This is a genomic window from Microbulbifer maximicatervae (SeqCode), assembly GCF_056231245.1.
Genome location: NZ_CP174334.1, coordinates 4307501 through 4365171, shown reverse-complemented (window position 1 = coordinate 4365171; position 57671 = coordinate 4307501). Strand labels below are relative to the sequence as shown.

Sequence of the window (57671 nt, the reverse complement as noted above, 5' to 3'; positions counted from 1 at the left end):
CCTGGCTGAGCAGGGGCATCTGGTCACCTTTGGTATTGTGCCGACCCGGGCGGAGACCGGCTACGGCTACATTCGGCGCGGGGATAAATTGGCGGAAACTGCTTGGAAAGTGGCGGAGTTCGTCGAAAAGCCGGACACTGAAACCGCTGAAGCTTACCTGGCCTCCGGGGATTACTCCTGGAACAGTGGCATGTTCCTGTTCCGCGCTTCCCGCTATCTGGAGGAGTTGGAGCGCTACCGTGCAGATATTCTCACAGCCTGCCGCAGTGCCTATAAGAGTGCCGCGAGGGATCTGGATTTTACCCGGGTGGATAGAGAGGCTTTTGCAGCCTGCGCAGACGAGTCTGTGGATTATGCAGTAATGGAGCCGACGGAATCCGCGGCAGTTGTACCTATGGATGCGGGTTGGAGCGATGTGGGCTCCTGGCAGGGGCTGTGGGAGTTGGCAAAACGCGATGCCAATGACAATTTGCTCCAGGGTGATGTATTGCAAGAAGACTCCCAGCGCTGCCTGGTGCGTGGTGAGAGCCGCTTGGTCAGCCTTCTCGGTGTATCCGACCTGGTGGTTGTCGATACTGATGACGCGCTTCTGATCGCTGACCGGCAACGGGTCCAGGAAGTCAAAAAACTGGTCAATAACCTCAAGAGCACTGGCCGCAGTGAGGCCCAAAGGCACCGCAAAGTATATAGGCCCTGGGGCTACTACGACTCGATTGATGCGGGTCCACGCTTTCAGGTGAAGCGTATTGTGGTGAAGCCGGGCCAGCAGCTATCCCTGCAGATGCATCACCATCGCGCTGAACACTGGGTTGTGGTGCAGGGAACTGCGAAGGTTACCCGGGGTGAAGAAGAGGTCCTGATCACCGAGAACCAATCGACTTATATCCCCCTGGGGGTGGTCCACCGTTTGGAGAACCCCGGTACGATTCCCTTGGAGCTGATCGAGGTGCAATCCGGCAGTTATCTCGGGGAGGATGACATTGTCCGCCTCGATGATGAGTACGGTCGTAACTAGTTGTGGATAAAAGTTGTGCTGTTTCCCCTACAGCCGGGAGGCGGCTCACTGTACAATGCGCGCCCTATTTGATGCTGTTCCGGGATTTGCATGAATTCCATTGAGCGCCGCGCCCTGGGTGGGCTGGCTTCCCTGTATGTCTTTCGTATGCTGGGCCTGTTTATGGTCTTGCCGGTTCTCACTGTGTACGGCGAGGGCTATCGCGATAGCACGCCGATGCTGCTGGGGCTGGCAATGGGTGCCTATGGCTTGAGTCAGGCGGTACTCCAAATTCCTCTGGGGCTCCTGTCCGATCGCTGGGGGCGCAAGCCGGTTATTTATACCGGCCTTGCACTGTTTGCCCTGGGCAGTGTCATCGCTGCACTGACGGATTCGGTTTACGGCCTTATTGTGGGGCGGGTACTGCAGGGTTGTGGTGCCATTGCCGCGGCTGTGATGGCGCTGGTCGCCGACTTAACCCGCGATGAAAAGCGCGGTATTGCGATGGCGATTATCGGAGCGTCTATTGGTGTCGCATTTATGCTGGCGGTGATCCTGGGGCCGGCGCTGGCCGGTGTGGGCGGCTTGCCGGCAATTTTCTGGGTCACTGCTGGATTAGCACTGCTGGGTGGATTATTGGTTTGGCGCTTGGTGCCAACTCCGGGGGCGGCTAAGCGGCCGGCAGTTTATGGTAGTGGTTTTCGTACGGTAGTTAAAAGCGGTCTTGTTTGGCGCTTGGTTTCTGGGGCCTTTTTCTCCCACTTGTTGCTCACTGCATTGTTCGTCGCCCTGCCATTGGTGCTAGTCGATAGATTGGATTGGCCGGCGAGCGAGCACTGGAAATTGTATGGACCACTCATGCTCGGCACCTTCCTGCTGATGTTGCCAATGATGAGGGCGGCAGAGAAAAGTGATCGGGTGCCTTTTGCGCTTAATTTTGCTTGTTTAGCTTTGATCGGTGGCAGTGCGGCCTTGTTGTCTGTAAGCACCTGGATGCTGGTAGTCTTGCTGGCAGTGTTCTTCACCGGTTTCAACCTGCTTGAAGCCCTGCTGCCGGCGCAGCTAACCAGGAAGGCTCCGGCGGAAGCGAGGGGCGCAGCTACGGGGCTCTACGCGACTTTACAGTTCTTTGGCACCTTTGTCGGCGGTAGCCTGGGTGGCCTGCTGTTCGGTCTGGGGGGCGCTTCCGCAGTTGCTGCTCTGGGTTTGGTGGTGCTGCTGCTATGGATGTTGCTGTGGTGGGGTTTGCGCGAGAGAGCGTGAAGGTAGCGCTTACTAACATTGAGCCGCTATTGTATCCTACTGGATAAAAATACAATATTTACCGATGTTGCAATGCAACACTGACGGTATTTCATAACACTTGATAGATTAATTGATTGTTTAAATAGTTTATTGCCCCGGGTGGAGCCCGGGTTGACGAGAGGAGAGGGCCATGGCCAGGGGTATTAATAAAGTAATTCTGATCGGTAATCTGGGGAATGACCCGGAAACCAAATATATGCCGAGTGGCGGTGCTGTTACCAACATCAGCCTGGCTACCAGTGAGAGCTGGAAAGACAAGCAGACTGGCCAGCAGCAGGAGCGCACTGAGTGGCATCGCGTAGTATTTTTTAACCGCCTGGCTGAGATCGCCGGTGAGTACCTGCGCAAGGGGGCCAAAGTTTATGTAGAGGGCTCTCTACGCACCCGTAAGTGGCAGGATAAGAATTCCGGCCAGGACCGCTACACCACTGAAATCGTTGCCAGCGAAATGCAGATGCTGGACGGTCGCGGTGAGCAGGGCGGCTTTGGTCAGAGTATGGGTGGCGCTGGAATGGGTGCAGCCGCAGGTGGTCAAATGGGTGGCGGCCAGCCGATGGGTGGTTCCAGCGGTTTTGACCAACAGGGCGGCGGTTTCCAGGGTGGCTACCAGCAGCAGGGCGGCCAGGAGGCATACGGGCAGGGGCGTACCGCTCCCTCACCGATGGCACCAGCTAACCAGCAGCCCCAGCAACAGCCGAACCAGGGTCCTGCCGGTGGTTTCGATAATAGCTTTGATGACGATATCCCGTTCTAAGAACTGGATTTACCAGTGTCTGAATTGAATACAGGTTATATGCCGGATACCGTCGCCATTATCACAGCAGGTAATGAGATTGATGGTGCGCTGCAAAAAAGACTGCAGCGCGCAGGCTTTCGCATACAGCAGTTGACCCCCGGGGAAATCGATCAATTGAGACCGGGCTCAATTGTGATTAATGCCTCCGCCTGTGCCGACAATCGAGGCATGCCGGAGTCACTGCTGGTGAGTAAGCGGCTTTGTGCTGCACCCTGTGAACATATTATTCATCTCTCATCCTACCAAGTTTTTTCTGGCGGTGAGCGCCGCCGCTATGACGAAGATGAGCCCGCAGAACCACAGTCCTTGAGTGGGCGCGAATGGCTGGCCTGCGAAGATGCCTTTAATGGGCTGCAAAACCTGACGATTTTGCGTTTTGGCTGGATGGTGGATAGTGGTCAGGATGCCTTGTTAGGGCGTATTTTACGCAACTTTGTGTCTGGGGAGCCTTTAGCCCTGGATGGAAGGAACAACGGTAACCCGGTGACAGTGGTGGATATGGCTCGTGTCGCAGTGGCGGTTGCCCAGCAGCTCGCTAGCGGGGCCAAGGCAGGAGGCGTTTACCACTACGGTAGTTCTGATAGCTGCACAGCGATGGAGTTTGCCCTGGAGGTGGTCGAGCGCGCCCAGGCTTTTTACGATGAAGAGCGCTTTGCGCAATTTACTTCATTAGGGGATGAGGCTGAGAAGCGGGATCGCAGCATAGTACTTTCATGTGGCAAGCTGCGGGATGTCTTTGGTGTTCAGCAGCGGAGCTGGAGACAGGGACTGACACGCCAGGTTGAGCTGTGGTTGGAGCGCTTACACGCGACTCCGGAATAGTTTGGTTTCTGTTGTGCAGTCAATAAAAAGGGCGCCTCGCGGCGCCCTTTTTATTTCGATTAGATTTTATCGAATATCAGGCAAGCATTAGTTCCGCCAAAGCCAAAGCTATTGGACATAGCCCGTTTGACTTCAGTCTCACGCAGCTGGCGGACAAGGTCCATGCCTTCCGCAGCGGGGTCGAGGTTCTCTACATTAGCTGATGCAGCAATAAAGTTATTCTGCATCATCAGCAGGCTATAAATGGCCTCCTGAACCCCTGCAGCTCCCAGAGAGTGGCCTGTCAGAGATTTGGTAGAGGCGAATGCCGGAACTGTATCCCCGAAGACTTCGCGCATGGCCTTCAATTCGGCGACATCGCCTACAGGCGTAGAGGTGCCGTGGGTATTGATATAATCCACGCTACCCTGCAGGCCTTTGCCGTCCATTCCGGCCAGAGCCTGCTGCATGCAGCGGGTGGCGCCTTCACCGCTTGGGGCAACCATATCGTAACCATCGGAAGTTGCGCCGTAACCGGTCAGCTCCGCATAGATGGTCGCACCGCGAGCCACGGCGTGTTCCATTTCTTCGAGCACCAGACAGCCACCACCACCGGCGATCACAAAGCCATCGCGATCGGCATCGTAGGGGCGTGATGCTTTTGTCGGAGTATCGTTATATTTGCTTGAGAGGGCGCCCATAGCGTCAAACAAGTGAGTCAAACTCCAGGCTAGTTCCTCACCACCGCCAGCAAACACTACATCCTGCTTACCCATCTGGATAAGCTCAGCTCCGTTTCCTATACAGTGGGCACTGGTAGCGCAAGCGGAGGAAATACTGTAGTTCACCCCTTTGATTTTGAATGGAGTGGCTAAGCATGCGGAAACGGTACTGTTCATTACCTGGGGCACGCGGTAGGCGCCTACACGGCGAACACCTTTTTCCTTCAGAGTATGTGCAGCGTCAATAATCTGCTGAGTGGATGTGCCGCCAGAGCCCATCACGATACCCGTGCGCGGATTAGATATCTGCGCCTCCTGCAGGCCCGACATCTCGATTGCCTCACGCATGGCAATGTACGCATAGGCTGCAGCGTCGCCCATAAAGCGAAGTTGCTTGCGATCGATATGCTCTTTGAAATCGATGTCCACAGGCCCAGCCACATGGCTGCGCAGGCCGAGCTCCTTATACTCTTCTTGGAAGCGGATGCCGCTTCGACCAGTTTTCAGTGACTCGGTGACTTCTTTAGTGTTGGTACCGATACAGGAAGTGATACCCATTCCGGTAATGACGACCCGACGCATAGTGATCTCCAGCATAGCTTGTCGGCAGAGGACTGATGGTTTCTACCGGTATTAGTCTTAAACGAGTTTAAAAATTGTCCGTACGGGTAAATAAGCCTACGCGAAGATCCTTTGCTGTGTAAATTTCTCTTCCATCCACAGAGACACTGCCGTCGCCAATACCCATAACAAGCCTGCGCTCAACAATCCGGCTCATCTGGATATGGTAAGTCACCTTCTTGCTGGTGGGGAGGATCTGGCCTGTAAATTTAACTTCACCACAGCCCAGTGCGCGGCCGCGGCCGGGGTTGCCTTTCCAGGCAAGGAAATAGCCCAGCAGCTGCCACATAGCGTCCAAGCCCAGGCATCCAGGCATTACGGGATCGCCGGGGAAATGGCAGTCGAAGAACCATAGGTCGGGGTGAATGTCGAGCTCAGCGATCAGCTCTCCCTTGCCGAAAGCACCACCTTCCTTGGATATATGGGTGATACGATCGAGCATCAACATATTGGGAGCCGGCAACTGGGCGTTGCCTGGGCCGAACATCTCACCGCGGGAGCAAGTCAGGAGCTCCTCTCTGGTATACTCACTTTTTTGTACAAAATTACTCATCATTTCCCCGTTAGTGGGTGGTTATGCAATTGAGATTGGACACTTTTGCAAGAGCGGGCATTCTAAGGGGTCTGTGTCGCTTGTCCAGTCGGTCAAGTCGCTTTTTGTGACTGGCGCGAGAATTGTCTTCACAAATACTGCTGATTTAGCGTATTAAATCCCTAATATATTTGTTTAGTTTCAGTACTTGTCCTCGGGGAATTCACACTATGAGCCAAGTTTAACGTTATCGAGTGTAAGTGCTCCTGTCGCGAGGCTATGATAAGTTGCCGGGTCTGCGCAGGGGTGCGCCGTTTTGAATTGATTAGGGGGCAGAATGCTCAAGAAATGCCTATTTCCTGTTGCCGGTTACGGCACTCGTTTTCTTCCTGCCACTAAGGCAATGCCGAAAGAGATGTTGCCATTGGTGAATAAACCACTGGTTCAATATGGCGTTGAGGAAGCTATAGAGGCAGGGCTGACGGAGATCGGTTTTGTGACAGGGCGAGGCAAGCGCGCGATAGAGGATCACTTTGATACCAACTTTGAGTTGGAACACCAGATCGCCGGTACCGGCAAAGAACGTTACCTGGACTCAGTGCGTAAAGTGATCGATAGGGCGAGCTTTTCTTATACACGCCAGGGTGAAATGAGAGGTCTGGGTGATGCCATTTTACAAGGCCATCGCCTGATTGGTGATGAGCCGTTTGCGGTTGTGTTAGCTGACGACCTGTGTCTGAATGAAGATTTGGGCGTTTTGGGGCAAATGGTTCAGCTATATAAGCAATTCCGCTGCAGTATTGTTGCGGTAGAGGAAGTCCCGAAAGAGCAGATCCATAAATTTGGTGTGATCGGTGGCAATGAGATTAAGCCTGGGCTTTACCAAGTTACCGATATGGTGGAGAAGCCTGCAGCGGAAGATGCCCCCAGTAATATGGCGATTATTGGTCGTTATATCCTGACACCGGATATCTTTGATCTGATCCGTGATACTCCTCCAGGCAAAAATGGTGAGGTTCAAATTACCGATGCGCTGATGGCGCAAGCTCAGCAGGGCTGCGTATTAGCCTATGCCTTCAAAGGTCGACGCTTTGACTGTGGTTCTGTAGAAGGCTTTATCGATGCAACCAACCACGTTTACGAAAATGTCTACTTGCCGGAGCAGGTTGCTAAGGAGAAGGCTAAGTGAGTGAGCTGACTTGCTTTAAGGCTTATGATCTTCGCGGCCGTGTTCCCGATGAACTTAATATCGATGTTGCATATCGAGTGGGGCGTGCCTTTGCCCAGTTCCTGAATGCTCGTCGAGTAGTTGTTGGGCATGATATTCGGCTTACCAGTGGTGAGTTAACTGATGCGCTGGTCAATGGATTACGAGATGCGGGTGCCGATGTTTTCCATATCGGCGAGTGCGGTACAGAAGAGGTCTACTTTGCCAATTTCCACGGGGACTTTGACGGCGGTATTTGTGTTACTGCTAGTCACAATCCTATGGACTACAACGGCATGAAGTTTGTCCGTGCAGGTAGTAGTCCAATCAGTGGTGATACCGGTCTACTGGATATCAAGCGCTTGGCAGAAGAAAACAACTTTGCTCCGGTTGAGCAAAGAGGTACTTTGCAGCGCTTTGAACACCGCGCTGATTTTGTGCAGCACTTATTGGGGTATATCGATAATACTGCATTGAAACCATTAAAATTGGTGGTTAATGCGGGTAATGGTGGTGCGGGGGCGGTTGTTGATGCGCTGGCTCCACACCTGCCGTTTGAGTTTGTGCGAGTTCACCACGAGCCCGATGGCAACTTTCCCAACGGTATTCCCAACCCAATTTTGCCAGAAAACCGCAATTCTACTGCCGAGGCAGTGCGGGCAAGCGGTGCTGATTTTGGTATAGCCTGGGATGGTGATTTTGATCGCTGCTTTTTCTTCGATGAAAGTGGTGATTTTATTGAAGGTTACTATGTTGTTGGCTTGCTGGCAGAAGCTTTCCTGGCAAAAAACAACGGTGCCAAAGTTGTTCATGATCCACGCCTGCTCTGGAATACCGAGGATATTGTCCGCGCTGCTGGTGGAGAGCCGGTACAGAGTAAAACCGGCCATGCCTTTATTAAAGAGCGCATGCGCAAGGAAGATGCCATTTATGGCGGTGAAATGAGTGCGCATCATTATTTCCGGGATTTTGCCTACTGCGATAGCGGTATGATTCCATGGTTATTGGTTGCTGAGTTGGTAAGTCGCAGTGGTAAATCGCTGTCACAGCTTGTTGGTGAGCGCATGGCTGCTTTCCCCTGTTCGGGGGAGATTAACTCTAAGGTTCAGGATGCTGCAGCACTGTTAAAGGCGGCAGAGGAAAAGTATGGACCTGCAGCTGACAGCGTTGAGCACGTGGATGGGTTGAGTATCGTTTACCCCGAGTGGCGTTTTAATTTGCGTATGTCAAATACTGAACCGGTTGTTCGCTTGAATGTTGAATCCCGCGGAAGTGAGGAATTAATGCGGGAGAAAACAGAGGAGCTGCTTAAGCTTATCGGTTAATACTCGTTTTTTAATATTAGAAAGCCCCGCAACTGCGGGGCTTTTTGATTTGAGGGTGCTTGAAGTTACTTATCTGGCTTTATTAAAAAAGTTATAAGAGTCGGGTGACAGCTTGGATGGGGCCTTTGGGAGTCTTTACGTGTTGAGCGAAGATTTGCCACTGGTTCTTAACCCGTACTCCAATAACATAGGCGTAGTCGGAGTAGAGATGATGGTGGGGCCTTAGGGTTGAGCGCCCAAGGGATTTTGTGACGTTACCTAAAAACCTGAACTTTCCCCGATTGATAATTTCATTGTGTGTGGCCTTGCCATTGAGTCCCTGCTTTTTCCTTGGGCGAACATGAGCAACGGCTGGCATATTCGCATTGCGCCCGCCAATACAGAAACAGCAGTCACTGAGTTGCCCGGTAATCATAATGTCGGCACCGCTGCGCATTTGGTAGGGCTCAAGGCGATCTAGGGCAAGGTCTTCATCCCAATCGATCATGCGAATATGGTGGACTTTGATTGTTTGTGGATCTTCGATAAAGACCCCTTGGCGGTGGAAAGCAAAAATTTCATTGGGGCTATCGATACCAGGTGCGCCCATACCCATGGTGTAGGTCCCGAATTGATAATCCATGACTCCAGTATCTTTTGTACCGGTAATTCTCACTAGGTTATTTTTTAAGAACATTTCCGGGTAATTTCTAAGCTGATAAAGCGCAGTAGAGCTTCTCATGTGCCGATCTCTCTATACCAATTATATTTTTCTCGTTATTTTTGCTCCTGAGGAATTGGTGTTGGCGCTTGAAATAACAAGAGGAACAATCGTACCTAATGTTGAAGGGGCAGAGGAAAATAGATACGAATAAATCTTGGAGTCCGGTCAGGGGTGGTAGCTGTTCGAGGGGGTGGGAACAGCGTTGCTTCGCATTGTGCTTAAGGTAGCGGCGCTGCCCGCGCTATCGATATAGCCCGAGCAGCATTTACTTCTAGACGTTTCTCTCGATAGCAAAACTCGCCAATTGCTGCAGGGCGGTTTTTTGTTCGCTCTCGGGCATAAAGGCCAATTGCTTTTTGGCGTCTTCTACAGCGGCCCGGGCACGATCCATGGTGTAGTCCAGAGCACCGCAGGCTTCAATGGCCTCTACTATTTCACTGAGCTTTTCCGCACTGCGCTGTTCAATTGCAGTTTTTACTAGCAGTGCCTGGTCCTTGCTGCCGTTGGCCATGGTGTAGATCAAGGGCAGGGTCGGCTTGCCCTCCGCCAGGTCATCCCCAACATTTTTACCCAGTTCTTCCGAATTACCGCGATAATCAAGAGCGTCATCAACCAGCTGGAAGGCGAGTCCCAGGTGTCGGCCGTAGAGTTTCAGTGCAGTTTGTTCTTTACTGGAACAGCTGGCTAATACGGCAGCGGTTTCACAGGCGGCTTCAAACAGTGCGCCAGTCTTTTTGTGGATAACGGTGAAGTAATTCTCTTCGCTTACTGCGGGATCACCGGCGTTGACCAGCTGCTGTACTTCACCCTCTGCGATGGTGTTGGTGGTCTCTGAGAGTATTGCCATGATGCTCATGTCTTCCAGAGCAACCATCATTTGGAAGGCGCGGGAATAGAGGAAATCTCCCACGAGTACGCTGGGCGCATTGCCCCACTTGGCATTGGCGGTAAGGCGGCCGCGGCGCATGTCAGAGGTGTCTACAACATCGTCGTGCAGTAAGGTAGCAGTGTGAATAAACTCGATAATTGTGGCGAGATCGATATGGTTCTCACCCTGATAGCCGCAAGCTTTGGCACAAAGCAGTACCAGTAGTGGGCGCAGGCGCTTGCCCCCGGCTTCGACCAGGTAGTGACCTATATTTTCCACCAGGGGAACGTCCGAGTGCAGTTGATCGAGAATGCGCTGGTTAACCGCAGCAAAGTCTTCGGCGGCGACCCGGTGAAAAGGCAGCATGTGAGAGTTCCTTATACGACTAGACAGAGGCCTCCCGGGGGCCGGAAGGCGAAGGGGCGCTATTGTATCAACCCGGCGAATTGATTAGAATCTGCGCCCCGCCAATTGCGGGCTCTTTGCGGCTATTGGGTCGTCTGCGGGCCTTTTGGCGAATAGATGTTAAACACACGGCGCAAGCTCCCGAAATGCGGAGCAGTGACTTACTGGTCCTCCCGCTGCTTCGTGTCGTCCTTACCGGAGCATAGAAATATGTACGCTGTTTTTGAGAGCGGTGGCAAGCAACACCGTGTAGAAGAAGGCGAAGTACTTCGCCTGGAGAAGCTGGAAGTAGCAACTGGCGAATCCATTGATTTTGATAAAGTGTTCATGGTTGTCGATGGCGACAAGATCAGCATTGGCGCTCCTATTGTAGATGGCGCTAAAGTAACTGCTGAAGTGGTAAGCCACGGCCGCGGCGAGAAGGTGAAAATCATCAAGTTCCGTCGTCGTAAGCACTCCATGAAGCGCCAGGGCCACCGTCAGTGGTACACCGAAGTTAAAATCACTGGCATCAAGGCATAAGAGAGGAGTAACGACTCATGGCACATAAGAAAGCTGGCGGTAGTACGCGAAATGGTCGCGATTCCGAGAGTAAACGCCTGGGCGTGAAGCGCTTTGGCGGCCAGTCTGTAGCAGCAGGCAACATCATCGTTCGTCAGCGTGGCACCAAGTTCCACGCCGGTGTTAACGTTGGTATGGGCAAAGACCACACCCTGTTCGCCACTGCGGACGGCGTTGTGAAGTTTGAAGTTAAGGGCCCCAACAACCGCAAGTTCGTTTCTATCGAAACTGCTTAAGCGGTCATTAGCCCAAGCTTCATAAAAAGCCCCGCTATTGCGGGGCTTTTTTGTTGGAAAAGTCGCAAAAAGACCGCGACGGGAAGTTAGGGTGGCAGTTGCCCACAGGAGGCGGCTTGTCGGCTGGTATGATGATAGTGCGCGCATCTGCGCACCGGATGAGACAACCGCTGTGGCGGTGGAGTGATTATGAAGTTTGTCGATGAGGCGCCCATCTCTGTGCAGGCAGGCAAGGGCGGCAATGGCTGCCTGAGCTTTCGCCGGGAAAAATTTGTTGAGAAGGGTGGCCCGGATGGTGGTGACGGCGGCGATGGCGGCTCCGTGTACCTGGAAGCTGATGATTCCCTGAACACCCTGGTGGATTACCGCTACCAGCCCCGCTACGCCGCTGAAAGTGGTCAGCCGGGTCGAGGACGCAACTGCACTGGCGCCAAGGGTGAGGACCTGGTCCTTAAGGTGCCGGTGGGCACCACGATCATTGATGCGGATACCGGCGAGACTATCGGCGATATGACCGAAGCCGGTGAGCGTCAGCTGGTGGCCCAGGGTGGCTTCCACGGCCTGGGTAATACCCGATTCAAGTCCAGTACTAACCGTGCGCCGCGTCAGACCACACACGGCACTGAGGGTGAAATGCGCAGTCTCAAGCTCGAGCTGAAGGTTCTGGCAGATGTGGGCATGTTAGGGCTGCCCAATGCGGGCAAATCCACGTTTATTCGCGCCGTCTCTGCGGCCAAACCGAAAGTGGCCAACTACCCCTTTACTACCCTGGTACCAAATTTGGGGGTGGTGCAGGTTCAGAAGCATCGCAGCTTTGTGATTGCAGATATTCCCGGCCTGATTGAGGGGGCAGCCGAAGGGGCGGGCCTGGGGATTCGTTTCCTCAAGCACTTAACTCGCTGTCGAGTTTTGTTGCACCTGGTTGACCTGGCTCCCTTCGATGGCTCTGATCCGGTAGAGAATGCCCGAGCCATTGAGCACGAGCTGTCCACCTTTAGCCCTACCCTGGCCGGGCGCGAACGCTGGTTGGTATTGAATAAGACCGACCTGGTTCCCGCTGCTGAGCTGGAAGAGCGCTGCCAGGCGGTAGTGGATGCCCTGGGTTGGGAAGGACCTGTGTTTCGTGTGGCAGCTATTCGGAAGGAGGGTACCGATGCCCTCGGTGGTCGCTTGATGGACTACCTGGAAGAGCGCCAGGAAATCGAAGAGCGAGATCCCGACTTGGCTGTGGCGGAGCTGGAAGCGCAGCGTCAAATGCAGCGCGAAGCTCGCGAGCGAATTGAAGAGTTGAGAGAGAGTCATCGCGCCAAGCGCAAAGCTGCCAAGGGGCAGGTGGATGACGATGAGGATTGGGATGATGACGACGACCACGATGTGGATGTCGAGTATCGCTCTTAAATGGCATGGAGCGAGCTGAGTTAGCCTGGCTCGCTCAATAGTTATCTTGTCCTGAGGGGGAAACATGGACTCCGCAACAGTGTCCCGGCAGGCGTTGACCAAGGCCCAGCGGTGGGTGGTAAAAATTGGTAGCGCCCTTCTGACAGATAATGGTCGAGGTGTGAATACCGCTGCCATTTCTGCCTGGGTTGCGCAGATGGCTGATTTGCGCCGTCGAGGGATCGAAGTTGTTCTGGTTTCATCCGGTGCTGTTGCGGCCGGAATGGACCGGTTGGGCTGGTGTCGCCGGCCCGAGTCTATCCACCAGTTACAGGCGGCTGCTGCTGTGGGGCAGAGCCACCTTGTGCAGGTCTATGAGCAGGCTTTTAGCCGTTTTGATATTCGCAGCGCTCAGATCCTGTTGGATCACGATGACCTTTCCAATCGCACTCGCTACCTGAATGCTCGCAGCACCTTGCGCACGCTCCTGTCACTGGGGGCTGTGCCTATCGTGAATGAAAATGACACGGTAGTGACTGACGAAATACGTTTCGGCGATAACGATACCCTGGCGGCCCTGGTTGCAAATCTGGTTGAGGCAGATGCGCTGCTGATTTTGACCGATGCGGATGGGCTGTTTACTGAAGATCCCCGCGATAACCTCGAAGCAGAATTAATTAGTGAGGCATCTGCGCTTGATCCCAGGCTGCTCGAGATGGCGGGGGATTCCCGCAGCGGTCTGGGTCGTGGTGGTATGACCACCAAGGTGCGCGCAGCGCAGCTGGCAGCGCGCTCAGGAGCTCGCACAGTGATCGCTGGCGGCGCCCTGGAGGCGGTGATAGATAAAGTTTGTGCCGGCGAGCAGTTGGGTACCCTGTTGCTGCCAGAGGCGGACCCCCTGGCGGCGCGTAAGCGCTGGCTCGCGGGACAGTTACAGGTGCGCGGAACCCTGTTAGTGGATGCCGGTGCCGAGGCAGCTATGACTGGGAGTGGTAGCAGTTTGTTGCCGGTGGGGGTTACCGCTGTTGAAGGGCATTTCAGGCGCGGAGATCTGGTGTCTTGCAGGAATGCTGAAGGTCGCGAGATAGCGCGGGGCCTGGTCAATTATGACAGTAGTGAGAGCGGTCGGATTCTGGGGCAGTCATCGGAGAAGTTTGCCGACCTTTTAGGGTATCGGGATGACGATGAATTGATTCACCGCGATAACCTGATCCTGCTCTGAATTGGCAAGTTTCGAATACAAAAAAGCCCCGCAGTGCGGGGCTTTTTTGTGTCTGCTGCCTAAGGAATTAGGCGGCCAGAGCTTTGATCTGAGCGTTCAGACGGCTCTTATGACGAGCGGCTTTATTTTTGTGAATAATGCCTTTGTCTGCCATACGGTCAATAACGGGAACTGCTTCTGCGTACGCAGTTTTTGCTTTTTCCGCATCGCCGGCATCGATGGCCGCAACTACCTTCTTGATGTAGGTGCGCACCATGGAGCGCAGACTGGCGTTGTGCATGCGGCGCTTGTCGTTCTGGCGCGCGCGTTTCTTCGCTTGAGGTGAGTTGGCCACCGGTTGCTCCTGTCTGGAATCTATAAATCTGTAACTAACAGGCCCTGGGGCCCGATCGGGACGCGACATTATCCCCACAGTTGGTTGTTTGTCAACCATAGCGGGCGTCTCGGTGCAGATATGTTGTCAATCCACAACGGCGGTTACCCGGTCGGCAACTCCAGGCTGAACTCTACACCGCTGCCGTCGCTGCGGTTTCGGGCTTTTAAGGAGCCACCGTGGAAGTCTGCGATCAGTTTTGCGATATGCAGTCCCAGCCCCAGGTGGCCGGCATTATCGCCCTGGTTGCGCACAGAAACGAGAGAGTCGAACAGCTTGTGAGCGTAACCTTCCGGGAGCAGAGGGCCGTCATTGCCCACTGTGATCAAGTAGGTATCTCTGTTTGTTGCCACTGACAGGCAAATTTCACTGCCTTCGGGAGCGAAGCTACATGCGTTATCCACCAGCTTGTCCAGCAGTTGAGCCAATAACTCCGGTGCGCCGTGGCAGGCTAGCTCCCCAGTGGGTTTGTTTAGAGTAAATCGGTGTTCGCTGTGAGCATCGCCATAGCACTGTGTCATGACTTCAAGCAGGTCTGCCAGGTCGAAAGGCTCCCGCTCCGCTTGGTGGATGCTGGTTTCAAGATTGCTGGCTGCGGAGAGACTGTTGAGAATCCCCGACAGCCTTGCACTGCCATCCATAGCCCGCCCTGCATAGCGGCGGCTGTGGTCGTCGAGTTCTCCGGCGGCGAGGTTATCCAGGGATGAGCGAACCACTGCCAGCGGTGTGCGTAGCTCGTGTGACAACTTACTGGCGAGAGTGCGCAGGTACTGGTGATATTGGTCCAGTTCTGCGAGCAGGCTGGCGAAGGCCCGGTTTAGGTCTCCCAGTTCATCGCCAGCCTTTGAATGGGGAAAGTTGCCGCGCAGTTTGCCGCTGGAATCTACTGCGTTGCGGGCGGCCTGGTGTAGCTTGCGCACGCGCCAGGAAAGCCAGCTGGCGTAGCCCAAAAGGAAGAGCAGGGCAGTTGCGGCCGCGGCGCAGCTGATCAACCACAACCGGTGGGCTGCTCCCTCGGTGACTGATTGCATCGCTTCGCCAGATTGCAGGACGAGGACTTGCCCCAGAAGTGGCCGCTCAACCACTTCGTCGACCCGGGTGATAACGGGCACACTCACCGCACCAATTCGGGATTGCAGCGGTCCTGAATACCATTGCTCCCGGGTGCCACGGCTGTCAGGCGTTGGAAGAGGCAAGCTATTTTCCGGCAGCTGTGGCAAATCCTCTCTGGAAAGCAATTTGCGATAAGCCCAGTCTCTCAGCCATGAATTGCTCTCGGAATCTGCCAGCTGTAGTTGTCCGTTGCTGGCAAGAAGAAACCCCTCGCTGTCCACTACTGCGAGGCGCAGTCCAGGGCGCGCAAAATGGTCGAGCTCTCTCTGAAGGTCTGGCAGAGGGCTCACCAAGCGTCCTGGGTGGCCATCTGTCGGAAGTGTGCTGGCGCTGCGAGTCGGTGAGGAGCCACTGCTGTTTGCCCTGTCGTGAATACGGATAGCGAGGGCTCCACCGGTTAGGGCTTGTGGCAGAGCCAGCTCCAATTGGTAACCTGCACCAGAAGTTGTCCAGCGGCCCCTGAAACGCAGCTCGCGCTCGTAGCGGCCCTCTCTAGGGTTGTGCCACAAGGCGCTGGCGGCCCCCTGGCTGGCGACGGGCAGGATGTAGTGCTGTTCAGCGGTAAACAGCTCTACGGTGTCGCCTCCAGCGATCAGACCTGTGCGGGGGTCCCGATAGGCGGGGGTTGAGTCCGAAACAGTGAGAAGCAGGTAGATTTGCTTACCCAGTTGCCCCAGCGTCACCTGGGCCATAGGGGATAGCTGCCCGTCCTCAAGGGTTCTGGGCTCAAGTTGCTGCGCTCGCCACTCATCGCCATAGCCGTCGACTCTCGGAGCTTGAGATAGGGGATTCAGGTAGAGCTGAGCCCCTGGTGGGCGCGAAAGGCGCTGAGGATCTGGGGCGATAAGCTGGGGGGCGCTGGCCAAGCGCGCGGCAATTGCCGCCGCAGTTGCCTCGATTGCCTGGATCTGGCCTTGTGCTAGGGCGGCGTCCACCTGGCGGAGGTACTGGCAGCCGGCCCAGGGCAGGGTGAGTGCGACAAGGCTGACGAGCAAGAGTTGGCGGCGTAGGTTCATACTTAAATTTTTGAAATTGTTCGCCCGATGGCGGTTTACAGCTGCCAGCGATACCCCATGCCGTAGGCGGTTCCTATGGCATTAAACTCGGTGTCCAGCGCCTGGAACTTGCGCCTGATTCTTTTGACGTGAGAGGTGATGGTGTTGTCATCCAGCACTACGCGGGCTGCTTCCATTAGTTGGCTGCGGGATTTAACGTGGCCGGGCCTTTTGGCCAGGGCGTGGACAATCCAGAATTCGGTCACGGTTAAGTCCACGGGTTGCTCATCCCAGTGGCAATGGAGCCTGGAAATATCCAGCCATAGCTTTCCCTGAGTTAAGCTCTCGCCTTCATCGTTTTGATCTCGCAGCACGCTAACGCGGCGCAGTAGGGCGTTAATTCGCGCCTGCATATGGGGTAGGGAGATATCCTTGGTGAGGTAATCATCAGCGCCCAGGCGCAGTCCGGAAATAATATCCAGCTCTGAGTCCCTGGCGGTGAGAAATAATATTGGCAGGCTCGGCGCCATAGCGCGCAATTCCCGGCAGAGCTCAAAACCGCCCTCCACCTCGCTGCCCAGGCCAACATCGATCACGGCCAGGTCTGGCAGCCGCTGGCGAAAAGCATCCATGGCCTCAATCCTGGCGCTGTATAAATCGACCCGGTAACCGTGGCGGCGCAGAGCATCGCGATAGTTTTCTGCGATAGCGCGTTCATCTTCGACAATGGCGATGGTTGCACTCATGACAAATCCCGACTTAATTCCTTTCTGGCGGAGAATCATGCACGAAGTTGCAGGGGTTAGGCAAAAAGGCGGGCGCAAGGCGCCCGCAAATACAACAGGGTTTCTATCAGCTTGGAGTTGCGTGAGTGGATTTGCGATCCACTCACGCTTATGTAGTGCGGCTTGAAGGCGAAGGGATATGCGGATTTGTTGTCCGCCGTGCCCCTTTGACTCAGAAGTTTCCCGCCATGGACTCCGGAAGAGAGAAGCGGATGTCGACGCGGCGCTCCATGGCGTAGGCGTCTACATCACCTCGGGCTGCCTGGGAGTAGGTGGAGCCGAGTGCGCTGCGGCTGATTCTTGAGGCATCAACTCCCAGCGATACCAAAGCCTCTTCCACACTCAGGGCGCGTTGATCGGAAAGTACATTGTTGTAGCCGTCGCTGCCGCGAGGATCTGCGTGTCCCTCCAGGTGAATTTGCAGGTGGGGATGGCGCTTGAGGAAGTCAGCCATGGCACTCAGCTGATGCATTTGGCCCTCCTGAAGCTCGTCCTCCCCAGTGGTAAACAGCATTTGGAATTGCAGTGAATCCAGGGCCAGCTGGCTGGCGTCGTTCGCGGACAGTTGAGCCGCATCTAATTGCTGTGCCAGGTTGCTGAGCTCTGCACGGCTCTCTGTCAGTTGTGTTGCCAGCATATCTGCCTCGTCTGCTTGCTTGATCTGCTCTCCGAGCCAGGCTCCGCCGAGTGCTCCGGCGATAAAGCCAACGGGCCCACCCAATGCTGCACCGGCAATTGCAGAGCCGGTAAAGACTGAGGCCTGCTTGGCCGGAGTCAAATTGGATTCGTTTTGTTCCTTAGCGTGGGCTCCGGTGGCAATCAGAGAACCCAGGGCGACGGCCATCACTACTTTTTTCATTGTTCTGCTCCTTAGCGGCTTTTCTTACTCGTTTGGGCCTGTTCTGCTGTGGCCCGTTTGAGTGTTATTAAAAAGCTCCAAGGAGGCGCTGGCGTGGCGCAGCTATGACCAACTGCGGCTCAATTGTGGCGAAATATGGCGATCGCTCCGAAACCCAGCTCAGAAGCTGGAAGGGGCTGGGCGACCGCAGTTATAGCAGGGGATGGATGGACAGACGGGGCTGGGGCCATCAACAGCTGCTATGTACCGCACAATTGCCAGAACCAGGGCAATAATCAAAGCACTAATGGTCATCCCTTCTCTCCCCGCACCACCAGCTCCATGGGTGGCGCGACTAGCTCGCTCTTAGTATAGGCTCGCGGTCCCGCAGTCGCAGGGCCTCAGCTCTGTAGAGGAGCCCATATATCCCCAGGTTTTGGGGTAGACTTGCCGGCCAACAAGTTTCAACTTTCGCCAGGAGTCCGAGTTTTGTCGCAGTCATCCCCAGCTCAGGAACAGGCAGTCGAAAAATCTGGTGCTTCCAGATTGCTGCGGGGCAGTTCCGTTGTCGGTGCTGCCACTATGCTGTCGCGAGTGGCCGGGCTGGTTCGTGACGTGGCGCTGGCCCGCTTTGCCGGTGCGGGCGATGCTGCCGATGCCTTTTTTGTCGCATTCAAGATTCCCAACTTTTTTCGCCGTCTATTTGCAGAAGGTGCATTTGCCCAGGCCTTTGTGCCGGTACTGGCCGAATACCGCCAAAAGGGCGGTAAGGCGGCTGCGCGAGAGTTAAATGACCGGGTTGCGGGCGCTCTTGGTGGCGTACTTTTGTTGGTTACTCTGTTTGGTGTTCTCTGCGCTCCACTAGTGACGGGTATTTTTGCTTTTGGCTGGTGGTGGGGCGGCAGTGAGCGTGAGAAGTTCGATCTCGCTACCGATATGTTGCAGATCACTTTTCCCTATTTAATGCTGATTTCCCTGGCGGGATTTACCGGGGCAATACTCAATACTTTCGATCGTTTTGCGATTCCGGCGCTAACCCCGGTGATGCTCAACCTGGTTTTGATTGCTGCGGCGACTGTTGCTACCAGCTGGTTTAATCCGCAAATTATGGCGCTGGCTTGGGGCGTTTTTGTTGCGGGGGTGGTGCAGCTGCTGTTTCAACTGCCTTTTCTCGCTCGTGAAGGTTTGCTACCTAGCCCTAAGTGGGATTGGCAGCACAAAGGAGTGCGTAAAATTTTACGCCTGATGGCGCCGGCGATTTTTGGTGTGTCAGTGACCCAGATCAGCCTGGTGATGGACACTCTGCTGGCTTCATTCCTGCCCAGCGGCAGTGTTTCCTGGCTCTATTTTTCCGACCGGCTCACCGAGCTGCCCCTGGGGGTGTTTGGGGTTGCGGTGGCAACGGTGATTCTGCCGAGCTTGTCGCGGCAGCACACTGACGGAGACCCCCGCCGGTTTCGTCATACCCTCGACTGGGCTTTGCGCAGTGTCACGCTAATTTCCCTGCCCGCTTCTGTAGCCTTGGTGGTACTGGCTGAGCCGCTCCTGACAACCCTTTTTCAGTATGGGCAGATGCAGCCGCGCGATATGCAAATGGCCGCCTGGTCCCTGCGCGCTTATGCCATGGGGTTGTTGGCGTTTATGCTGATTAAAGTGCTGGCGCCGGGCTATTTTGCCCGCCAGGATACCTATACCCCAGTGCGTTTTGGCTTAATCGCTATCTCGGCCAAAATGGTGTTGAGCCTGCTGTTTGTGATACCGCTTAACTACTACTTCAAGCTCGGCCATATGGGTCTGGCATTGGCTACGGCTTGTCAGGCTGCTATTAACGCCTGGCTCCTCTATAAAGGCCTGCGTCGAGATGATGTCTATAAACCTGAGGCTGGGTGGGGCACTTACCTGGTAAGGTTGCTTCTGGCGAATTTGGCCATGGTTGCGATTTTGCTCGGGGCCCTGCACCTGTGGTCACAGTGGAGTGAATGGGCCTGGTATGACCGCGCCTGGCGTATGGGGCTGATCGTAGCTGCGGGGGGAGCGACCTATCTGTCAGTTTTACTGGTTTCGGGATTGCGCCCCCACCACTTCCGCGCCACAAGTTAGTTTATTAAGTGGGCATATCTGGATAAATATGGCCTCTGGCCGCCCAGTGGGAATCCGCTATACTGTGCGGCTCGATTTTATGAGGATGGGAAAATCGCTTTGGCCCAGGAGCGCGAACTAATTCGCGGGTTGCACAACCTGCGCCCCCGCCACCGGGGAAGCGTGGCGACAATCGGCTCGTTCGATGGTGTACACCTCGGTCACCAGGCGATTATTGCGCAGCTCAAGCAGCGCGCGCAGGAACATGATCTGCCCTCGGTGGCGATTATCTTTGAGCCCCAGCCACATGAGTTCTTCTCTGGGGAAAGGGCGCCCGCGCGTCTGATGCGCTTTAAAGAGAAGGTATTGGCGCTATTTGATGCTGGTGCCGACCGGGTGTTGTGCCTGCAGTTTAACGAGAAACTGCGCAACCTGAGTGCCGATGCCTTTGTGCGCCGTATTCTGGTGGACGGCCTTGGAATCCGCCATTTGGTGGTGGGAGACGATTTCCGCTTCGGCTGTGATCGCAGTGGCGATTATCAATTCCTTCAGGGCGCCGGGGCCGAAAATGGATTCACGGTGGAAGACACGGCTACGCTTGAGGTTCGCGGAGCCCGGGTGAGTAGCACCCGCATCCGCGAAGCGTTGCAGCGGGGCGAATTTGAGTTGGCCGAGGCCTTACTCGGACGCCCTTACAGTATTACCGGACGGGTTGCCCCCGGCCGCGCTTTGGGCCGGCAACTGGGTGCTCCCACAGCCAATGTGCGTTTGCACCGCTACCGCTCCCCGCTGGTTGGCGTTTACACCGTTCGCACCAAAGCCGCGAATGGAAGTGAACTCGCAGCTGGGCGGCCGGAAATTGACGGTGTTGCCAATGTGGGGTTTCGCCCGACAGTTGAGGGAGAGGGCGCCCGGCCACTGCTGGAAGTCAACTTGTTTGATTTTGATGGCAACCTCTACGGGAAAGAACTAGCGGTAGAGTTTTGCCACAAACTTCGCAATGAAGAGAAGTTTGCCTCCCTGGAAATCCTCAAAGCCCGCATCGCTCAGGATATTGACGATGCTAAAGACTGGTTTGTGCAAAACCCCAAGGGGCACTAACCGGTGTATAGACGATGAATTATTCTCTACTAGAGCTGAAGTAGACATCCAATGACTGATTATAAAGTGACCTTAAACCTGCCTGAGACCGACTTTCCTATGCGCGGCAATCTGCCCCAGCGCGAGCCGGCTATTTTAAAGAAGTGGCAGGAAACCAAGCTCTACGAAAAAATCCGCGAAGCGCGGGCAGGGCGCGAGCAGTTTATCCTGCACGACGGCCCTCCCTACGCCAACGGGGATATTCACATAGGTCACTCGGTCAACAAGATTCTCAAAGATATTATTATCAAGTCGAAAACCCTGAGCGGTTTTGACGCTCCCTATGTGCCTGGCTGGGACTGCCACGGCCTGCCGATTGAGCACCGCGTCGAGAAAAAGATTGGCAAGGCTGGCGCAAAGGTGGATCACAAAACTTTCCGCCAGAAGTGCCGCGAGTACGCAGCCAAGCAGGTGGATGGACAGAAGAAAGACTTTATTCGCCTGGGGGTGTTCGGTGAGTGGGACAACCCCTACCGCACCATGGATTTCCAATTTGAAGGCGATATCATCCGAGCGCTTGGGCGAGTGGTCAAAAATGGCCATTTGGCACGGGGTTTCAAGCCCGTGTACTGGAGCGTTGTGGGCGGATCAGCTCTGGCGGAAGCGGAAGTGGAGTATCAGGATAAAACCTCCTACTCCATTTACGTTTGCTATCCGGCGACGGAAGAGACATCCCTGGCTATCGCCGATGCGGCAGGTGGACACGCGGGTGAAGGCCCCTTATCCGTTGTCATCTGGACCACAACCCCCTGGACGCTTCCTTCCAGCCAAGCGGTTTCTGTCAATGCTGAGCTGGAATATGTTGTGGTGCAAACGGCTGAGCGCCGATTGCTCGTTGCCGAAGCACTCAAGGATGCCGTATTGGAGAAGGCGGGGCTCGAAGGTGAAGTGGTAGGCCGTATTCGCGGTGCCGCCTTGGAGCACCTGAAGCTAAACCATCCTTTCTACGAGAAGCAATTGCCGATGATCCTCGGCGACCATGTCACCACTGATGCAGGTACAGGCTGTGTACACACTGCGCCGGACCATGGTCCCGATGACTTCCAGGTGGGCAAGCGCTACGGCATCGATACCCTGAACTATATCGATGACAATGGCGTATACCGCGATATGGTACCGCTGTTTGCCGGTGAGCACGTCTACAAGGTGGACGACAAAATTGTGGCCCTGTTACAGGAGCGCGGAGTACTTCTGCACCAGGGTAAGATGGAGCACAGCTACCCCCACTGCTGGCGCACCAAGACGCCGCTTATTTACCGTGCGACTCCGCAGTGGTTTGTGAGCATGCAGCAGAATGACCTTCTGGAGAATGCACAGAAGGCAGCGGATGAAGTTCAGTGGATCCCCGGTTGGGGCAAGGCTCGTATCGATGCCATGCTCGATGGCAGTCCGGATTGGTGTATTTCCCGCCAGCGCACCTGGGGCGTGCCCATCGCTTTGTTTGTTCACAAAGAGACCCATGAAATCCACCCGGACACTCCCGCTTTGATGGACAAAGTGGCTGAAAAGGTCGACGCCGAGGGTATGGATGTTTGGTTTGACCTGGACCCGCAGGAACTCCTGGGAGGTGAGGCAGACCAATATCAAAAGGTGACCGACACCCTGGATGTCTGGTTCGATTCAGGTGTGACTCACTACGCCGTACTGGAGCGCCGCAACGGCCTGCGTTTCCCGGCAGATCTGTACCTTGAGGGCTCTGATCAGCACCGAGGCTGGTTCCAGTCTTCACTGAAGACCTCCATCGCCATCAACGATTGTGCCCCTTATAAGCAAGTGTTGACCCACGGTTTCACGGTAGATGCACAGGGACGGAAAATGTCCAAGTCCATCGGCAATACCGTTGCACCACTGGATGTAATCAATAAGTTGGGTGCAGATGTATTGCGCCTTTGGGTTTCCGCTACAGACTTCAGTGGTGAAATGGCGGTTTCCGATGAGATCCTGAAACGCACAGCGGACTCTTACCGTCGCTTGCGCAATACGGCTCGTTTCTTCCTGTCCAACCTGGCTGGGTTTGACCCGGAAAAAGATTTGTTGCCGGAGAGTGAGCTTCTGGCGCTGGATCGCTGGGCGCTGGATAAGGCTGCGCGTCTACAGGATGAAATTATCGCGGCTTACGATAACTACCAGTTCCACCAGATCTATCAGAAGTTACATAACTTCTGCGTCGTGGAAATGGGTGGCTTCTATTTGGATATCATCAAAGATCGTCAGTACACCACCAAAGAGGACAGTACTGCACGCCGCTCTGCGCAAACCGCCCTCTATCATATTGTTCAGGCATTTGTTCGCTGGATTGCGCCTATCCTGAGCTTTACCGCAGAAGAACTATGGCAGTTTATTCCCGGTGCCAAAGCGGACAGCATCTTTATTGAAGAATGGTATTCGCTGCCGAAGCTGCCAGTAGACTCGGTTAAAGGTGCGGACTATTGGGCCGCCATCGCCGAAGTAAAAACTGCGGTAAACAAGGTGCTTGAAGAGCAGCGTGGAGCTGGTGCTATTGGCGGCTCCCTGCAAGCGGCGGTGACTCTGTTCGCCGAAGATGACTTGCGCGAAAAGCTCTTGGAGCTCGAAGACGAGTTGCGCTTTGTTTTGATTTGCTCCTCCACTTCTGTACAGCCACTCAGCGATGCTGCCGGTGCAGAGTCCACAGAGCTGGAAGGATTGAAAGTCAGCGTAAGCAAAGTGGATCACCCCAAGTGTGCGCGCTGCTGGCATTACCGTGCCGATGTGGGTGTATCAGCAGAGTATCCAGACATTTGTGAGCGCTGCGTGGAAAACGTTTCTGGTGAAGGAGAAGTGAGGCACTATGCCTAGTTCCAACCCTGTTTGGGGGCATCCATGGCGCTGGTACTGGCTGGCGCTGGTGGTGGTTGTCCTCGATATCGCCAGCAAAGTCTGGGCCGTGGATATGTTTATGCACGGCCCATCAATGCAAATTATTCCCGGCTTGCTGCAATTTACTTATGCGGAAAACTACGGTGCTGCCTTTAGCTTTCTGTCTGATGCTGGGGGGTGGCAGCGGTGGTTTTTCGGAATTATTGCCTTTGTATTTAGCGTTGTTGTCAGTGTTTGGCTATGGCGCCTGCCGGCAACAAAGCGCTGGGAACCCTGTGCCCTGGCGCTAATTCTGGGGGGGGCCTTGGGCAACCTTTGGGATCGAGTGCTGCTGGGTTACGTAAGGGATTTTATTTCGGTCTATTACGGCAACTGGCACTTCCCGGTATTCAATGTTGCGGATATGGGAATTAGTATCGGCGCTGCAATGCTGGTTATTGAGCTACTTTTTTTTGCAGAAAAAGAAAGTGGCAAAGCAAAAAATAACGTGGAAGTCTAACGAACTATGAGTAATGCCGTTATCGGTGAACACTGCCGGGTGACACTGCACTTTAGCCTGAAATTGGATGATGGCACTGAGGTGGATTCAACCTTCAAAGGTGACCCAGCCTCTTTCAGTGTTGGCGATGGCAGTTTGCTGCCGGGCTTTGAAAAAGCGCTTTTTGGTTTAAAAGCGGGGGATGAAGCCGAGATCGAGATACCGCCGGAGATAGGCTTTGGTCAGCGCAACCCGGAAAACCTGCAAAAGGTGCGCCGGGATACCTTTTCTCCCGATATGGAGCTGGAGCGCGGGTTGGTAGTCTCTTTTGACAATGGCAGCGGCGAACTCCCCGGAGTAATCAGTGAGATTGGTGAGGACGATGTTACCGTCGACTTTAATCATCCATTGGCCGGTCAAACCTTAAATTTCCATGTGAAAATTATTGCGGTGGATTCGATCCAATAGGGTCGGGTTCCCTCTTTGTAGCAAGTAGGGTACTGAAGTAGATATGCAAATCCGAATGGCTAACCCCCGGGGCTTTTGTGCCGGTGTTGATCGGGCAATTGATATTGTGAATCGCGCCCTGGATGTATTTGGTGCGCCGATCTATGTCCGCCATGAAGTGGTGCATAATAAGTTTGTGGTGGAGAGCCTGAAAGAGCGCGGTGCGGTCTTTGTCGATGAACTCGATGAAGTGCCCGATGATGTTATCGTTATCTTCAGTGCTCACGGTGTTTCAAAAGCTGTGCAGCGCGAAGCTGAAGATCGTGGCCTGCGTGTATTCGATGCTACTTGCCCGCTGGTTACCAAGGTGCATATTGAAGTGAGTAAGTTCAGCACCGACGGTGCTGAGTGCATACTTATCGGCCACGCCGGGCACCCGGAAGTGGAGGGCACAATGGGGCAGTATGACAACTCTGCTGGCGGTGCCATTTACCTGGTTGAAGACGAAGAGGATGTTGCGAAGTTAACTGTTAAAGACGAGAGTAATCTCGCCTATGTTACCCAAACAACACTATCCATGGATGATACCGCTCGAGTCATTGATGCCCTGAGAGTGCGTTTCCCTGAAATCCGTGGGCCTCGAAAAGATGATATCTGTTACGCGACCCAGAATCGCCAGGATGCTGTAAAGCAGCTGGCTCTGGAAAGTGATCTGGTCCTTGTTGTTGGTAGCCCGAATAGTTCTAACTCTAATCGCCTGCGTGAACTCGCTGAACGCTGTGGTGCTGCTGCTAAATTGATCGATGGTGCGGATGATATCGATGCAGATTGGCTTCAGGGTAAGTCGGCCATAGGAATCACAGCGGGAGCGTCAGCACCGGAAGTCCTGGTACAAGGAGTGATTGACCGACTGCAACAACTTGGTGCAAGCCTTCCTGAAGAAATGGATGGAAGGGCTGAGAATATACGTTTCTCCCTGCCTAAAGAGCTGCGTTAATCAGCAGCTCTATCTCCTATCGGCAAGCTGGCTAGCCCACTTATCGCCCCCTCCAAGCCGTTTGTCGGCAAGCTGCAAAACCCTCGACCCCATCGCTTACCTGCTTTCCATAAACTGGTATATATACGATAACAATACGAACCAAAGTGTTGTGCCTCCACTTTACTTGCACATTGTTTGTAAAGTACTGGGGTGAGAATTTTTGTGTGCAAAATTTATACTGAAAAGCTGCACGCTTTAGATAAATTGAGATTTTTCTCTCCATGCCAGGCAGCATAGCCCAGTACTTATAGGTTCTTTAAGGCAGCAAATATGATTAGCTTCAAAAAATACATAGGGGCAACCCTTATAGAGTTAATGGCGACTATCACCATCTTAGGGATTGTACTTGCGATTGGACTACCTTCATTTAATTCATTATTTGATAGCAATCGCTTGTCGGCTATGACAAATGACTTGAACGGTGTTCTTCAATATGCACGTTCTGAAGCTGTGCGTATAGGAGGTAGCGTAGAGGTAGGTGCAATTGACGATGATATTGGTAATGGAGTTATTGTCTGGGTTGATAGTGACGGGAGTGATTCTTATGACGATGGAGAGGAGTTAAGAATGCTACTTGTCGAGTACGAGGATATTGTAGTTACAGCGGAAGTCTCTGGTGCCGGAGTGGCAGACTTAGATTTTAGCTATGGCGCGCAGGGGGAGATAAGTCTTGGGGCCACTTTAACTTTGGATTTATGTGATAGTCGGACAGGAGATTATGGTCGCCAGTTGCAGGTTCTCGCTTCTGGGGCTTTAAGATTGAATACCAATATGCCTTGCCCGTAGGAAAACGGATTGAAAAGAGGATAATTTGAATGCTCAAGCAAAAAGGGGCAACCCTAATTGAAGTGCTTGTATCGGTTTTGATCCTGGCGGTTGGTCTTTTGGGGCTGGCGGCAACACAAGTGATGAGTTTAAAAAATGGCAATGGGGCTCATCACCGGTATATGGCTGTACTTGCAGCACAGGAAATTATTGAACGAATGCGCGCTAATCCTACGGGGACTATGAGTAGTGAGTATGATGGCACTGTAGGCGGTTCTTCTGGTGATGGCGGGTCAGATGGTTCGGGTGGTTCAGATGGCTCGGATGGCTCGGATGGTTCAGATGGTTCAGATGGTTCAGATGGTTCAGATGGTTCAGATGGTTCAGATGGTTCAGATGGTTCAGATGGTGGCGCTGGCAGTAGTTCTACGCCGGATTGTAGTAGTGCATGTTCAGATGCTGAACTTGCAGATTTAGACCTCTATGAATGGGAGCTCATTCTATCTTCCAATCTACCTGACGCAACAGGAACAATTGCTCACAACGCCGGTGTAGTAACGGTAACTATATCTTGGAGTGAACAGCATACAGGGGAAAATTACGGGGTATTAGATGGTGACGTGGATAATGCCTCCTTTTCGATGATAGTGGAGCTTTAAGAATGCAATCTTTTAGTAATCAAAGAGGCCTTTCATTAGTTGAATTAATGATAGGTATTTTATTGGGCTCCCTTCTTTTACTTGGCGTATTACAAATATTTCAGAGTAATAGCGATACTTTTCGCATGCAGGATGGGTTCTCGCGTGTACAGGAAAACGGTAGATTTGCAATCGACTTGCTGAGCAAGGAAATACGACTTGCAGATTATTGGGGATGTGCACCAGATCAAGACAGTATCGAGAATAGGTTGGATACGACAGATGCTTTCTTAGCTTCCATTGGTTCTGACGGAGTTCAGGGTGTTGATAATGCCAGCGGTATGACAGTTGGAACAACGAACGTGCTGGATGGAAGTGATGTATTAATTCTTGGTGGTGTTATTGATGCCTGCGGGGGATCTGGACGTATGTTAGATCCTAGTGGTAGTGATCTGGTTGTAAGTTCAAATTGTCCTGTAGCGGCTGGAGATATTGTCTTGGTCTCCACTTGTATTAACGGCGACATTTTTACTATTACAAATATTGATACGGCCGTTGGCGCTGGTAATAGGGCTTTAAAGCACGATGTGAGTACTACAACTGGGTGGGTTAATAATAAGAGTGACGCACTTCAGGAAATATATGGAGCAGACTCCGCAATTTTTCAGCCGTATCAAAAAACTTATTTTATCGCTGTGAATACAGCTGGTACCAATTCCCTTTTTGTTAGTGATGAAAATGATTCCGTCGAAGAGTTGGTTCCCGGAATAGAAGATATGCAAGTTTCTTATGGTCGGGATACCACAGGAAGTGGAATAGTTGATACTTGGCAAAGTGCTAGTACATCTCTTGATGAGATGTCAGAAGTTGTTGCTATTAAATTAGAATTATTGGTAGCTAGCGATAGCGATGCAAGTGTAGATAGCCAAACTATTCGCCGGCTCGATGGTAGCGAAACTGAATATAGTGATGGAAGAATTAGAAAGTTGTATGTGGCTACGGTAAAAGTGCGTAATCGAGGTGATATGTAATGAGGACTATCAGATCACAAAGCGGCGCCGTTCTAATGGTCAGCCTGATTATCTTACTGATATTAACTTTAATTGGGATCTCTGGGGCCAGGAGTATCCTGATGAGCGAACGCATGACCTTTGCTTCTCGTGACGCAAAGGTAGCTCTCGAGGTGGCAGAGTCTGTTGCTCGCCGAGGTGAAGATTATATTGAGACGCTGACAAACTTAGACGACTTTGGCACTACAGGTTGGCGGCGTACTGCAGGTGATGGCCCGGATGACTTATTTGATGAAAATACTTGGACAGATGCCAGTTCAGTAGAGCAAGAGGTACCCATGGAAGGTGTTGATGGTCAGGCCCTAACTGGTCGCATGTTTATCGAGCTTGCAGGGCTTACTGAAGATGACACAAATATTACTGATATGGATAAGAGTGCAGACTCCATCCGAAGCGACGGTACAGAGATTCAGGTGTTTAAAATTGTTTCTCGTGGTGTTGGGGTAGGTGGTACTGAGAGAATCATTATCACTCTCTATGGTAAAGAAATATAAAAGAGTAAAAAAAATGAATTTTTCACTGTCAAGTAAAGTCCAATTCCCATTGAAACCTATCGCTGCCGTTGTATTGTTTTTTTGCGCGAGTAATGAGGCTTTTTCTGCACCGGGTGAGTTATCTGATGTTCCGCTTTATTCCCGCGGTTCAGCAGAACCCAACCTGATGTTTGTGTTGGACTCTTCAGGGTCAATGGAAACAATGGTTTTGCCCGTAGATGGTTATGATACTTCAGACCCTGCGGGGTCTAGCTGTAGCTCTCCAGTATCAATGACGTATACGTCGAACTCCTGTGGTCATGGTGGCTGGGGTTCCTGTACACGTTATTATGATGATGTTGAATATCGGGTTAATACATCCGATGGAAGTGTTCAGATCAAATTGGTGGATAGAAACCGTGCAGAGAGTGATTGGTTTACTTGGGATAGTAGCAGCAACTGCTTTGACGAAGATGAGGATTATACTGCTTGGCTTTATGCGGAAGCTAATTCTGGAGGGGATAGTTATTATGAAACTGGTCAGGATTCAGATGACTATAGGGAAAGTACTACCGGGCATTTTCTAAACTGGTTCTTCTCCAAAGAAAATGGTAGCGGGGGTTATGTAGCCGATAAATTTACGGATGAGGATGGCAACGCAACGAGATCTAAAGTAGATATACGTCGAACCGATATTATGAAAAGTGCAGCCCAGGAATTAATTTCAGGGCTTAATGATGTGCGTGTCGGTGTGATGCAGTTCAATACAGAACACGGTGCAAAGCTGCTATCCGGTTTGGTTAGTCTAACCGAGACCAATCGAAATAGTATACTCAATATTATTGAAGATATTGATGCAAATGGTAATACCCCTCTTGCAGAGAGTTTTGCAGGTGTAGGGCGTTATTTTATTAGCGGCTATGAGGGAAATAACCTCACCTATATAGATTCTACTGGAGCAGAAAAACAGGTTCCCGGAGAGGATATATTTTCTGGAAGCGGCACTAGTACTATATTGAATTGGGGCGATGTTAGCGCGCCTGATGATACCGTTGATGGCGGAGCTATCCAGTATTATTGTCAAAAGAGTTTTATGGTGGCTCTAACAGATGGTGAGCCAACAAGGGATAATAGTATTAGCAGTGACTTGACCGACTATGATTATGGTTGCTCCTCAAATAGTGGCGGCTGCACAAGTGATGAGATGGATGATGTCCTTAAGGCTCTTTACGATATTGATTTACGACCGGATTTGAAAAAGACTGGTGGTGAAGAGGTCGTTAACAATATTACCAGTTATATTATTGGCTTTGCTGAAGATGGTTTGTCAGACACGAACCTGATGAAAAATGCCGGGGAATTGGGTGGCGGTGGTGTGTATGATGCTGGTAACGCCGCAGAACTGAAGGTGACTTTTAATACTATTATTAATAATGTTCAGTCTATAGTTGGTAGCTCAAGCTCTGTAGCTTTTAATACTTCTTCCCTCAAAACAAATTCCAGTATATTTGCTGTAGGTTTTGATAGTAGTGCATGGTCGGGTAATTTAGCGGCTTGGAACCTTAGTGATGAAGGGGATATCGAACTTAATGTCGATGGAAATCTCGGCACTTCATCCATTTGGGAGGCGAACTCTGAATTGGATTCGATAGACCCAGATAGCAGGGTTATGCTCTCCTATAGCAATGGTACCGGGGTGCCTTTCACTGCATCCGGGCTCGGTATTACCGGGACAGATCATGCTGATGATTTGAATCTTGATATTCAATCTAGTGCGGGAGTATATGATGGCCGTGCCTCCGATCGTATTGATTATCTGAGGGGTGATCGGAGCAATGAGGGAGCTAGTACTGGTAGTTTCCGGGCTCGTGAAGGGCGTTTAGGTGATATTGTAAATTCAACACCGGTTTATGTGGGAGAACCCAGCGGCCCTTGGTCTGATTACGAGTTCAGTGGAGCTTCTAGCTACGATGATTTTGTTAGCGCTAAAAGCAATCGTACTCCAGTTGTATATGTGGGAGCGAATGATGGCTTCTTACATGGTTTTAATGCCAGTGCCAGTGGAGCTAATGCCGGTAAAGAGCTGATAGCTTATTCACCTGCGGCCTTACTCAGTACAACCGCTGATGAGGGGCTGCATGCTTTGAGTTCGCAATACTATACCCATAAATATTATGTGGATGGTACTCCGACAAGTTCTGATGTCTACATAAATAGCAGCTGGAAGACGGTACTTGTGGGAGGCTTAGGTGCTGGTGGTAAAGGATACTATGCTCTCGACATTACTAACCCCTCTGATTTTACTGAAGAGAATGCCGCAGATATTGTTTTGTGGGAGTTTACCGATTCGGACAATAATAACTTAGGTTATACCTTTAGTCGTCCTCAAATTTACCGTATGTCAAACGGTGAGTGGGCTGCAATATTCGGTAATGGATATAACAGTTCAACCGGCGATGCGGGTTTATTTATCGTATATTTGGATGGGGAAGATAGTAGTGGCAATAGCCATGTCTATATTTCAACGGGTACTGCTGATACTTCCGATAAAAACGGGATGTCAGAACCGACTATCGTGGACTCTGATGATGATGGCACTGTAGATCGTATCTATGCCGGTGACTTAAAGGGCAATATGTGGGCTTTCGATGTCTCATCGACAGGAAGCTGGGGTGTTGCTTCGTCAGCTACTTCCCCGTCGCCACTTTTTTCTGTTCCAGGGGAGCCAATTACCGCTGCTCCGCAAATTGCAAGAAATATAGAACACCCGTTCGGAGCATCTCCCAATATAATAGTTGCCTTCGGCACGGGACAGTACTTGGTTGACTCAGATACAAGTGATACTAACCCCGGCGGATTTTATGTTGTATCTGATAATGACGTGTACAATTTAAGTACAAGCGACCTGGAAAAGCGCACATTACATACGAACCAAGTCACAGCTGAGGATGGGAGTGAATGGCTTTTGAGGTCATCATCTGGAGATGAGTTTACCTGGAGCGATAAATCAGGTTGGTATATGCCCTTGGATGAGGGCAGTGGATTGGATGGCGGTGAGCGTATAGTTACTCGGCCAACAATACTGAACTATGTCGTATTCTTCAATACACTGATTCCAACCGGACAAGTTTGTGCTGCAGGTAGTGATGGCTGGCTGATGTCTGTGGATGTTTGGACCGGCTTGGCTCCGGAAGATCCCGTATTTGATGCGAATAAGGACGGTGTAATTGATGAAGACGATTATGGTTATATAGGAGAAAAGCCTGATGATGGAACAGAGGGCGGCCCAAATAAGTCCGGTTTCCTGGGAAGTAAACAGTATACAGGCACCAGTGATGGTGGGATTTACGTGAGGGAGATAAATCTTGGTGGTGGAGATAGAGCAGGTCGTCTGTCCTGGGAAGAAATTACTCCAAACTAACTGTTATTAGATGGTGGTACTTGCCCGGCTCTGTCGGGCTTATCTGGATAGTGAAAGCGTATGAAAATGAAAAATCACAGTGGTTTCAGCTTGATTGAGCTAATAATAGTTGTAGGAATCATTGGCATTATTGCTGGACTTGCATGGCCTGCCTATCAAAGTCACATCCTTACCTCAAATAGAGCGGATGCTCAGGGTGCTTTGATGAGCCTGGCTCAGGCAATGGAGCAGCACTTTACTCAGAACGGCTCCTATACCGGAGCGGCAGATGGGGGTGCAGATATCGGTGCTCCAGCAATCTTTCCTACAGAAGCCCCACTGGATAACAGTAATAAAACTTATGACTTGACTATTCAGGCTGCCAATGATTCATCCTATACGATTCGAGCAACACCTAAAAACTCTCAAGTGGGTAATGGGGAACTTGAATTGCGTTCAAATGGATTTCGAGCATGGGATCGAGGGAATGACGGAGCTTTCGACGACCCAGATGACTTGTGCTGGAACTCCAGTTGTATCTAAAAGTAGCTAGGGGCAGCTTAATTCCTGGCCACTTCCATTTTCCACAATGCCATTTAGATCTTTATCTTTGGCGTAGTAAGGTCTTCCTATCGCATTGAGGATTATAATCCAGCCATACTCTGCCTCGCCGCTTGCGGGGCAGAATGAGAAGTTGCCACTTTGGGACGGAGTAGTTCCTGTTGGTTTATAAATCAGAAACCCTCTATTATTGAATGCATTCCAGCTTAGAGAGGCTCCCTGTTCAGCTCGATCTATATATCTTACAACCTGATCTTCTGGATCGACTTCGCCGTTGCCATTTTCATCGGCGAACAATAAAGCGCCATCTGCCCAATCGCCAGCGCACTCATCAGAAATCCCTTTTGGACAAAGAGTAAAGTTACGTTGTTCACTAAGGGCCCTGTTACGCATAAATATAAGTACGTCAAAGAGCTCTCTTTGTTTAGCTTTACTTTTATACCTTTTAAGGAAGTCGCTAAAAGAAGGTAAAGCTATAGCTGTTAATACTGCAATAACCGTAATACAAATTATTAACTCTATAAGGGTGAATCCTGCAGATCGTTTCACGGTGCAAACTCCTCCTGGTTGAGTTTGCACTAGAATACTATTTAGTTAGTGTATTCCAACCACATGAAATTACGGTACCTTGGTCTTAATAATCTAACTCTCAAGCCCTAGTTTTTTTAATCTATATCTTAGAGAGCGGAAGCTAATACCCAGTTTCTGTGCTGCAGCAGTTCGATTCCATCGAGTTTTTGCTAAAGTTTCCTCAATAACCTCTTTTTCTATCCTCTGTAGGAATTCATCCAGGGAATCATACTTGTGTGGATTGAAATCTTCTGAGTTAGCCTTTTTTTCGGTTTGATGTGAATTATTGGTGTGTTTTTTATCTGTAGCGCTTTCTTGCCTATTGTTACATTCAAGTAGGAGGTCTTCTTCTCGAATTATGTTTTGATCAGATAAAGTGAAAGCTCTTTCAAGTATATTTTCAAGCTGTCTGACATTTCCCGGGAAGGAATAATTTTGTAAGGCAATCATTGCTTTATGTGACAAGGCAGGTGGGGTAAGTCCGGCAGTAGAGGCTATACGTTGCATGATTATATCGGTTAGGAGCGGTATATCCTCAACCCTATCCCGAAGAGGTGGGACAGCGATTTCGATAACGTTTATGCGGTAGTAAAGGTCATTTCGAAAACGTCCATTGTTTACTTCTTCACTTAAATCTTTGTGGGTTGCACTTAAAATACGAGTATCTATTGCTACTTCTTTATTGGAGCCAATTGGCCGTATAGATTTTTCCTGAATCGCTCTAAGGAGCTTTACCTGCATTTCCAGAGGGAGATCTGCTACTTCATCCAAGAAAAGGGTGCCGCCCTCGGCACTTTGTAGAAGGCCTTGTTTGTCTTTGTGTGCACCGGTAAAGCTACCCTTTTGGTGGCCAAAGAACTCACTTTCCATCAGTTCAGAAGGTATTGCACCACAGTTTATGGCGATAAAGGGTTGCTCAGCTCTAGCGCTCTGTAGATGAATAGAGCGGGCAGCAAGTTCTTTGCCTGCGCCTGACTCACCACTGATATAAACAGGAGCGTCACTGCGAGCAACCTTACTGATCTGTTGGCGTAGCTTGCGGATATTATCTGCTTCGCCAAGTAGTAGGTCTTTTTTGGGGATTTCCTGTTGTGGAGCCTGATTGCTATCCAGACGCAGGGCAAGTTGTGCCAAATTGCGTAAGCGCTCAAGATCTACTGGTTTACTCACAAAATCGAAAGCGCCAAGCTTTAGCGCTTTAATTGCAGTGTCCATATTCCCGTGAGCAGTTATAACCGCAATAGGGAGTTCAATCTCTGTACTTCCCTGGATATATTCAACTAGCTGTAGCCCATCTCCATCAGGTAGGCGTAAATCAGTTAGGCAAAAGCAATAAGTATTTTGGCTGAGTGCATTTTTAGCCTCGGAAAGCGTTGCTGCAGTATGGCAATCAACATCCATCCTTTGAAGGGTGAGACTAAGTAAGTTACAAATATCCGGTTCATCATCGACAACCAGTGCCAGTGGGCGCATCGTTATTCTTTCTTTTCTTGTTTTGTTCACTTTATACCAAAAGGCATGAAACGCGATTATGTCAGAAATTTCTGGTGAATAATGATCTAGTTACACGGAAAATTTCCTGAGCTAGATCAGGTCACACCAATAGAGTGAGCGAATTCAAGGCGGAAGCAGCTTTTATTGTCCTCACTTTGGCAATGATACAAACTGATTCTATTGGCTTCACACAGTTCTCGAGCAATATACAAACCGAGCCCGCTACCGGCCTTATCAGTGGTGAAAAACGGCTCAAACACTTGGTTTTTGACCTCGGGGGGAATGCCACTACCATTATCTTTAATATCCAATATAGAGTGGCCTTTCTCAGTATTATAGTATGCATGAACAGCTGCATAGCGCTGTCCAGTTTCCATTTCTGAGTGCCGCAATGCGTTGTCTGTTAGGTTCGTAATGACCTGTGATAACTGAGCGGAATCAAAGTTTGCTGGGATAAGCCGGTCTGGAACATCTAGTTCAATTCTGTTGTTTTGGGGGTTGGCTGTATTGAAGTCGGTAAGAAACTGTTTGAGCCAATTTCGCAGGTCATGCTCTTCTGGTGAATTTGCACGCCTTCTGGATAGTTGCATTACATTTTCAATGATTTGATTTACACGACCACTCTGCCGGCAAATAATTTCGATTAAATGTCGATCTTCATCTTTGAGCTGGGTAGATTCAGATAAAAGTTGCGCTGCATGGTTGATTGCAGAGAGTGGATTGCGAACTTCATGTGCAATAGAAGCGGTTAAGTGTCCTAAAGATGCAAGTTTGAGCTTCTGAGCTGCTTCAGTGAGCTTTCGATTATCCTCGACAAAAATCAGTGTGCTATTGCCACTTTTATGGCGTAATTGGGCAAAGTTGAGTTGTAGCTCGTCATTGTTACCGGCTTTAAAAAGTATACTTGTGTTTTCATCTTGCTGGCGCCAAGACTGAATCTGACGGTGAAGCTCAGAGTTGGGGGTTTCGCCAGACGTTAGCTGTGTTCCAAGTAAGCGAGTGGCGGCTCGATTGATCAACTCAGGCTTATTGGATGGCCCCATAACAAGCACGCCTGTATTCATCCTTTCAATGATTTGTTGTGCCAGCCTCTGAAGGTGTGCTGCCTGACGGCTTTGCTGGTCTGCGCGCAGATTGGCTTTATGGATACGCTCAGATAAATATTGAATTGCGCTGACGGTTACGAACATTAGTAAGCCAAGCCCACCTGCAGAAACAATATCTCTGCTGGAGCCGGAGCCTGACAAAAGGTGAAACAGTTGGAGGGAAATTACGCCCAGGCTAGCGATGGCTGCAAAAAATGCGCTCAGGCGTCTATCCAGCAGAATGGCACCGATTGAACAACTGATCAAAAGTAAATAGCCCAGACCAGAGTTCAGCCCCCCACTGGCTTCAATCAGTAACAGAAATACCAGGATATCGCACCCCAGAACAACTCCAATTTGGCTGTTATTAGTTTGATATGCCTTTTGTCGGAGAAAGAATAGCCATGTGATATTAAGCAGGGCATAGGATGCGGTGGTATAGACAAATAGTGTTGGCAAGTGCTCACCAAGTGAGCCCTCCCCAATATCTGAGAAAAATACTCCCAGCAAAACCAAGGCTATTGCAACCCGATATATAGCGCTAATCCGTAGGAGTTCGTGATGTTGTAAGGGGGATGTCTGGGAACTGCTCACTGTAGATGCCCGGTATTCTTGTAGTGGTGAGCCGCTGCTGTTGTTACCCCGATGGGGTTACAATAGCGGCCTGTCTTGTCCGAGGTTCAACGATGTCTACTTTGCAGTTAGTGCTGGCACAAATCAATTCCCTGGTGGGAGATATTCCAGGGAATACCAAGCAGGTGATAGAAATTGCGCGCCGAGCGTACCAGGAACTGGGTGCAGACTTGGTACTTTTCCCAGAACTGACCCTGTGCGGCTACTCTCCTGAAGACTTGTTGTTGCGCCCCAGTATGCAGGTTCGTATTGATGCGGCATTGGATCAACTCAAAGCTGCAGAACTGCCCTGCGCCATTGTTGTAGGTTACCCCAAGCTGCTCGATGGCGTTATGTTCAATATGGCGGGGGTCATAGTTGAGGGAGAGTTAATCGCAGAATATGCCAAACAAAAGCTGCCTAACTATCAGGTCTTTGATGAAAAGCGTTACTTCAAGCCGGGTAAATCTCCCTGTGTAGTGCATATCAAGGGAGTTCCTGTGGGGCTGAGTGTTTGTGAGGATATTTGGTTTCCAGAGCCCATCAAGCAGTCAGTCGATGCTGGAGCCAAGTTGATTCTCAACATCAATGCATCACCTTTCCATCGGGGCAAGGCTCAACAGAGGCTGGAATTGGTTTCCAGGCAGGCAAGAAATGCCGGAGTCCCCATTGCCTATGTAAACTGGTGCGGCGGTCAGGACGAGCTGGTTTTTGACGGTGGCTCAATTGTTGTTGACGCTGAGGGAGAGGTATGTGCCAGGGCTGAGGAGTTTACAGAGCAGTTGTTGCCAGCTTCCATATCTTTGCAGGGACAGGATTTGACGGTACTCCCTGGGGAAATTGCTCCTCCTCGCGGCGATTTGGCTTCCGTGTACCAAGCCCTGGTACTTGGGGTGCGCGACTACGTTAATAAAAATGGTTTTAATGGTGTTGTGCTGGGGTTGTCGGGTGGAATCGACTCAGCTCTTACATTGGCAGTTGCGGTCGATGCGCTGGGTAAAGAGCGTGTTGAGGCAGTAATGATGCCGTTTCGCTATACCTCGGATCTGAGTAAAGGTGATGCGGCCGATCAGGCGGAAAGAATGGGGGTTCACTATCGGGAAATTAGTATCGAGCCCATCTTTGATTCGTTTATGGGCGCTCTCGCTGAAGAATTTGCTGGCAGTGAGAGGGATACCACTGAGGAGAACCTGCAGGCCCGCTCTCGTGGCGTTCTTTTGATGGCTATCTCCAATAAGAAGGGCGCGATGGTCCTGACCACGGGTAACAAGAGTGAAATGGCCGTTGGTTACGCAACCTTATACGGGGATATGGTAGGCGGATTCAATGCCCTGAAGGATGTTCCCAAAGTATTGGTATTCGAGCTGGCCCGTTACCGCAACACAATTTCTGAAGTGATTCCTGAAACGGTCATTACTCGACCACCCAGTGCGGAGCTGGCCCCGGACCAGGTGGATTCTGACAGCCTTCCGCCTTATGAGATCCTGGATCAAATTCTCAATTTCTATGTCGATCAAGACCACAGCGCTGAGGAAATCATTCAGCGTGGCTTCCAGAGAGAGGATGTAGAGCGTGTGGTCAGGTTAGTGGGGCGCAATGAGTACAAGAGGCGCCAGGCAGCCATCGGGGTGCGTATTTCTGAACGCGGATTTGGAAGGGATCGCCGCTATCCCATCACCAATGGCTGGAAGCTGGGTGACTAGCTCTCCTGAAAATAGAAACGGCGCCGAATGGCGCCGTTTCTATTTTTAAGTGATAAGTTACAGAAGCTCTGGAGGCAGGGGAGTCTCGTCCCGGTTGTATTCGGGATTATACAGTTCCCGGCTGTCAAAGCCCCGCGGGTCAGATTTTTCAAACAGGCCCAAGGTAACCCTGTGCACTAGACTGCGGCCGCTTGGACCTTTGTAAAAGTCGTAGTTGAAAGTGCCGTCTTCGTTAAAAGCGGGGTGCTTTGGATAGTTATTGCGCAGTACATCCAGGGCATTAGCCTCGAGATCTTGCATTTCCATCAAATGGTAACCTTGAACCATAACTGCCAGGGCATCGGGAATTGCGGGTGTCTGCTGGAAGTTTTCCACAATGTAGCGGCCGCGATTGGCTGCTGCGAGGTAGGCGCCGCGCTTAAAGTAGTAGTTAGCCACGTGAACTTCATAGCGAGCCAGCAGGTTACGCAAGTGGATCATGCGCTTTTGCGCGTCTGGAGCGTAGCGGCTCTCAGGGTAGCGGGCCATTAACTGGGAGAAATAAGCGAATGACTCTCGAGCCGATCCTGGGTCGCGACTGGTCAAGTCGGTAGGCATAAAGCGCTCGAACAGGCCTGTGCCCTCAGTAAAGGAGGACAGGCCCTTCATGTAGTAGGCGTAGTCGACATTGCGGTGCTGGGGGTGTAGGCGGATAAAGCGGTCTGCAGCGGCGATAGCAGCATCGTTTTCATAGTTGCGGTAGTAGGCATAGATCAGCTCAAGCTGAGCCTGTTCCGCGTAGTTGCCGAATGGGAAGTTGTCTTCCAGGGCTCGCAGGTTTCTGATGGCAAGATCCCACTGGCTGGTTCGCAGCTGTCGCTGGGCCATCTCGTAGTATGCCTGCTCTGTACGTGAACCTGTGGGTAGGCCCACTTCCGAATCATCTGTGTTGGCGCAGGCAACCAATATTGCGGACACCAAGGCCAGCCACAGCATTTTCCAGGTCTGCATAGCCCCTCGCTCTATCATTCTTACACTCTACCTTATTAAACTACCCACCAGTATTAACCTGGCGCGTCGGACATTTAACCACAGTCGCGGAGCTGCCCAAAGTATTTGCAATTGATTGATGATTGAACACCTAAAACTAGATATCCAAGTTCCTGCCAATATGGCTGGTCGACGCTTAGACCAGGCCGCAGCCGAATTAATTCCCGATTTTTCGCGCGCGCGCCTCCAATCGTGGATCAAAGGCGGTCAGCTCACCTTAAACGGAGCCCCAGCTAAGGCCAAGGAAAAGCTCTTTGGCGGCGAGCTTATCCAGCTTCGCGCAGAGCTGGAACCCCAAGGTAGCTGGGCTGCCCAGGACCTCGACCTCAATATTATGTACGAAGATGACTGCCTGATGGTGGTCAATAAGCCCGCGGGCCTCGTAGTCCACCCCGCTGCCGGTAACCCCGACGGCACTCTGCTCAATGGCCTTCTTCATCACAATCCAGCACAGGAGCTGATACCCCGAGCCGGTATTGTTCACCGGCTGGATAAGGACACCAGTGGCCTGATGGTTGTGGCTAAGACTTTGGCCGCTCAGACCCATCTCGTGGATCAATTAAAGCAGAGAACGGTGAGTCGACAGTATGATGCTTTGGTCCAAGGATATATCACCGCTGAGGGTCGTGTTGATGCGCCCATCGGTCGGCATCGTCAAAATCGTCTCAAGATGGCTGTTTTGGACTTTGGCGGCAAAGAGGCGATCACTCATTATCGTGTACGGGAGCGTTACAGCGCTTACACGCTCTTACGCTGCAAGCTAGAAACCGGCCGTACTCATCAGATTCGGGTACACATGGCCCATATTAGGCACCCGCTCGTGGGAGATCCACTCTACGGAGGCCGCCCAAAGTTGCCTCCAGAGGCCTCGGCAGACCTTGTTGAAGCTCTCCAGAGCTTCCCCCGGCAGGCTCTGCATGCGGCTGAACTAGCGCTAGTACACCCCACCAGTGGACAGGGCATGCATTGGTGTGCGCCAATGCCTGCTGACATGCAAGCACTGCTCGATCAGTTGCGTGCTGATGAGCCCTGAAGTACCGGTTATAAATTCGCCTGGGCACCTATCGCCGGTTCTCGAAAGGACAATTTCGCAAAGCAAGATATCTCAATGCCAAGTAACCACTACCTGATACCCGACTGGCCCGCACCCGCAGGGGTGAGGGCGGCGACAACGCTACGCACTGGGGGCCAAAGTTGTGGCCATTTCTCCTCTTTTAACCTGGCGGCTCACGTGGGGGACAAGGAGTCAGCTGTTACTGCCAATCGCCAACAGTTGAGGGGGGAGCTTGAGTTGCCCTCAGAACCGCAGTGGCTGGAGCAGATCCATAGTGACAAGGTAGTGGAGGCAAGTGATGACGCCTTAGTTCGAACCGCAGATGCCTGCTTTAGTATGAAAAGAGGTGTTGTCTGTGCCGTACTAACCGCAGACTGTTTGCCTGTTTTGCTATGCGATAAGAGTGGTACCCGTGTAGCAGCAGCCCATGCCGGGTGGCGCGGATTGGCCGGTGGTATATTGCGCAACACCGTACGGGCGATGAAGTGTGATCCTGAGGAGTTGATGGTTTGGTTGGGTCCAGCGATTGGCCCGGAGGCCTTTGAAACCGGAATCGATGTCCTCGAGGCATTCTTTGAAAATGCAATTAGCAGTCGACACACAGAAAAAATCGCTAACTGTTTCCGCCCACACACTAAGAAACCACTGCACTTTTTAACAGATATCTACGCCTTGGCTCGCACGGAGTTGGCAGAGCTGGGGGTTGGCGAGGTGTACGGTGGGGGGCTCTGCACAATGTCAGAACCTGAGAAGTTTTTTTCCTACCGCAGAGAGTCTGAAACCGGCCGTATGGCAACTTTGATATGGCGGGATAAAGACTGAATTGAAGTTCTATATGGCATATTTTTTCTATGTAAGCCATTCGATAATATTGGGGCAGCTTGGGCAATTACAAGGCTGGGTGTTGACTGAGCTGTAAAAACCATAAGAGATAGATTTGCCGCAAAACCACTTTGCATAGAATAAATGCCGCTATTGATTTAAATCATTGAAAACCCTTCCTGCGCCCCTATTTTACTTGTCAGTACCATAGCGAATGTAAAAGGCAAATTAGTGCCACTATTACAGCGCTTCTGAAAAAATCGAGTAAAAGAGGTTTCGTTCATGCGAATTGACCGAATGACAAACCCGCTACAGGCGGCATTTGCTGATGCGCAATCCCTAGCGGTAGGGCGCGACCACAACCAGATTTATCCCGAGCACTTGATTCTGGCACTGCTTAACCAGAATAACGGAAGCGTACCCGCATTCCTGTCACAGGCGGGATTTAACCTAAACGGGTTGCGCAATGACCTTGCCAAGCGATTGGACAGCCTGCCGAGGGTGACTTCCCCCACGGGTGATGTGGGGATGTCCCAGGAATTAATGCGCTTAATGAATCTCACGGACAAGCGAGCCCAACAAAATGGTGACAGTTTTATTTCCAGTGAAACTGTATTACTGGCGGCTTTCGACTCTGCGGCGGGAGAGATTTCCAAAATCTTAAATGCCAACGGCGACATTAAACAATTAGAGGCGGCAATTCAAAAAGTGCGTGGCGACGAAAAAGTGGATGACCCCAATGCGGAAGAGGCGCGCCAGGCGCTGGATAAATATACTCTAGACCTGACCGAGAGGGCTCTGGCCGGCAAGCTTGACCCGGTGATCGGCCGCGATGATGAAATACGACGGACGATTCAAGTCTTACAGCGGCGTACCAAGAATAACCCTGTACTAATTGGTGAGCCGGGTGTTGGTAAAACTGCCATTGTTGAAGGGCTCGCTCAACGTATCGTCAATGGTGAAGTGCCGGAAGGGCTAAAGGACAAACGTCTTCTTTCCCTGGATTTGGGGGCATTGTTGGCGGGCGCAAAATTTCGTGGAGAATTTGAAGAGCGATTAAAAGCGGTACTCAACGAGTTATCCAAACAGGAAGGTCGCATTATTCTCTTTATCGATGAGATCCACACGATGGTGGGTGCCGGTAAAGCTGAGGGGGCCATGGATGCGGGAAACATGCTGAAGCCCGCTTTGGCCCGTGGAGAACTGCATTGTGTCGGTGCAACCACTCTGGATGAGTATCGGCAATATATTGAAAAAGATGCAGCGCTTGAGCGGCGTTTCCAAAAAGTATTGGTTGATGAACCAACTGAAGAGGATACGGTTGCGATTCTGCGCGGATTGAAAGAACGCTACGAAGTACACCATGGCGTTGATATTACCGACTCTGCAATTATTGCCGCGACAAAATTATCGCAACGTTATATCACTGACCGTCAATTACCAGATAAAGCAATTGATCTTATTGATGAAGCCGCCAGCCGGATACGCATGGAGATCGATTCCAAACCGGAATCCATGGATAAATTGGAGCGCCGTTTAATTCAATTAAAGATTGAACGAGAGGCGGTTAAAAAGGATACGGATGATGAGGCGACTAAAAAACGCCTATCGAAACTGGAAGAAGAGATTCTACAACTGGAGCGGGAATACTCCGACCTTGAAGAGGTTTGGAAGGCGGAGAAGGCACAGCTTGCCGGCAGCCACGACCTCAAGGAAAAGCTGGAGCAGGCCAAGCTCGATATGGAGTCTGCACGGCGTGCAGGTGATCTCAATAGAATGTCTGAATTACAGTACGGTGTAATTCCACAACTTGAACAACAGCTTAAAAGTGCCGCTAGCGCTGAAGCTTCTGAAGAACCCCGCCTGCTGCGCAATCGGGTGACCGATGAAGAGGTGGCTGAAGTGGTATCCCGCTGGACGGGTATTCCTGTATCTAAGATGCTCGAAGGTGAGCGTGAAAAGCTACTGCGAATGGAAGATGAGTTGCACAAGCGGGTCATCGGACAGGGGGAAGCGGTGGAAGCGGTTGCTAATGCCGTACGCCGCTCAAGGGCGGGGCTAGCTGATCCCAACCGACCCAATGGCTCATTCTTGTTCCTCGGCCCAACCGGTGTGGGTAAGACGGAATTATGCAAGGCATTGGCTCAGTTCTTGTTTGACACAGAAGACGCCATGGTGCGAATCGATATGTCGGAATTTATGGAGAAGCACTCTGTGGCCCGACTGATTGGCGCCCCCCCCGGATATGTAGGTTATGAAGAAGGGGGATACCTGACTGAAGCGGTGCGGAGAAAGCCCTATTCTGTTGTGCTATTAGACGAAGTGGAGAAAGCGCATCCCGATGTATTCAATATTCTTTTACAGGTTCTTGATGATGGCCGCCTGACCGACGGCCAGGGGCGCACGGTAGACTTTCGTAATACCGTTGTCGTAATGACTTCAAACCTTGGCTCAGATTTAATTCAAAAATACGCCACAGCTGAAAATGGTGATGACCTGGACGCTGAAATTCGTTATCGACAGATGAAAAGTGCGGTGATGGAAGTGGTGGGGAACCATTTCAGGCCAGAGTTCATAAATCGTATTGACGAAGTGGTTGTTTTCCATCCACTGGATAAGGCAGAAGTACGCTCTATTGCCGAAATTCAGTTGCAACAACTTTGCCGTCGACTGACAGAGAGGGACCTGAAATTAGAGGTATCTGAAAGTCTGCTGGATAAATTAGCAGAAGTTGGGTTCGATCCCGTTTATGGTGCACGGCCATTAAAGCGTGCTATTCAGGTATGGCTGGAAAACCCGCTGGCGCAAGATGTTCTCGCCGGTAAGTTTTCCCCTGGAGCAACGATCCACGCGGATGTTGAAGGCGATAAAGCCGTATTCCGATAAAAAAGCACTTGGGGGTGCCATATGGTGCACCCCTAAACTCCCACCGATTCCTCACTCTCTCCATATCTATACTCACAGGTGCGCTAATCCGTTTGTTCGGATATTTACGTAGAGGGGCACCCCTCCGTAGCGCATAGTTTCCCTTGCAAGTATCAGTTTATAGTTTTTATTGACGACACCTTACGGGGGCCTGATATCAGTAAGCGTATGTTGCTAATGCTGCTGGGATGCCTTTTGCTCTTCGGCGGAATTTTTGCTTATAAATTAATTGGCAGGCATATGGTGAATCAGTTCATAGACAACTTAGCCCTGCCTGCGGCCACAGTGACTTCAGCAACCGCCCAGTTTCAATATTGGAAGGAAGACCTGAGAGGAATAGGCACCATTCGAGCTGTTAATGGTGTAGAGGTTACTACCGAAGCTCAGGGGGTTATCAGCGCTATTCACTTCAAGTCGGGCCAGCATGTTAGGAAGGGCGATTTATTGGCGGAAATTTTTGCTGAACCGGAAAAGGCGCAGTTGCAGGTGTTGGATGCAGAGCTTCGCTTGGCCCGTCGTAATTACGTGCGGATCAAGACTCTGCTGGGGCGAGGTGTAACAACCGAAGCAGATTTGGATAGCGCTCGCAGTACTTTGGACCAGGTGGTTGCCAATATAGAAGTGCAGCGGGCCAGGGTGGATCAGCGAGTTATCGTGGCGCCTTTTAGTGGAGTACTGGGAATTCGACAAATCGATCTTGGGCAGAATGTAAGCCCGGGGGAGTCTGTTGTTTCTCTACAGCAACTTGATCCTATTTTTGTTGATTTTTCCCTCCCTGAACAAAAATATGCCTTGGTTAAGGCTGGGCTTGCTATTCAGTTGACAACAGATGCTTTCCCTAAAAATACCTACGAAGGAAGAATTACTGCTGTTGACCCTCAGGTGGATAGTGCAAGTAGGAACTTTCTGATTCAAGCTACTCTGAAAAACCCCCAACACGATTTACGTCCTGGGATGTTTGCCCAGGTATCCGTAAAGATAAGTGCACAGCGAAAAGTGCTCGTTATTCCCAGAACCGCATTGGCTTTTGCTCCCTATGGGGTGGCGGTTTTTGTGTTGGAGCCCGATAAAGATGGTGAGCATATGGTCGCAGTTAAACGATTTGTGAAAACTGGTGAGGAACGTGGGGATCTAGTTGAAATTATACAAGGACTTTTGGTGGGGGATATAGTGGCTAGCAGCGGATTACTCAAACTTCGCAATGGAGAGAAAGCGGTTATCAATAATCAGAATCAACCCCCAGAAAGCGTGGACCCCACACCGGAAAATAGTTAAACCTGGAATTTATAGGTTGTGAATTTCACAGAGATTTTCATTCGAAAACCAGTGTTGGCCTGCGTAGTCAGCCTATTTATTTTTCTATTGGGTTTGAGGTCGCTAACGGAATTAAATGTCAGGCAGTACCCGGAACTTGAAAATGCAGTTATTACAGTAACCACCGTTTATGTTGGTGCCGACTCAGATCTAGTACAGGGGTTTATTACTACGCCGCTTGAGCAGGAGATTGCTACTGCAGATGGTATAGATTACATGGTCTCCACCAGCGTGCAAGGTCTCTCGACGATAAACGTTTATGTACGTTTTGATTACGATCCAAATGAAGTGTTAACTCAGGTCGTTGCCAAGGTAAATAAGCTGCGCAGTGAATTGCCTGATGAATCAGAGGATTCCAGTGTGGAAATGCAGCAGGGAGAAACCACTGCTGCAATGTACCTTTCTTTTTCCTCAAATATTCTCGCTAATAATCAAATCACGGATTATCTGACACGCGTTGTTCAACCTAAATTGGCGACTATAGCTGGTGTGCAGCGAGCTCGCCTTTTGGGGGACAGTACCTTTGCAATGAGAGTCTGGTTAAAACCGACAGAGATGGCGGCATTGGAAGTCACACCTGCGGATATTTCTGATGCGCTTAGGGATAATAATATTCTGTCGGCAGTTGGTTCGACCAAGGGAACCCGTGTGGCACTGGAAATACGTGCGGATACAGATATTGCACGTCAATTGGATTTTCGCAAGCTAGTGGTTAGAGCCGATGGGGATAAGTTGGTTCGTCTAGGTGAAGTGGCGGAGATAGAGTTAGGAGCTGAATCCTATGACAGCTCTGTGACTTTTAACGGACAATCGGCCACTTTTATTGCTATTGAGGTGGCACCCGATGCGAACTCCCTTGATGTTATTAAAAAAGTACGCGAGGAGTTAGAGCAGAAAATTTTTCCACAGTTGCCAGAGGGTATGCTAGGCGAGATTCCTTACGACAGTACTGAATATATTCAGGACTCCATTGAAGAAGTCGTCAAAACAATTGTTGAAGCAGTATTTATAGTAATTTTGGTGATTTATTTGTTTCTGGGGTCAGTTCGCAGCGTATTGATTCCAGCAATTGCACTACCGCTTTCTCTTGTTGGTGCATTCTTTTTAATGTTATTAATGGGATTTTCCATCAACTTGCTCACATTGCTAAGCATGGTTCTGGCAATCGGAATTGTTGTTGATGATGCCATCATTGTTTTGGAAAATGTCCATCGACATATAGAAGAGGGCTTGCCTCCAAAAGAGGCTGCGATCGTAGGGGCTCGAGAGTTGGCATGGCCTGTAGTGGCCATGACTACAACGCTAATTGCAGTGTATATTCCGATTGGTTTTCTCGGTGGTTTAACCGGGACCCTATTCATAGAGTTTGCATTCTCCCTAGCTGGCGCCGTATTACTGTCTGGAGTGGTTGCTCTTACTTTATCTCCCATGATGGCCTCGAAAATATTAAAGCCTCGCGATGGTGGAGGTACCCGGTTTGAAATTTGGCTGGAACGCCAATTTAATCGACTTCAGACGAGATTTGAAAAATCGCTCCATTCTTCTCTTGATGAGCGCCGAGTTATTTTGGTTTTCGGCTTAATTGTATTGATAAGTTGTTACTTCTTATTTGTGACGTCCCCTCAAGAGCTTGAACCTACAGAGGATAGGGGGCTTGTTCTTACAATTTCTACTGCCGATGCTTACGCAACTTTAGATTATGTTGAACAGTACAGTGGTGAACTTAATGTCATTGCTGAGAGATTTACTGAGGTTGAAAATCTTTTTCTGCTTAATGGGGCGGGCACCTTCAGTAGTGGTGTTAATAATGCGGTGGCCGGGTTTGTTTTGGCTCCCTGGGAAGGGAGAGACCGCGATACGGAAAAGATGCAGGAGTTGATTAGCAGTGATGTACAGCAAATAGCCGGGTTAAAAATAGCCGTTGTGGTGCCACCAAGTCTGCCAACTGCGGGAGGGCAGCTTCCGGTTGAATTTGTTATCGGTTCTACAGAGCCCATGGAGAATCTGGCATCGGTGGCAAGCGATATTATGACCCGAGCCCTTGAGAGTCGAAAGTTTATTTTTCTAGATTCTGATCTGAAAATTGATAAACCAAAAATTGTAATAGAAATTGATCGTGATAAAGCGGCCAGTATGGGTGTGGAAATGGTGGACTTGAGTCGTGACTTAGGTGCGATGTTATCCGGAGCTTATGTTAACCGTTTTTCCCTGGATAACCGCAGTTATAAAGTTATCCCTCAAGTCGAGAGAGTTGACCGCCTAACCCCTGATCAGTTGGAGCAATATTATATTCGGGCGGTAAACGACAAGTTGGTTCCTGTGAGTACTTTGATAAGGCTCACAGAAACCGTTGAACCACAGCAACTAAAGAGATTTCAACAATTAAATGCCGTCACTATTTCGGGTGTGCCACGCCCTGGGATTACGTTGGGTGAAGCATTGATGGTGTTGGATAATGCGGCTAAAGAAATCTTACCAGTTGAGTATTCTGTAGATTACTCGGGGCAGTCCAGGCAATTCAAAACTGAAGGATCGGATTTGGTGGTTACCTTTTTCTTTGCCTTGATAGTGATTTATTTGGTGTTGGCTGCTCAATTTGAATCCTGGCGCGATCCCTTGATTATGTTGGTCACAGTACCCATGAGTGTTTGCGGAGCGATGATTTTTGTCAGTCTAGGATTGACGACCCTCAATATTTACACACAAGTGGGGCTGGTTACCCTGATTGGGGTTATTTCCAAACACGGCATTCTGATAGTAGAGTTTGCCAATAAGTTACAGCTCTCAGGGCTTGATAAGCGATCAGCGATTGAGCAGGCCACTTCAATCCGTTTGCGACCGATTTTAATGACTACTGCATCTCTGGTTTTGGCGATGGTTCCATTGTTAATAGCGTCGGGGCCAGGTGGAGGGGCAAGGTTTGCAATGGGCTTGGTAGTGGCGACAGGTATGACAATTGGAACGCTATTTACTTTATTTGTTGTACCGGCGATGTATATGTATCTTGGGCGGAATTTTGAGGCGGAGGCTGTAGCGGCCTCCTGAGTTTCTTTACACTTATTTACGCTTCGAAAATATCTCTGTCGACATTGCTGCGACGGAATTCGGAAGGGGTGACTCCCTCATGTTTTTTAAAGAAGCGGGTAAATACTGCTCGTTCGGCAAAATGAAGTTGCACCGCAATACTTTCTACGGAATCACTGGTTGAGAGAAGGAGTTTCTTGGTCAGAGATAGCGTAACACTGTCTTTAAGCTGCTGGAATGTTACTCCCTGTTCTCTCAATCTGCGCTGTAAAGTGCGGCCGCTGGTGCGGAAGTGGGCTGCGGCTTGTTTGATAGTAATTTCTTCACTGAGCAAGTGCTTTTCGAGCCAAGCTCGCAAACTGGCTGCCAGGTTATAGCTGGTCAAAGTATTGTGTAAAACTGCCTTTAAAATATTTCGGCTCTGGCTGCGAATGATTTTATGGTAACTGGGTATAGGGAAGTCCAGTATCTGGGAGCCCAGGATAATCGCATTTTCATCAGCGGAAAATTCAATTGGGCACTGGAAAATCCTCTTGTGGATAGAGTCATCTTCTGGCTTTTCACTGCGTAACTTTAATCCCCGAACCTCGGGAAACCTCGGGTTAAGAGTACGCAATAGATCTACTCCACGGCTCATCAGCATTTCAGCAATAAAATGATTGACCGGAGCACTAAAGAGTTCCTGCTGCCAGTTGAGTGTGAGTACTTCCGCATCGGCTTCCTGGTAAGTCTGGAACCGCAGGAGGGGGGCCAGAGTTTGTGAGAGCACAATTTCTGCAGGGCGAAAGATCTCCCTCGGCCGTCTCAAGGAGGGCTGAGCTTCGATAATAGTTTCTTCAAGCCAAAGCATAATTGGGAAGCGGCTAAAGCTGAGACCTGGTGAGGTAACAGGGGATAGCGCCAGTATGCTTTCAATTAGAGCATTGAATTCACTGTAATTGAGCCATTCACTCTCTCCTGGATTCCAGCTAAATGAGAATGGCAATCGTTCAATTAGCGTCTCGGTGGGGATGCCGAGCCTGGCGGCGGCAACCACAAAGTAAGGCGCAAATATCTTGGGCACGCCGGCATGGCCGGACATATTTTTATTTTGGTCTCTCATGACTTACTGCCGTCCGGGTGGCGTTGCCGGCATCATAGCAAAGGCGCCTCAAAGCACGAGTATAAATTGAGGAATATGACGAATTGGTCGCTTCGCGTGGCGGATTCGACCCCCCTCTGGCGCCTTTAATCCTATTCCGAAATAGAGCGTTAAGGATAAGTTTTAGTCGTCTGCTGTACATTGCGTTATTCAGATTTTTTAAAACTCTTCAGTCACGAGAGTTACCACTTACTAAAACAATAAAGGAAAATAACAATGGCACTGTCTAAAAGGCTGGGTACAAGCCTGTCTATTTTTTTCTCGGCGATAATTGGAGCTTCATCAGCGGTAGCGGAAAACTGCTATATCCTGGTTCATGGACACGGAGTCGAAGGACACACTACAAGTGAAAGTAATGATGGGAGTTTAGTGCAGCCAGCACTGGACTATTGGAGTGAGGCGGTTTTCGACGAATATTCTAGCAGTGATTTTATTGAGCAATTGTTAGTTGATGGCGGCAATTACGGCGTTGTCGGTTATAACTCAACTGATGAAGGTGAATTTCCCTACTGGCATGATGAGACTGCGGGTGAAATTGCTCGTCAAATTATAGAGATCCGCTCTGGCCAGGGAGATCGGTTTGAACACGAAAACCAGTGCTCAGCAGAGGACACTTTCTGGATTATTTCCCACAGCCAGGGTGCCGCCCAAATGATGTATATCGCGGGTAACGCTGTTGAAGGGTCCCCATACTACAATCGCGCCTACAACCAGTTCGATAGCAATACAGAAATTCAAGAAGTAAAAAAATGTTCCACGACTTGGTATGGCAGTAAATCCTGTAAAACGGTTGAAGAAGAAGTTCGAGTTGCAGGGCTTAACGAAAGCTATGCAGTGAGCGTTGATTTTGATGCGGCTATCAGCGGTGTTGCTGCAATATTCACCACAGGGGGAGCAATTACCGGAACTGAAGGCGTTGATCGGATATGTAATGGAAGCTGGTATGACGATTTGGTCAACGCACTATTTCTTGGGCGGGAGTGTTCGGCGGTTCGCTATATGCAGACTAATGATGTTTACACTGTGAGAAATTATGTGGGGACTAATCTCGGTGCGCCGGTGTACACCATTGGGGGTTATGCGGGCTTCCCAGGTGTGGAAAGTGCTACCTCCATGCTGCTGAATGGTGAGGATGACGGTTACATTAATTTGGCTTCGCAAATGAACTGTTCCGGATCTGCCAAGCGCAATCTGTGGTCAAATCTCAAAGAATATGAAACCCTGTTTGGAGTAGCATACGGCAGCGCGATTTTTTCTTGTGACAACGACAGTAAAGGCACTGCTCGATCTTACAATTTGGCCAGTATCTATACAGATCATGATGCGCAGCGTAACGGTGGCATTCTATCCCCCGATTATGATTCTATTCCCGATGGACTGGACTGTGGTTCAGGAAAGAACAGCGCGGGTAGAATCTCAGCCTGCACGAATTAACTAAAAAAATAAAAGGCTTCGGAGGTATTGATGTCTACATCAAGCAAAGATCGCTCAAAGGCCCGGCTGGCAGGCTGGGGTGTACTGGCCGTAGTTACTGGACTGGTGGGTTACTGGGCCCTAACTGGTGGTGAAGAGGCGACGCCCGTTGTTGTAGCTAAAGCAAAAGCTGAAGAGCAATCTATCCGAAGCCGCAAGCCTGATAACGTTAAGCCGGCGGAACTGGAGCAAGAGGAAGAGGATCAGTCTGTAAAACTATGGAAGGGAATTCAGTCCCTGCCCAACAAGACTGAGTTACACGAATCCCTTCTCTCGGATCTGGCCCGCTTTCATCGCTATCCGCCAGAAAACCGAGCAATTAAAACTCCTGAACAGGACCCGATTACTCAGACATTTGCGGTGGATGAAAGAACCACTCACAGTGAGGAAGGGGATTCTCTGACTATATGGACAGATGAAAAGTTTTATTTGCGTGGGGATACTATTCGGGTTTTTGCCTATCAGGCCGATAGTGATGGAGATCGGGTCAGTGCTGACCTGACTGCGCTGTTGGTTTACGAAGACCAACAAGTCGTGGGTACCTTGGCTTTTAGTGATTCGGATGGAGACTTAGTCTACGAAGTATTGATGGAGGCGGGCTCCTTTAATAGCCAGGTGCTGGAAGCGGGCATTTTTAAGGTCATTGTGGATACGGATATTGATGGTCTCCGAGATGCGGCAGCATTCACCCTTTCTGAGGATACGGGAAGCTATACAGGATCGCTGCGGGATTCTGTTACCGCCGATGGCAATTTATTAATTGAGGCGGAAGTCGATATCAGCAGAGAGGGGCGCTACTATTTTCAGGGCTCCCTATATAACGATGAGCAATCCCCGATAGGCACAACGCAAAATGCTCTTGAGTTAACGGCGGGGCGGCACTGGATTCCCCTAGAGTTTTATGGGCTCTTGATTCGCGATGCCGGGCAGGACGGCCCCTACCTGGTGAAACAATTGAGTATTGCCAGGGTGACGGTACCTATGGCCAGGGATAGTGCTTTTGAACCAGGCTATTACACTGAACGCTATAGCCTGGATCAATTTACTGATACTCCCTACCAGGAAATGTAGGGAGAATAGGGGGGGCTTTAGCAGTTATCTCGGATACGTTGTTGAGCGGTTGATATACGTTGCTGCCGCTCATCCTCACCCAGGCTTCTATAATTTCCATTTTGGTCGACTGCGCGAATACGAGAATGAGCGGTCAAGGAACTCAGAGACTTTCGTGCTGACTCACAGCGCTTAGCGCGAAGAGCGGCTTGCATTTGCGCTGCTTTTTCCTGTTCTTGCTGACGTACATCGAGTTGCTTTTCAGGTTGCTTTGCTGCGGTTGGCATTGATGGTTTTCGGGGTTTGGCAGCCTCCTGTTCAGCCTCCCATTTCTTATAGCGCTCTGACTTGGGCTTTTTGATCACGTCCACTTGGGTGCCTCCTGGAGGTTGCTCACCGAAGTGGACAACACCATTTTCATCTACCCATTTATAGATGCCGTCGGCTTGAGCGGTCGTAGCTGTTACTGCAATCAATAGCGCCAGTAAGATGCGCATGGTGCTTACCCCTTGTGTTGATGTTCCTTCCGTCCCCTTATTGTACCGATACTGGCGGGTTTTCCTGTAACTGTCTTAACACTTTCGCGGACACCTATTGACAGCTAGGGCTCAATTGGCAAAATCGGGGGTTTACTCAGTGACTAGATCTCACCGCACACCCGTGGTTTTGAGTCTAACCCTGATGGAACACCCTCCATCGAAATTCCACTGAGTGGCCCTCCCCACCCCTGGAGGCCTGCTAACCCCGCAGTGAACCTTTGTAGATTTACTTGGGGTTGGGTGTTTATGCGCGATCAGTTCATCCTAAAAATCGGCAGCTAAACACGCAACAGGCTGATATTTGTCACCATTTTCCCCTATAATTGCTGCCTGGCATTCTTGCTGGTAGGCGTTTTATACGTTTTCGGTGATGGCTATCCTATAAAACAGGAAAATTGAGGAGACTCAAGTGGAATTACTTTCCGGCGGCGATATGTTGGTTCGCGCGCTGCAGGATGAAGGGGTGGATCTGATTTTTGGATACCCGGGCGGCTCAGCGTTACATATCTATGATGCTATTTTTCGGCAGAAGTCGATTAAGCATATTCTCGTGCGCCACGAGCAGGGTGCGACCCATGCTGCCGATGGCTATGCGCGGTCTACTGGTAAGGCGGGTGTGGTACTGGTGACGTCTGGTCCCGGCGCTACGAATGCGATTACTGGCATCGCAACGGCCTATATGGATTCTATCCCTATGGTGGTGATATCCGGCCAGGTACCCAGGGATAAGATCGGTGAGGATGCATTTCAGGAAACAGACATGGTCGGTTGCTCGCGGCCGATCGTGAAGCACAGCTTTTTGGTTAAAAATGCTGAAGATATTCCTACGATCGTCAAAAAGGCATTTTTTATCGCCAATACTGGCCGTCCCGGTCCCGTAGTGATCGATGTTCCAAAGGATGTAACCAACCCGGCGGAGAGGTTCCCCTACCACTATCCTGAAAAATTGCGGATGCGCTCCTATACCCCAGCCGGCAAGGGGCATAGCGGCCAGATTCGCAAAGCTATTGCTATGTTGCTGTCAGCTCGCCGCCCGGTGATTTATTCCGGCGGGGGAGTGGTACAGGGGGGCGGCGCCGAGCTTCTCACCGAGCTGGCTAGAAAGTTGAACTACCCGGTGACTAATACCTTGATGGGGCTCGGAGCATTTCCCGGTAGTGACAGGCGTTTCTTGGGAATGCTCGGTATGCACGGCACTTTCGAGGCAAATACAGCCATGCATCACGCCGACGTTATCCTGGCTGTAGGTGCACGCTTTGATGACCGGGTGACTAATACTCCAGGCAAATTCTGCCCGGGTGCCAAAATTATTCATATCGACGTAGATCCGGCTTCGATCTCTAAAACGATTGTTGCCGATATCCCGATTGTTGGCACGGTCCAGGCTGTCCTTCGAGAGATGCTCGAAGCGTTGAAAGCCAGTGATGAGCAGCCGGATTATTCCGCGATAGTTGACTGGTGGCGCCAAATTGATGATTGGCGTGAGCGTCACGGACTCTACACGGCTCCTCGTTATCAGACTAATGGTGCTCTGATAATGCCGCAGGATGTGATCAAGGCGGTATATGACATTACTGAGGGTGATGCTTTTGTTACATCCGATGTAGGGCAACACCAGATGTTTGCTGCGCAATATTACCTGTTTGATAAGCCGCGCCGCTGGATTAACTCCGGTGGGTTGGGGACTATGGGTTTCGGCTTACCGGCAGCCTTGGGAGTGAAAATAGCCCACCCGGATAAAGAGGTTGTGTGCGTAACCGGCGAGGGAAGTATCCAGATGTGTATTCAGGAGCTTTCTACGGCTACCCAATATCATCTGCCAGTAAAAATCCTCTGCCTTAACAACCAGGCTCTCGGGATGGTGAAGCAGTGGCAGGAGATGCAATATGAAGGAAGGCTTTCCAATAGTGTTTACGAGGAATCGCTGCCTGACTTTGTGAAACTCGCCGAGGCATACGGTCACGTCGGGGTGAAAGTGGAGCGTCGTGAAGACCTACACAACAAGTTGCAAGAAGCTTTTGCAATTAAGGATCGCACTGTATTTATCGACGTGTACGTCGACCCATCTGAGCATGTCTATCCCATGCAAGTGCTACCAAATGGCTCCATGCGTGACATGTGGCTGAGCAAAACTGAGAGAACTTAAAGGGTAGGGCGATGCGTAGAATAATTTCGGTTCTGATGGAGAATGAACCTGGGGCATTGTCCCGTGTTGTTGGCTTATTTTCCCAGCGTGGCTACAACATTGAAAGCCTCACCGTGGCGCCTACTGAGGATGCGACTTTATCGCGTCTCACTTTGGTGACGATTGGTGACGATCACAAGATTGAGCAAATTACCAAGAACCTAAACAAGCTTATTGATGTTGTGAAATTGGTGGACCTCACTGAAGGCTCTCATATCGAGCGGGAGCTGCTATTGGTGAAAGTGCGAGCCAATGGTGCCCAGCGCGATGAGGTGAAGCGCAGTGTCGATATTTTTCGCGGGCAGATCGTCGATGTCACCAGCAGTATGTACACGGTACAGGTGGCAGGAACTGGCGAAAAACTCGATGCGTTCCTCCAGGCGCTGGGGGAGCACACAATTATGGAAGTGGTGCGATCCGGAGTTTCCGGGATTGCCCGCGGTGAAAAAGTATTAAGTGTATAGAGCAAAAAGCAGGAATTGAGCGATGCAAGTTTATTACGACAAAGATTGTGACCTTTCTTTAATTCAGGGAAAAACAGTAGCCATTATTGGTTATGGATCTCAAGGTCATGCCCATGCCAATAACCTGAAAGACTCTGGTGTAGCGAATGTTGTTGTTGGGTTGCGCGAGGGGTCTGCTTCCTGGAAAAAGGCTGAAGGCGCGGGCTTGAAGGTAGCTGAAGTTGTCGATGCGGTGAAAGATGCCGACGTGGTTATGATTCTCGCTCCGGATGAATATCAGGCGAATATTTACAAAGAGCAAGTTGCTCCAAATTTAAAGTCTGGTGTAGCACTGGCTTTCGCGCATGGTTTTAATGTGCACTTTGAATTGATTGAGCCACCAGCGGATGTCGATGTCATTATGGTTGCTCCCAAGGGGCCCGGCCATACCGTTCGATCGACCTACCTTGAGGGAGGCGGTGTCCCTACCTTGATTGCGGTTTATCAGGATGCGACAGGTAAAGCAAAAGACTTGGCGCTGTCTTATGCCTCAGCTAATGGTGGTGGCCGCTCAGGTATTATTGAAACCAATTTCCGCGAAGAGACTGAAACAGATCTCTTCGGTGAGCAGGCTGTCTTGTGTGGGGGTGTCTCCGCGCTTGTAACGGCTGGTTTTGAGACTTTGGTAGAAGCTGGCTATGCTCCGGAAATGGCGTATTTTGAATGTCTGCATGAATTGAAGCTGATTGTCGACCTGATGTACCAGGGGGGCATTGCCGATATGCGCTACTCTATCTCCAATACCGCAGAGTATGGTGACTACGTAACAGGCCCGCGTATTGTTACGGAAGAAACCAAGGCAGAAATGAAACGGGTTCTTAAAGATATTCAAACCGGTAAGTTTGCCAAAGACTTTATGCTCGAGTCCCTGGCGGGGCAGCCGCGCCTGAAAGCTGAGCGTCGCATTGGCAGCGAACACGAGATTGAGCAAGTGGGGGCAAAACTCCGCGCCATGATGCCGTGGATCAAAGCGAATAAAATTATTGATCGCACCGAAGGTAATAGCTGACTTAAGGTTGGCAAAAACGGCAGGGGCGACCCTGCCGTTTTTTTTTGCTCTGGGCTCGGGCGGTAAATTGGCGTTAAACTCGCTGACTGCACAATGCATCAATGGAGAGTATATGAGCGGTCAAGGGGGCGAAAAACAGCCCATAGACTCAAGTAGTGAGGCTACTGAGGAAATTCGTTTGCCTGTCGATGAGCATGTTGAGGAAGAGGTTTCTTCCAGTGGTAAAAGAGTGCGCGCACGAGGTATCTATCTGCTGCCCAATCTTGTGACAACAGGCGCACTGTTTAGCGGCTTTTATGCCATTGTCGCAGGTATGAGTGGGCATTTTGAATCGGCTGCGATAGCGATTTTTGTCGCGATGGTACTGGATGGATTGGATGGGCGCGTCGCTCGCCTGACAGATACCCAAAGTGCCTTTGGTGTTCAATATGACTCGCTTTCAGACATGGTTTCATTCGGCCTGGCTCCTGCCTTGGTCGTTTTCAGTTGGGCGCTGGGAAACCTGGGTAAATTTGGTTGGGCTATAGCATTTTTATATGCAGCTTGTGCGGCATTGAGGCTTGCGCGTTTCAATACACAGGTAGATACCGTTGATAAAGGGGTCTTTATTGGATTGGCGAGCCCAACAGCTGCTGCGATCGTCGCGAGCATGGTGTGGGCAGGCCACAATGCTGAAGTAGGACCAGGCTTGGCTATAGTGGCGGCACTGGTTACTGCGGTTTCCGGTCTCCTGATGGTATCGAATTTCCGCTACTCCAGTTTCAAAGGGCTCGACTTTAAAGGTCGCGTGCCCTTCGTAATGATGCTTGCGGTTATATTGGTCTTTAGCTTAATAGCGATTGATCCGGCAGGTGTGCTCTTAACCCTGGCTGTTCTATATACGCTTTCGGGTCCGGCTATGTGGCTTTGGAATCATTTCCACCGCAGCTCGGAAACTGATGCGGTAGAGGATGACAAGGTAAAGGCGGATTACAAAGATCAGCACTAGTCTTTATTGATATCTCTTTTGGAATTCTGCTGGCCGACTCTAACATTGAGTAGCGGGAGTGCGAACTAACACGGAAAGTGATCGTCGGGAGGTCGGATGCGGCCTCAATACTCCCCTCAAAATAAGAGGGCTGTGCAATTACTGAAAAAAGTCTTGCACAGAAGCACAGTAATCCGTATAGTTCGCGCCCTCGCTGCCTGGGGCGGTGGCGAGAGGCAACTCCAAGCGATTGATTTTCCTCAGAAAATTTCTTCAAAAAAGAGCTTGCCAAGCACGGAGAGGTCGCTATAATGCGCGCCACTTCAAGCAAGATCGGAAACGAACTTGCCGGGGTTCGAGAAAGCGTTTCGCTTCGCGAATCACCGAAAAAAAGCTGCTAAAAATCACTTGATTCAGCGGCACGGATGTGTAGAATACGCGTCCCGCAGTTAGAGCCGAGCGCTC

At 50.8% G+C, this 57671-nt stretch carries 49 protein-coding genes (1 of these 49 cut by a window edge); 34 read left to right on the top strand and 15 right to left on the bottom strand.

Annotated elements, in window-relative coordinates; genetic code table 11:
* The 4 genes from ACJJIS_RS19075 to ACJJIS_RS19060 all read left to right on the top strand — a co-directional run.
* A protein-coding gene (locus ACJJIS_RS19075; protein ID WP_475708831.1) for a mannose-1-phosphate guanylyltransferase/mannose-6-phosphate isomerase crosses the window boundary here: on the top strand, window positions 1–1015 show its 3' portion. 392 nt of this gene lie to the left of the window's left edge; 1015 of the gene's 1407 nt are visible here — the last part of the coding sequence; its start codon lies beyond the left edge, outside the window; the stop codon is at window positions 1013–1015.
* Between the two features lie 90 nt (window positions 1016–1105).
* Entirely contained in the window at window positions 1106–2257 is a 1152-nt protein-coding gene (locus tag ACJJIS_RS19070) for an MFS transporter (protein ID WP_444959283.1), read from the top strand.
* 172 nt (window positions 2258–2429) lie between these two features.
* Window positions 2430–3053, top strand: a complete 624-nt coding sequence (gene ssb / locus ACJJIS_RS19065) for a single-stranded DNA-binding protein (protein WP_475708830.1) — start codon at window positions 2430–2432, stop codon at window positions 3051–3053.
* Between the two features lie 15 nt (window positions 3054–3068).
* The gene (locus ACJJIS_RS19060; RefSeq protein WP_444959284.1) at window positions 3069–3917 is read left to right on the top strand and encodes a sugar nucleotide-binding protein; all 849 of its coding nucleotides are present in this window, start codon (window positions 3069–3071) and stop codon (window positions 3915–3917) included.
* A gap of 59 nt (window positions 3918–3976) precedes the next feature.
* Here ACJJIS_RS19060 and fabB read toward each other — a convergent pair whose 3' ends face one another.
* Window positions 3977–5200 carry a beta-ketoacyl-ACP synthase I gene (fabB, locus tag ACJJIS_RS19055; protein WP_444914823.1) on the bottom strand — a complete coding sequence of 408 codons (1224 nt, stop codon included), beginning with the start codon at window positions 5198–5200 and terminating at the stop codon, window positions 3977–3979.
* Between the two features lie 67 nt (window positions 5201–5267).
* Complete coding sequence (gene fabA, locus ACJJIS_RS19050; RefSeq protein WP_108731685.1) at window positions 5268–5792, bottom strand: 3-hydroxyacyl-[acyl-carrier-protein] dehydratase FabA; 525 nt, start codon at window positions 5790–5792, stop codon at window positions 5268–5270.
* A gap of 316 nt (window positions 5793–6108) precedes the next feature.
* On the opposite strand from fabA, the gene galU reads away from it, so the two are divergent.
* The gene (gene galU, locus ACJJIS_RS19045) at window positions 6109–6960 is read left to right on the top strand and encodes a UTP--glucose-1-phosphate uridylyltransferase GalU (RefSeq protein ID WP_475708829.1); all 852 of its coding nucleotides are present in this window, start codon (window positions 6109–6111) and stop codon (window positions 6958–6960) included.
* Window positions 6957–8303, top strand: coding sequence for a phosphohexomutase domain-containing protein (locus ACJJIS_RS19040; protein ID WP_475708828.1), 1347 nt, complete (start codon window positions 6957–6959; stop codon window positions 8301–8303). The genes galU and ACJJIS_RS19040 overlap by 4 nt, the downstream gene beginning before the upstream one ends.
* Before the next feature lie 91 nt (window positions 8304–8394).
* Here ACJJIS_RS19040 and ACJJIS_RS19035 read toward each other — a convergent pair whose 3' ends face one another.
* Both ACJJIS_RS19035 and ispB read right to left on the bottom strand, forming a co-directional pair.
* Window positions 8395–9024 carry a hypothetical protein gene (locus tag ACJJIS_RS19035; RefSeq protein ID WP_444959286.1) on the bottom strand — a complete coding sequence of 210 codons (630 nt, stop codon included), beginning with the start codon at window positions 9022–9024 and terminating at the stop codon, window positions 8395–8397.
* Between the two features lie 253 nt (window positions 9025–9277).
* A complete protein-coding gene (ispB, locus tag ACJJIS_RS19030) occupies window positions 9278–10240 on the bottom strand; it encodes an octaprenyl diphosphate synthase (protein ID WP_475708827.1) in 963 nt (320 codons plus the stop codon).
* A gap of 249 nt (window positions 10241–10489) precedes the next feature.
* On the opposite strand from ispB, the gene rplU reads away from it, so the two are divergent.
* The 4 genes from rplU to proB all read left to right on the top strand — a co-directional run bounded on the left by rplU (window position 10490) and on the right by proB (window position 13675).
* A complete protein-coding gene (rplU, locus tag ACJJIS_RS19025; protein WP_444936710.1) occupies window positions 10490–10801 on the top strand; it encodes a 50S ribosomal protein L21 in 312 nt (103 codons plus the stop codon).
* Between the two features lie 17 nt (window positions 10802–10818).
* Complete coding sequence (gene rpmA / locus ACJJIS_RS19020; RefSeq protein WP_073277572.1) at window positions 10819–11076, top strand: 50S ribosomal protein L27; 258 nt, start codon at window positions 10819–10821, stop codon at window positions 11074–11076.
* Window positions 11077–11265: 189 nt separating this feature from the next.
* Window positions 11266–12474, top strand: coding sequence for an Obg family GTPase CgtA (gene cgtA / locus ACJJIS_RS19015; protein ID WP_444912069.1), 1209 nt, complete (start codon window positions 11266–11268; stop codon window positions 12472–12474).
* Window positions 12475–12538: 64 nt separating this feature from the next.
* On the top strand, window positions 12539–13675 hold the full coding sequence (gene proB / locus ACJJIS_RS19010; protein WP_475708826.1) for a glutamate 5-kinase: 1137 nt from the start codon (window positions 12539–12541) through the stop codon (window positions 13673–13675).
* Between the two features lie 67 nt (window positions 13676–13742).
* On the opposite strand, the gene rpsT is transcribed toward proB, so the two are convergent.
* From rpsT to ACJJIS_RS18985, 5 genes are all read right to left on the bottom strand, one after another.
* Window positions 13743–14009 (bottom strand): 30S ribosomal protein S20, encoded by a 267-nt coding sequence (rpsT, locus tag ACJJIS_RS19005; protein WP_108731693.1) that lies wholly within the window; start codon window positions 14007–14009, stop codon window positions 13743–13745.
* A gap of 143 nt (window positions 14010–14152) precedes the next feature.
* Window positions 14153–16177 carry an ATP-binding protein gene (locus ACJJIS_RS19000; protein ID WP_475708825.1) on the bottom strand — a complete coding sequence of 675 codons (2025 nt, stop codon included), beginning with the start codon at window positions 16175–16177 and terminating at the stop codon, window positions 14153–14155.
* Window positions 16178–16212: 35 nt separating this feature from the next.
* The gene (gene pdsR / locus ACJJIS_RS18995) at window positions 16213–16902 is read right to left on the bottom strand and encodes a proteobacterial dedicated sortase system response regulator (RefSeq protein WP_108735148.1); all 690 of its coding nucleotides are present in this window, start codon (window positions 16900–16902) and stop codon (window positions 16213–16215) included.
* A gap of 211 nt (window positions 16903–17113) precedes the next feature.
* The gene (locus ACJJIS_RS18990; protein WP_108731695.1) at window positions 17114–17800 is read right to left on the bottom strand and encodes an OmpA family protein; all 687 of its coding nucleotides are present in this window, start codon (window positions 17798–17800) and stop codon (window positions 17114–17116) included.
* A 159-nt stretch (window positions 17801–17959) separates the two neighbouring features.
* A complete protein-coding gene (locus ACJJIS_RS18985) occupies window positions 17960–18094 on the bottom strand; it encodes a hypothetical protein (RefSeq protein WP_444934826.1) in 135 nt (44 codons plus the stop codon).
* 174 nt (window positions 18095–18268) lie between these two features.
* Here ACJJIS_RS18985 and murJ point away from each other — a divergent pair, with 174 nt between their 5' ends.
* From murJ to ACJJIS_RS18925, 12 genes are all read left to right on the top strand, one after another.
* Window positions 18269–19879, top strand: a complete 1611-nt coding sequence (gene murJ, locus ACJJIS_RS18980; RefSeq protein WP_475708824.1) for a murein biosynthesis integral membrane protein MurJ — start codon at window positions 18269–18271, stop codon at window positions 19877–19879.
* Between the two features lie 99 nt (window positions 19880–19978).
* A complete protein-coding gene (gene ribF, locus ACJJIS_RS18975) occupies window positions 19979–20959 on the top strand; it encodes a bifunctional riboflavin kinase/FAD synthetase (protein WP_445363136.1) in 981 nt (326 codons plus the stop codon).
* Window positions 20960–21010: 51 nt separating this feature from the next.
* A complete protein-coding gene (gene ileS / locus ACJJIS_RS18970) occupies window positions 21011–23815 on the top strand; it encodes an isoleucine--tRNA ligase (protein ID WP_475708823.1) in 2805 nt (934 codons plus the stop codon).
* A complete protein-coding gene (gene lspA, locus ACJJIS_RS18965; RefSeq protein ID WP_444895261.1) occupies window positions 23808–24335 on the top strand; it encodes a signal peptidase II in 528 nt (175 codons plus the stop codon). The genes ileS and lspA overlap by 8 nt, the downstream gene beginning before the upstream one ends.
* A gap of 6 nt (window positions 24336–24341) precedes the next feature.
* Window positions 24342–24782 carry an FKBP-type peptidyl-prolyl cis-trans isomerase gene (locus ACJJIS_RS18960; protein WP_282934364.1) on the top strand — a complete coding sequence of 147 codons (441 nt, stop codon included), beginning with the start codon at window positions 24342–24344 and terminating at the stop codon, window positions 24780–24782.
* Between the two features lie 43 nt (window positions 24783–24825).
* The gene (gene ispH / locus ACJJIS_RS18955) at window positions 24826–25758 is read left to right on the top strand and encodes a 4-hydroxy-3-methylbut-2-enyl diphosphate reductase (protein ID WP_475708822.1); all 933 of its coding nucleotides are present in this window, start codon (window positions 24826–24828) and stop codon (window positions 25756–25758) included.
* Window positions 25759–26070: 312 nt separating this feature from the next.
* Window positions 26071–26586, top strand: a complete 516-nt coding sequence (locus tag ACJJIS_RS18950; protein WP_475708821.1) for a GspH/FimT family pseudopilin — start codon at window positions 26071–26073, stop codon at window positions 26584–26586.
* A 29-nt stretch (window positions 26587–26615) separates the two neighbouring features.
* The gene (gene pilV, locus ACJJIS_RS18945) at window positions 26616–27224 is read left to right on the top strand and encodes a type IV pilus modification protein PilV (protein ID WP_475708820.1); all 609 of its coding nucleotides are present in this window, start codon (window positions 26616–26618) and stop codon (window positions 27222–27224) included.
* Between the two features lie 2 nt (window positions 27225–27226).
* A complete protein-coding gene (locus tag ACJJIS_RS18940; RefSeq protein ID WP_475708819.1) occupies window positions 27227–28234 on the top strand; it encodes a PilW family protein in 1008 nt (335 codons plus the stop codon).
* The gene (locus ACJJIS_RS18935) at window positions 28234–28767 is read left to right on the top strand and encodes a pilus assembly PilX family protein (RefSeq protein ID WP_475708818.1); all 534 of its coding nucleotides are present in this window, start codon (window positions 28234–28236) and stop codon (window positions 28765–28767) included. Before ACJJIS_RS18940 ends, ACJJIS_RS18935 begins: the two co-directional genes overlap by 1 nt.
* Before the next feature lie 13 nt (window positions 28768–28780).
* Window positions 28781–32167: a PilC/PilY family type IV pilus protein gene (locus ACJJIS_RS18930; protein WP_475708817.1), complete on the top strand. Its 3387-nt coding sequence runs from the start codon at window positions 28781–28783 to the stop codon at window positions 32165–32167.
* A gap of 66 nt (window positions 32168–32233) precedes the next feature.
* Complete coding sequence (locus tag ACJJIS_RS18925) at window positions 32234–32689, top strand: type IV pilin protein (protein ID WP_475708816.1); 456 nt, start codon at window positions 32234–32236, stop codon at window positions 32687–32689.
* 6 nt (window positions 32690–32695) lie between these two features.
* Here ACJJIS_RS18925 and ACJJIS_RS18920 read toward each other — a convergent pair whose 3' ends face one another.
* The 3 genes from ACJJIS_RS18920 to ACJJIS_RS18910 all read right to left on the bottom strand — a co-directional run bounded on the left by ACJJIS_RS18920 (window position 32696) and on the right by ACJJIS_RS18910 (window position 36450).
* Window positions 32696–33256: a GspH/FimT family pseudopilin gene (locus tag ACJJIS_RS18920; protein WP_475708815.1), complete on the bottom strand. Its 561-nt coding sequence runs from the start codon at window positions 33254–33256 to the stop codon at window positions 32696–32698.
* A gap of 93 nt (window positions 33257–33349) precedes the next feature.
* Entirely contained in the window at window positions 33350–34750 is a 1401-nt protein-coding gene (locus ACJJIS_RS18915; protein WP_475708814.1) for a sigma-54-dependent transcriptional regulator, read from the bottom strand.
* Between the two features lie 116 nt (window positions 34751–34866).
* Window positions 34867–36450 (bottom strand): sensor histidine kinase, encoded by a 1584-nt coding sequence (locus ACJJIS_RS18910; RefSeq protein WP_475708813.1) that lies wholly within the window; start codon window positions 36448–36450, stop codon window positions 34867–34869.
* Window positions 36451–36542: 92 nt separating this feature from the next.
* On the opposite strand from ACJJIS_RS18910, the gene ACJJIS_RS18905 reads away from it, so the two are divergent.
* On the top strand, window positions 36543–38171 hold the full coding sequence (locus tag ACJJIS_RS18905) for an NAD+ synthase (RefSeq protein ID WP_475708812.1): 1629 nt from the start codon (window positions 36543–36545) through the stop codon (window positions 38169–38171).
* Between the two features lie 57 nt (window positions 38172–38228).
* Here the strand turns inward: ACJJIS_RS18905 and ACJJIS_RS18900 are convergent, their stop codons facing one another.
* Window positions 38229–39179, bottom strand: coding sequence for an outer membrane protein assembly factor BamD (locus ACJJIS_RS18900; protein ID WP_444906458.1), 951 nt, complete (start codon window positions 39177–39179; stop codon window positions 38229–38231).
* A 100-nt stretch (window positions 39180–39279) separates the two neighbouring features.
* Between ACJJIS_RS18900 and rluD the strand changes: the two genes are divergently transcribed.
* The 5 genes from rluD to ACJJIS_RS18875 all read left to right on the top strand — a co-directional run bounded on the left by rluD (window position 39280) and on the right by ACJJIS_RS18875 (window position 48360).
* Entirely contained in the window at window positions 39280–40233 is a 954-nt protein-coding gene (rluD, locus tag ACJJIS_RS18895; protein ID WP_475708811.1) for a 23S rRNA pseudouridine(1911/1915/1917) synthase RluD, read from the top strand.
* A 75-nt stretch (window positions 40234–40308) separates the two neighbouring features.
* Window positions 40309–41076 carry a peptidoglycan editing factor PgeF gene (gene pgeF / locus ACJJIS_RS18890; protein WP_475708810.1) on the top strand — a complete coding sequence of 256 codons (768 nt, stop codon included), beginning with the start codon at window positions 40309–40311 and terminating at the stop codon, window positions 41074–41076.
* Window positions 41077–41358: 282 nt separating this feature from the next.
* Window positions 41359–43962, top strand: coding sequence for an ATP-dependent chaperone ClpB (gene clpB / locus ACJJIS_RS18885; RefSeq protein ID WP_475708809.1), 2604 nt, complete (start codon window positions 41359–41361; stop codon window positions 43960–43962).
* Between the two features lie 207 nt (window positions 43963–44169).
* Complete coding sequence (locus tag ACJJIS_RS18880) at window positions 44170–45276, top strand: efflux RND transporter periplasmic adaptor subunit (RefSeq protein WP_475708808.1); 1107 nt, start codon at window positions 44170–44172, stop codon at window positions 45274–45276.
* Window positions 45277–45294: 18 nt separating this feature from the next.
* Window positions 45295–48360: an efflux RND transporter permease subunit gene (locus ACJJIS_RS18875; protein WP_475708807.1), complete on the top strand. Its 3066-nt coding sequence runs from the start codon at window positions 45295–45297 to the stop codon at window positions 48358–48360.
* A gap of 16 nt (window positions 48361–48376) precedes the next feature.
* Here ACJJIS_RS18875 and ACJJIS_RS18870 read toward each other — a convergent pair whose 3' ends face one another.
* Complete coding sequence (locus tag ACJJIS_RS18870; RefSeq protein WP_444892747.1) at window positions 48377–49441, bottom strand: helix-turn-helix domain-containing protein; 1065 nt, start codon at window positions 49439–49441, stop codon at window positions 48377–48379.
* Between the two features lie 255 nt (window positions 49442–49696).
* Between ACJJIS_RS18870 and ACJJIS_RS18865 the strand changes: the two genes are divergently transcribed.
* Window positions 49697–50914 carry a hypothetical protein gene (locus ACJJIS_RS18865; RefSeq protein WP_413664323.1) on the top strand — a complete coding sequence of 406 codons (1218 nt, stop codon included), beginning with the start codon at window positions 49697–49699 and terminating at the stop codon, window positions 50912–50914.
* A 30-nt stretch (window positions 50915–50944) separates the two neighbouring features.
* The gene (locus ACJJIS_RS18860; RefSeq protein WP_475708806.1) at window positions 50945–52024 is read left to right on the top strand and encodes a DUF4785 family immunoglobulin-like domain-containing protein; all 1080 of its coding nucleotides are present in this window, start codon (window positions 50945–50947) and stop codon (window positions 52022–52024) included.
* A 17-nt stretch (window positions 52025–52041) separates the two neighbouring features.
* Here ACJJIS_RS18860 and ACJJIS_RS18855 read toward each other — a convergent pair whose 3' ends face one another.
* Window positions 52042–52500, bottom strand: coding sequence for a DUF4124 domain-containing protein (locus tag ACJJIS_RS18855; RefSeq protein ID WP_475708805.1), 459 nt, complete (start codon window positions 52498–52500; stop codon window positions 52042–52044).
* Window positions 52501–52951: 451 nt separating this feature from the next.
* On the opposite strand from ACJJIS_RS18855, the gene ACJJIS_RS18850 reads away from it, so the two are divergent.
* From ACJJIS_RS18850 to pssA, 4 genes are all read left to right on the top strand, one after another.
* Window positions 52952–54688 carry an acetolactate synthase 3 large subunit gene (locus ACJJIS_RS18850; protein WP_445360557.1) on the top strand — a complete coding sequence of 579 codons (1737 nt, stop codon included), beginning with the start codon at window positions 52952–52954 and terminating at the stop codon, window positions 54686–54688.
* Window positions 54689–54699: 11 nt separating this feature from the next.
* Window positions 54700–55191, top strand: a complete 492-nt coding sequence (gene ilvN, locus ACJJIS_RS18845; protein WP_282934340.1) for an acetolactate synthase small subunit — start codon at window positions 54700–54702, stop codon at window positions 55189–55191.
* 22 nt (window positions 55192–55213) lie between these two features.
* On the top strand, window positions 55214–56239 hold the full coding sequence (gene ilvC / locus ACJJIS_RS18840) for a ketol-acid reductoisomerase (RefSeq protein ID WP_445360556.1): 1026 nt from the start codon (window positions 55214–55216) through the stop codon (window positions 56237–56239).
* Window positions 56240–56351: 112 nt separating this feature from the next.
* Window positions 56352–57227: a CDP-diacylglycerol--serine O-phosphatidyltransferase gene (gene pssA, locus ACJJIS_RS18835; RefSeq protein ID WP_282934338.1), complete on the top strand. Its 876-nt coding sequence runs from the start codon at window positions 56352–56354 to the stop codon at window positions 57225–57227.
* Window positions 57228–57671 lie beyond the last annotated feature (444 nt).

Coding starts and splice junctions, on each gene's coding strand:
- ssb (WP_475708830.1), top strand. CDS start 2,430: ATGGCCAGGGGTATTAATAAAGTAATTCTGATCGGTAATCTGGGGAAT.
- ACJJIS_RS18855 (WP_475708805.1), bottom strand. CDS start 52,500: ATGCGCATCTTACTGGCGCTATTGATTGCAGTAACAGCTACGACCGCT.
- ACJJIS_RS19035 (WP_444959286.1), bottom strand. CDS start 9,024: ATGAGAAGCTCTACTGCGCTTTATCAGCTTAGAAATTACCCGGAAATG.
- ispB (WP_475708827.1), bottom strand. CDS start 10,240: ATGCTGCCTTTTCACCGGGTCGCCGCCGAAGACTTTGCTGCGGTTAAC.
- fabA (WP_108731685.1), bottom strand. CDS start 5,792: ATGAGTAATTTTGTACAAAAAAGTGAGTATACCAGAGAGGAGCTCCTG.
- cgtA (WP_444912069.1), top strand. CDS start 11,266: ATGAAGTTTGTCGATGAGGCGCCCATCTCTGTGCAGGCAGGCAAGGGC.
- ilvC (WP_445360556.1), top strand. CDS start 55,214: ATGCAAGTTTATTACGACAAAGATTGTGACCTTTCTTTAATTCAGGGA.
- pgeF (WP_475708810.1), top strand. CDS start 40,309: ATGCCAAGTAACCACTACCTGATACCCGACTGGCCCGCACCCGCAGGG.
- proB (WP_475708826.1), top strand. CDS start 12,539: ATGGACTCCGCAACAGTGTCCCGGCAGGCGTTGACCAAGGCCCAGCGG.
- ACJJIS_RS19000 (WP_475708825.1), bottom strand. CDS start 16,177: ATGAACCTACGCCGCCAACTCTTGCTCGTCAGCCTTGTCGCACTCACC.
- ACJJIS_RS18915 (WP_475708814.1), bottom strand. CDS start 34,750: ATGCGCCCACTGGCACTGGTTGTCGATGATGAACCGGATATTTGTAAC.
- lspA (WP_444895261.1), top strand. CDS start 23,808: ATGCCTAGTTCCAACCCTGTTTGGGGGCATCCATGGCGCTGGTACTGG.
- galU (WP_475708829.1), top strand. CDS start 6,109: ATGCTCAAGAAATGCCTATTTCCTGTTGCCGGTTACGGCACTCGTTTT.
- ACJJIS_RS18930 (WP_475708817.1), top strand. CDS start 28,781: ATGAATTTTTCACTGTCAAGTAAAGTCCAATTCCCATTGAAACCTATC.
- ACJJIS_RS18905 (WP_475708812.1), top strand. CDS start 36,543: ATGTCTACTTTGCAGTTAGTGCTGGCACAAATCAATTCCCTGGTGGGA.
- pssA (WP_282934338.1), top strand. CDS start 56,352: ATGAGCGGTCAAGGGGGCGAAAAACAGCCCATAGACTCAAGTAGTGAG.
- ACJJIS_RS19070 (WP_444959283.1), top strand. CDS start 1,106: ATGAATTCCATTGAGCGCCGCGCCCTGGGTGGGCTGGCTTCCCTGTAT.
- pilV (WP_475708820.1), top strand. CDS start 26,616: ATGCTCAAGCAAAAAGGGGCAACCCTAATTGAAGTGCTTGTATCGGTT.
- ACJJIS_RS18950 (WP_475708821.1), top strand. CDS start 26,071: ATGATTAGCTTCAAAAAATACATAGGGGCAACCCTTATAGAGTTAATG.
- ACJJIS_RS18990 (WP_108731695.1), bottom strand. CDS start 17,800: ATGAAAAAAGTAGTGATGGCCGTCGCCCTGGGTTCTCTGATTGCCACC.
- ACJJIS_RS18940 (WP_475708819.1), top strand. CDS start 27,227: ATGCAATCTTTTAGTAATCAAAGAGGCCTTTCATTAGTTGAATTAATG.
- ilvN (WP_282934340.1), top strand. CDS start 54,700: ATGCGTAGAATAATTTCGGTTCTGATGGAGAATGAACCTGGGGCATTG.
- ACJJIS_RS18860 (WP_475708806.1), top strand. CDS start 50,945: ATGTCTACATCAAGCAAAGATCGCTCAAAGGCCCGGCTGGCAGGCTGG.
- clpB (WP_475708809.1), top strand. CDS start 41,359: ATGCGAATTGACCGAATGACAAACCCGCTACAGGCGGCATTTGCTGAT.
- ileS (WP_475708823.1), top strand. CDS start 21,011: ATGACTGATTATAAAGTGACCTTAAACCTGCCTGAGACCGACTTTCCT.
- rluD (WP_475708811.1), top strand. CDS start 39,280: ATGATTGAACACCTAAAACTAGATATCCAAGTTCCTGCCAATATGGCT.
- ACJJIS_RS18985 (WP_444934826.1), bottom strand. CDS start 18,094: ATGACCATTAGTGCTTTGATTATTGCCCTGGTTCTGGCAATTGTGCGG.
- ACJJIS_RS18870 (WP_444892747.1), bottom strand. CDS start 49,441: ATGAGAGACCAAAATAAAAATATGTCCGGCCATGCCGGCGTGCCCAAG.
- pdsR (WP_108735148.1), bottom strand. CDS start 16,902: ATGAGTGCAACCATCGCCATTGTCGAAGATGAACGCGCTATCGCAGAA.
- ACJJIS_RS18900 (WP_444906458.1), bottom strand. CDS start 39,179: ATGATAGAGCGAGGGGCTATGCAGACCTGGAAAATGCTGTGGCTGGCC.
- ACJJIS_RS18935 (WP_475708818.1), top strand. CDS start 28,234: ATGAGGACTATCAGATCACAAAGCGGCGCCGTTCTAATGGTCAGCCTG.
- ACJJIS_RS18925 (WP_475708816.1), top strand. CDS start 32,234: ATGAAAAATCACAGTGGTTTCAGCTTGATTGAGCTAATAATAGTTGTA.
- fabB (WP_444914823.1), bottom strand. CDS start 5,200: ATGCGTCGGGTCGTCATTACCGGAATGGGTATCACTTCCTGTATCGGT.
- rplU (WP_444936710.1), top strand. CDS start 10,490: ATGTACGCTGTTTTTGAGAGCGGTGGCAAGCAACACCGTGTAGAAGAA.
- ACJJIS_RS18880 (WP_475708808.1), top strand. CDS start 44,170: ATGTTGCTAATGCTGCTGGGATGCCTTTTGCTCTTCGGCGGAATTTTT.
- ACJJIS_RS18865 (WP_413664323.1), top strand. CDS start 49,697: ATGGCACTGTCTAAAAGGCTGGGTACAAGCCTGTCTATTTTTTTCTCG.
- rpmA (WP_073277572.1), top strand. CDS start 10,819: ATGGCACATAAGAAAGCTGGCGGTAGTACGCGAAATGGTCGCGATTCC.
- ispH (WP_475708822.1), top strand. CDS start 24,826: ATGCAAATCCGAATGGCTAACCCCCGGGGCTTTTGTGCCGGTGTTGAT.
- ACJJIS_RS18960 (WP_282934364.1), top strand. CDS start 24,342: ATGAGTAATGCCGTTATCGGTGAACACTGCCGGGTGACACTGCACTTT.